The 57,671-nt window shown below is 52.2% G+C and carries 40 protein-coding genes (1 of these 40 running past the window's edge); 11 read left to right on the forward strand and 29 right to left on the reverse strand.

What is annotated here, in order from left to right; all coding sequences use genetic code 11:
* Positions 1-99: 99 nt before the first annotated feature.
* From QEH52_RS11960 to QEH52_RS11985, 6 genes are all read right to left on the reverse strand, one after another.
* Complete coding sequence (locus QEH52_RS11960; protein ID WP_308950730.1) at positions 100-846, reverse strand: PEP-CTERM sorting domain-containing protein; 747 nt, start codon at positions 844-846, stop codon at positions 100-102.
* A 233-nt stretch (positions 847-1,079) separates the two neighbouring features.
* Complete coding sequence (locus QEH52_RS11965; protein WP_308950732.1) at positions 1,080-2,576, reverse strand: sulfatase family protein; 1,497 nt, start codon at positions 2,574-2,576, stop codon at positions 1,080-1,082.
* Positions 2,577-2,668: 92 nt separating this feature from the next.
* Positions 2,669-4,084: a sulfatase family protein gene (locus QEH52_RS11970; protein WP_308950734.1), complete on the reverse strand. Its 1,416-nt coding sequence runs from the start codon at positions 4,082-4,084 to the stop codon at positions 2,669-2,671.
* A gap of 26 nt (positions 4,085-4,110) precedes the next feature.
* Entirely contained in the window at positions 4,111-5,532 is a 1,422-nt protein-coding gene (locus QEH52_RS11975) for a sulfatase family protein (protein WP_308950735.1), read from the reverse strand.
* A 103-nt stretch (positions 5,533-5,635) separates the two neighbouring features.
* Complete coding sequence (locus tag QEH52_RS11980; RefSeq protein WP_308950736.1) at positions 5,636-8,266, reverse strand: GH116 family glycosyl-hydrolase; 2,631 nt, start codon at positions 8,264-8,266, stop codon at positions 5,636-5,638.
* Positions 8,267-8,362: 96 nt separating this feature from the next.
* Positions 8,363-10,108 carry an alpha-L-fucosidase gene (locus QEH52_RS11985; protein WP_308950737.1) on the reverse strand — a complete coding sequence of 582 codons (1,746 nt, stop codon included), beginning with the start codon at positions 10,106-10,108 and terminating at the stop codon, positions 8,363-8,365.
* A gap of 219 nt (positions 10,109-10,327) precedes the next feature.
* On the opposite strand from QEH52_RS11985, the gene QEH52_RS11990 reads away from it, so the two are divergent.
* The 3 genes from QEH52_RS11990 (at position 10,328) to QEH52_RS12000 (ending at position 14,233) form a co-directional block, all read left to right on the forward strand.
* A complete protein-coding gene (locus QEH52_RS11990; RefSeq protein ID WP_308950738.1) occupies positions 10,328-10,669 on the forward strand; it encodes a hypothetical protein in 342 nt (113 codons plus the stop codon).
* Positions 10,670-10,751: 82 nt separating this feature from the next.
* Positions 10,752-13,880, forward strand: coding sequence for a P-loop NTPase (locus tag QEH52_RS11995; protein ID WP_308950740.1), 3,129 nt, complete (start codon positions 10,752-10,754; stop codon positions 13,878-13,880).
* Positions 13,877-14,233 carry a restriction endonuclease gene (locus QEH52_RS12000; protein WP_308950742.1) on the forward strand — a complete coding sequence of 119 codons (357 nt, stop codon included), beginning with the start codon at positions 13,877-13,879 and terminating at the stop codon, positions 14,231-14,233. The genes QEH52_RS11995 and QEH52_RS12000 overlap by 4 nt, the downstream gene beginning before the upstream one ends.
* A gap of 74 nt (positions 14,234-14,307) precedes the next feature.
* On the opposite strand, the gene QEH52_RS12005 is transcribed toward QEH52_RS12000, so the two are convergent.
* From QEH52_RS12005 to QEH52_RS12020, 4 genes are all read right to left on the reverse strand, one after another.
* On the reverse strand, positions 14,308-15,855 hold the full coding sequence (locus QEH52_RS12005) for a sulfatase family protein (RefSeq protein WP_308950744.1): 1,548 nt from the start codon (positions 15,853-15,855) through the stop codon (positions 14,308-14,310).
* A gap of 172 nt (positions 15,856-16,027) precedes the next feature.
* Entirely contained in the window at positions 16,028-17,035 is a 1,008-nt protein-coding gene (locus tag QEH52_RS12010) for a family 43 glycosylhydrolase (RefSeq protein WP_308950745.1), read from the reverse strand.
* Between the two features lie 23 nt (positions 17,036-17,058).
* On the reverse strand, positions 17,059-18,600 hold the full coding sequence (locus QEH52_RS12015; protein WP_345785469.1) for a sulfatase family protein: 1,542 nt from the start codon (positions 18,598-18,600) through the stop codon (positions 17,059-17,061).
* Between the two features lie 65 nt (positions 18,601-18,665).
* Positions 18,666-20,102: a sulfatase family protein gene (locus QEH52_RS12020; protein WP_308950747.1), complete on the reverse strand. Its 1,437-nt coding sequence runs from the start codon at positions 20,100-20,102 to the stop codon at positions 18,666-18,668.
* A 257-nt stretch (positions 20,103-20,359) separates the two neighbouring features.
* On the opposite strand from QEH52_RS12020, the gene QEH52_RS12025 reads away from it, so the two are divergent.
* The 8 genes from QEH52_RS12025 (at position 20,360) to QEH52_RS12060 (ending at position 26,735) form a co-directional block, all read left to right on the forward strand.
* A complete protein-coding gene (locus QEH52_RS12025) occupies positions 20,360-20,650 on the forward strand; it encodes a hypothetical protein (protein WP_308950748.1) in 291 nt (96 codons plus the stop codon).
* A gap of 50 nt (positions 20,651-20,700) precedes the next feature.
* Positions 20,701-21,768 carry a hypothetical protein gene (locus tag QEH52_RS12030; RefSeq protein ID WP_308950749.1) on the forward strand — a complete coding sequence of 356 codons (1,068 nt, stop codon included), beginning with the start codon at positions 20,701-20,703 and terminating at the stop codon, positions 21,766-21,768.
* A gap of 1 nt (position 21,769) precedes the next feature.
* Complete coding sequence (locus tag QEH52_RS12035) at positions 21,770-22,612, forward strand: hypothetical protein (RefSeq protein ID WP_308950750.1); 843 nt, start codon at positions 21,770-21,772, stop codon at positions 22,610-22,612.
* Positions 22,613-22,650: 38 nt separating this feature from the next.
* Positions 22,651-23,418, forward strand: a complete 768-nt coding sequence (locus QEH52_RS12040; protein ID WP_308950784.1) for an IS66 family transposase — start codon at positions 22,651-22,653, stop codon at positions 23,416-23,418.
* Between the two features lie 393 nt (positions 23,419-23,811).
* The gene (locus QEH52_RS12045; RefSeq protein WP_308950751.1) at positions 23,812-24,051 is read left to right on the forward strand and encodes a hypothetical protein; all 240 of its coding nucleotides are present in this window, start codon (positions 23,812-23,814) and stop codon (positions 24,049-24,051) included.
* 5 nt (positions 24,052-24,056) lie between these two features.
* Entirely contained in the window at positions 24,057-24,455 is a 399-nt protein-coding gene (locus QEH52_RS12050; RefSeq protein ID WP_308950752.1) for a hypothetical protein, read from the forward strand.
* A 92-nt stretch (positions 24,456-24,547) separates the two neighbouring features.
* On the forward strand, positions 24,548-25,894 hold the full coding sequence (locus QEH52_RS12055) for a hypothetical protein (RefSeq protein ID WP_308950753.1): 1,347 nt from the start codon (positions 24,548-24,550) through the stop codon (positions 25,892-25,894).
* A complete protein-coding gene (locus tag QEH52_RS12060; protein ID WP_308950754.1) occupies positions 25,878-26,735 on the forward strand; it encodes a hypothetical protein in 858 nt (285 codons plus the stop codon). Before QEH52_RS12055 ends, QEH52_RS12060 begins: the two co-directional genes overlap by 17 nt.
* Before the next feature lie 543 nt (positions 26,736-27,278).
* On the opposite strand, the gene QEH52_RS12065 is transcribed toward QEH52_RS12060, so the two are convergent.
* The 19 genes from QEH52_RS12065 to QEH52_RS12150 form a co-directional block, all read right to left on the reverse strand.
* The gene (locus QEH52_RS12065) at positions 27,279-28,628 is read right to left on the reverse strand and encodes a sulfatase family protein (protein ID WP_308950755.1); all 1,350 of its coding nucleotides are present in this window, start codon (positions 28,626-28,628) and stop codon (positions 27,279-27,281) included.
* Between the two features lie 74 nt (positions 28,629-28,702).
* Complete coding sequence (locus tag QEH52_RS12070) at positions 28,703-30,067, reverse strand: sulfatase family protein (protein WP_308950756.1); 1,365 nt, start codon at positions 30,065-30,067, stop codon at positions 28,703-28,705.
* A 30-nt stretch (positions 30,068-30,097) separates the two neighbouring features.
* Positions 30,098-30,898 (reverse strand): SGNH/GDSL hydrolase family protein, encoded by an 801-nt coding sequence (locus QEH52_RS12075; RefSeq protein WP_308950757.1) that lies wholly within the window; start codon positions 30,896-30,898, stop codon positions 30,098-30,100.
* Between the two features lies 1 nt (position 30,899).
* Positions 30,900-33,737, reverse strand: coding sequence for a GH116 family glycosyl-hydrolase (locus QEH52_RS12080; RefSeq protein ID WP_308950758.1), 2,838 nt, complete (start codon positions 33,735-33,737; stop codon positions 30,900-30,902).
* Positions 33,738-33,765: 28 nt separating this feature from the next.
* Complete coding sequence (locus QEH52_RS12085; protein ID WP_308950759.1) at positions 33,766-35,283, reverse strand: sulfatase family protein; 1,518 nt, start codon at positions 35,281-35,283, stop codon at positions 33,766-33,768.
* Positions 35,284-35,437: 154 nt separating this feature from the next.
* Positions 35,438-36,088: a hypothetical protein gene (locus QEH52_RS12090; protein ID WP_308950760.1), complete on the reverse strand. Its 651-nt coding sequence runs from the start codon at positions 36,086-36,088 to the stop codon at positions 35,438-35,440.
* Positions 36,024-36,278: an RNA polymerase sigma factor gene (locus QEH52_RS20745; RefSeq protein WP_425609287.1), complete on the reverse strand. Its 255-nt coding sequence runs from the start codon at positions 36,276-36,278 to the stop codon at positions 36,024-36,026. Before QEH52_RS20745 ends, QEH52_RS12090 begins: the two co-directional genes overlap by 65 nt.
* A 167-nt stretch (positions 36,279-36,445) precedes the next feature.
* The gene (locus QEH52_RS12095; protein WP_308950761.1) at positions 36,446-37,969 is read right to left on the reverse strand and encodes a hypothetical protein; all 1,524 of its coding nucleotides are present in this window, start codon (positions 37,967-37,969) and stop codon (positions 36,446-36,448) included.
* A 130-nt stretch (positions 37,970-38,099) separates the two neighbouring features.
* Positions 38,100-41,516, reverse strand: coding sequence for a GH116 family glycosyl hydrolase (locus QEH52_RS12100; RefSeq protein ID WP_308950762.1), 3,417 nt, complete (start codon positions 41,514-41,516; stop codon positions 38,100-38,102).
* Positions 41,517-41,725: 209 nt separating this feature from the next.
* On the reverse strand, positions 41,726-43,096 hold the full coding sequence (locus QEH52_RS12105; protein ID WP_308950763.1) for a sulfatase: 1,371 nt from the start codon (positions 43,094-43,096) through the stop codon (positions 41,726-41,728).
* 156 nt (positions 43,097-43,252) lie between these two features.
* Complete coding sequence (locus tag QEH52_RS12110; RefSeq protein WP_308950764.1) at positions 43,253-45,094, reverse strand: alpha-L-fucosidase; 1,842 nt, start codon at positions 45,092-45,094, stop codon at positions 43,253-43,255.
* A 93-nt stretch (positions 45,095-45,187) separates the two neighbouring features.
* The gene (locus QEH52_RS12115; protein WP_308950765.1) at positions 45,188-46,675 is read right to left on the reverse strand and encodes a sulfatase family protein; all 1,488 of its coding nucleotides are present in this window, start codon (positions 46,673-46,675) and stop codon (positions 45,188-45,190) included.
* 40 nt (positions 46,676-46,715) lie between these two features.
* Entirely contained in the window at positions 46,716-47,705 is a 990-nt protein-coding gene (locus QEH52_RS12120; protein ID WP_308950766.1) for a family 43 glycosylhydrolase, read from the reverse strand.
* 271 nt (positions 47,706-47,976) lie between these two features.
* A complete protein-coding gene (locus tag QEH52_RS12125) occupies positions 47,977-48,825 on the reverse strand; it encodes a PEP-CTERM sorting domain-containing protein (RefSeq protein WP_308950768.1) in 849 nt (282 codons plus the stop codon).
* A gap of 211 nt (positions 48,826-49,036) precedes the next feature.
* Entirely contained in the window at positions 49,037-50,005 is a 969-nt protein-coding gene (locus QEH52_RS12130) for a family 43 glycosylhydrolase (RefSeq protein WP_308950770.1), read from the reverse strand.
* 126 nt (positions 50,006-50,131) lie between these two features.
* Positions 50,132-51,676 carry a sulfatase family protein gene (locus QEH52_RS12135; RefSeq protein ID WP_308950771.1) on the reverse strand — a complete coding sequence of 515 codons (1,545 nt, stop codon included), beginning with the start codon at positions 51,674-51,676 and terminating at the stop codon, positions 50,132-50,134.
* Between the two features lie 86 nt (positions 51,677-51,762).
* Complete coding sequence (locus QEH52_RS12140; RefSeq protein WP_308950772.1) at positions 51,763-53,163, reverse strand: arylsulfatase; 1,401 nt, start codon at positions 53,161-53,163, stop codon at positions 51,763-51,765.
* Positions 53,163-55,736 carry an alpha-amylase family protein gene (locus QEH52_RS12145; RefSeq protein ID WP_308950773.1) on the reverse strand — a complete coding sequence of 858 codons (2,574 nt, stop codon included), beginning with the start codon at positions 55,734-55,736 and terminating at the stop codon, positions 53,163-53,165. The genes QEH52_RS12140 and QEH52_RS12145 overlap by 1 nt, the downstream gene beginning before the upstream one ends.
* Before the next feature lie 50 nt (positions 55,737-55,786).
* Positions 55,787-57,671, reverse strand: partial view of a Sip1-related alpha-galactosidase gene (locus QEH52_RS12150; RefSeq protein WP_308950774.1) — the 3' portion only. 212 nt of this gene lie beyond the right edge of the window; the window shows 1,885 of its 2,097 coding nt (coding positions 213-2,097); the start codon falls outside the window, past its right edge; the stop codon is at positions 55,787-55,789.

A 57,671-nucleotide genomic window follows, 5' to 3' on the forward strand; every position in this document is an offset into this window, starting at 1 on the left:
GCGATTCGAAAAGTTGCAGACGACCTTTGCCGCGATGGTCGCCATCGCGGCAATCCTCGTATGGATCAAATTTTAATTTAAAACACTACCTAGTATAAACTAGGCGCGGCGACGGCGTAGCATCACCGAGCTCAACGCAAGACATCCAGCCAGCAAGGCGTAAGTGCTCGGCTCGGGAACTGCAGATACGTCACCAATCACACCAACATTATCGTAATTAATTGCAGATGACGAAACGCCACCGGTCCCTCCCCAAACATAAACACGAAACTCTGTAGCTGTTGTAATATTTTGGAAGGCGGATACTCCAGAGACATCAACCGAAAACTGTTGATACGGATTGAGCCCGCCTGCAACTGTCGTGACGGCTCCTAGATAGACGGACGTATCAGTGTCCTCAAAACCAGTAATCGAAGACATCAAGGCAAACGATTCAGCACTTTTAGTATTGTTGCCTGCCCTGGACGCGCTGAATAAAATCGCGTCCAAATTCATCTCAAATCCAGTATCGGGAGTTAGCGTGAACGAAAAATAATCTCCGGCAGCAATCGCAGCGTCGCGATTGCCGTTTAGTAGCAAACCATTGGTCGCACGAAAATTACCAGCTGCTTCCGAAAAATCAATGCCAGCAGTGGTTCCAGTGCTATCACCAACGGTATCGTTGAAATCGAAGCCAGTATTGGCCGCGTTTAAATTAAAACTGCTTGCGGTGACATTGCTCGCTTCGAATGAAGCATCTTGAGGCGTCCCAGCAGTGAAGTCGTAGCCAACAATCGTCGCGGCTTGTGAGCTGGCAAATGCAGCTCCACAGCCTAGACCGAAGAGGAATAATTTTTTCTTTAACATAGTTAGATTGGGTGAATAAACTGAGTTGGTAAGATCTAGATATTAACAAAATGCCATCACAGCGTCTATAATGTGTACACCTGATGACTCGTCGTGGATAGGTCAGCGCAGTGCTCAACTGAATTGCTGGAACTGTATCCTATTCGTGCCTTGCATACAATTGTATGACTGCGCCTGCTAATGACAAATTTCCGAGACTAAACGAGGCCTAGATTCTCGCCTCCCCCGCCTACTTATAGCTTGTTCTTCTTTTTTCTGGAAGCATGTCCGCGTGGGAATTCCGTTTTGGCGCGACCTTTTTCCGCATCGGACAAGTTCGCCCAGTCGGTAGTATGGTTGCTTAAGATCGGCACTTCGGGGAACAGAGTTCCGGTCGCGCGTTGTTCACTACCGCGCTTCATGTATTCGCCCAGCTCCTCGCGGGTTTGCTCCGCGAGTGCCATCATTTCAGAGACACGTTCGGGATGCTCCGCGGCAACATTATTGTGTTCCGCGGGATCCGTCGACAGATTATAGAGTTCAGGTGTCTGGATCGGTTTTGCCTTCCCGCCAGCAGTGCTCCACCACGGCATCTGTTCCTTCGTGCGCGGCAGGTGCAGTTTCCAATCTCCCACACGCACGGCCTGCAGGTTTTCGCAGTTATAATAATAAAACGGTTCCAGCTCCGGACGCGTTAGTTCGCCGCCCTCAAACAAGGGGGTCAAACTCACACCATCGTAAATCCGATCACTGGGCAGCGCTGCACCGATCAACTCGCTCAAGGTCGGGAACAGGTCCATTGCCAGCACGGGCACGTCTGAAACTTCGGGCTGAATCCGGCCCTTCCAGTAAAGAATAAAAGGCACGCGATGCCCCCCTTCAAGGGAAACGAATTTGGTGCCGCTGTAAGGCTGCGCATACTGCTCCGCAACGGGGCCATTATCCGAGCTGAAGATCACCAGTGTATTTTCCAAAATACCATTGTCTTCGAGCGCCTTCAGGATTTCACCGATTCCCCAGTCCACTTCCTGTATAATATCGCCACGCGTGCCATCTTTGGAAGAGCCTCGGAATTTAGGACCGGCTTGATACGGCGTGTGCGGATAGTTGTGCGCGAAATAAATGAAGAATGGCGAAGCCTCCTGCCCTGAGCGAGCCGAACGGGTGAAGTCTTCGATATGCTTCACCATGCGCGCGGTGTAGAGCTCGGTCAGCTTGGCCAGCGGTGTGTTTTTGTAAACGACTTCCCGCTCATCATAAAAGCGCTTGTCATGTCCCATATTTTCAGGCGCACCGTAATAGTGATCAAAGCCTTGGTGCCAGTAAAGGAAGGGCTCCTGCATGCCGAGGTGCCACTTGCCCACCATCGCAGTGGTGTAGCCCTGCTGCTTGAATTGCTCAGGAATCGTGATCTCGTCGGGGTTCAGACCGAGGAACCAATGTGCTTCACGCTTTGGATTGATCCCCATGTAGAGGCCATTGCGCTGCGGGTAGGCGCCCGTCATAAAAGCGGCACGCGAGGGCGAACAAATCGAGGCGCCCGTATGAAAATCGGTAAACTGCATCCCCTCCGCTGCCATGCGGTCAATATGGGGCGTGCTCACCTTCGTCGCACCATAGCAACTCACATCGCTGTAGCCCATATCATCCATGAGAATGAAGATCACGTTGGGTTTATCGGCACCTGCACTGCAGACGGCGGCTAACAGAAAGCCGAGCACAAAAAGCTTAATTTTAAATAGTAATTTCATATTCGTTTATAGTTTATGGACAAGTGTCCATGCTCCCATTGTGATAACTTCGCATAGGAGTCGGGACACTTGTCCCGCCCCCACGCCAGCAATTATTTTTTATCCTGCGGATTTTCGAGTCCATGCGGCCGTTGATCGGAGCCGTTGCGATCAATATCCCCGAGTTCCGCGCGAGCGCGATCGGCCACTTTGCTCAACTCTGCGACGATTTCCGGATGCTGCGCGTAGACGTTTTTCTTCTCGCCGGCGTCTGAATCCATCCGAAACAGGAGCGGCTGTTTCAGCGTCGTGTAAACCCGCTGACCGCTGTCTTTTTTAGCCCAATACGGTTGCTCCTTCGCTGTTCTAGGAAAGTGTAGTTTCCACTTTTCATTGCGCACCGCCTGCAGGTGCACGCCGTTGTAATAGTAAAAATAATCCCGCGGGCTTTGCTCTGTTTTTCCGCTCAACAGATCGAAAATATTCGTTCCGTCGAGTGTGACATTCTGTGGGAGTGCCGCCCCCGCCAGCCCGGCAAAGCTGGGCAGCAAATCCATGCTGCTAATCATCGCATCGGACACCTGTCCCGCAGGGATCTGCCCCGGCCAATTGAAAATGGCCGGCACACGGTGGCCCCCTTCCATCGTGACGTATTTACCTCCGAGCAAGGGCTTGGCTGAACCGTCCCGCGCCGGCCCGTTGTCGGAGAGAAACACGATCAGTGTGTTCTCGGTCAGGCCAGCGGCCTCCACGGCCTCACGCACGCGCCCGACGCTCGCATCTAGTTCCAGAACGAAATCAGCATAATTCCCCTCGCGTCCTTTGATCCCGGAACTGCCTTTAAACGGCTGACTGGGCAAGATGGGGCTATGTGCAATATGATGCGCGAAGTAGATGAAGAACGGCGCCTCATGCTCGCCCTGAATAAAGTCAACGACCTCGTCTGTGTAGCGTTGGGTGACTTTTTCAAAGGCGATGTCCTTTTCCACGACGTCGTGATTATGATACAGCGTGGTGGCGTCATCGATCTGCGGCACGAAGTTACTGTGCAGGCCGAGGTAGTCATCGAAGCCGGCATCGAGCGGATGCGAACCTTCGACATGAAAGCCTAGGTGCCACTTCCCCACAATCTTAGTGTAATAGCCCGCCGATTTGAGCAGCTCCGCCATCGTCACCTCCTCTGGGGCAATGCCATATTCCGCATACTTCGGTGTATCATGCCTGGATATGGGATGTCCCGCCCGCATGGGATAGCGCCCAGTCATCAGCGCCGCGCGCGAGGGCCCACAGACATTGGCAGCCACCAGGCAATCCGTGGCGCGCAAGCCCTCGGCCGCCAGACGATCGAGGGTCGGCGTCGCCACAGGTCCGCCATAGCATCCCAAATCTCCGTAACCGAGGTCGTCGGCAAAGATCAGGATGATATTCGGCTTCGACTGACTAGCCACAGCGGACTGTTTCGCTGCGACAGCCAAAAGGGGTGCCAAGCAGAGGGCACTCGCTAAGACGATGAATGATCGGATTCTCATAATAAAATTTATTCGATAGAGCTTATTTACTTTAACAAAGTCAGCGGATGAGCCTCGTCCACCCATCCAGCGGGTCGACTGTTTTGTTTGAGTTCGAGCTCGAAGGCTTCGGCATGCGCCTGGAGTTGCTCAGCGATTTCGGGCTGTGCGTTAAATAAGTTATGACGCTCGGCCGGATCTTCATCGAGACGATACAAAGCCATAATCGGTGAGCTCGATCCTTTGCCGCGACGGGCCTTATCTTTGCCATTCACTTTGCCGAAATGTAATTTCCATCGCCCCGAGCGGACGGCCTTGAGATCGTCGCCTTTGTAATAGAAAAAAACGTCGTGTGGGCTGCGGGCATTTTCAGTCAGCACGGGTAGAATGTCTTTTCCATCAATCACGCGATCGTCCGGCAGTTCCGCCCCTGCCAGCTTGGCGAAGGTCGGCAGCAGGTCCATGGCTGTCATTAGCTCGTCATTTGTCTGCGCGGCCGGAATCGTCCCCGGCCAGCGAATCACTGTCGGCACACGTTGCCCGCCTTCGAAACTACTCCCCTTCTTGCCACTGTAGGGCTCGGCATGTCCGACCGAAGGTCCGTTGTCCGAGGTAAAAATCACCACGGTGTTTTCATCGACACCATTCGCTTTCAAGGCATCGAGAATCTGCCCCACCGACCAGTCGATCTCGCGAATCGCATAATTGTAAAGCTTATCGCGGGTCTTGTAATCGACGCCGGTTTCATTTTTCAGCTTCGCGAGAATGGCCTCTGGCGCCTGTTGCATAAATGCCGGTGACATATGGATCGGGCGATGCGGTGCCGGATGCGGCACATAGAGAAAAAAGGCCTCGTCTTTATGACGCCCGATGAAGTCGACCGCGCGCTCGGTGATACGTTGAGTCAAGTAATCCGCATCGGGCTCCGCTTCGATCACGGTCTCCATTTCCATCAAAGGCAGCGGCGGGAAATGGTGCTTGGGATTGGTATGATAGGGATGAATGTCATGACTGTAAGGCAGGCCAAAGAATTCATCAAAGCCCTGACGTGTCGGCAAAAACTCTGGCTGATCCCCGAGATGCCACTTACCAAACATCCCCGTAGCGTAGCCCGCAGATTTCATCAGTTCGGCGAGGGTGATTTCATCCGGGTGCAAGCCATGGTGGTCGGCGGCAAGAAAAACGCCACCCGCCAAGCCGATCCGTCTGGGATAGCTCCCCGTCATCAATGCCGCCCGCGAAGGCGTGCACACCGAACCCGCCACATAGAAACTAGTCAACTTGGCCCCCTCCTCTGCCATGCGATCGATGCGCGGCGTCTGCACATGATCCCCACCAAAGCAGCCGAGGTCGGCGTAGCCCTGGTCATCGGTCAGAATGATCACGACATTTGGCTTCGTTGCCGCACTGCAAACCGTGGCCAGCAATAGCCCCCATACTAGAGGATTGAATTTGATAAATTTGTTCATGATCCGTTTCCAATCAGCCCCCCAAAAAGGAGACGGGACACTCCTGTCCCGCCAGCCGTTCGAGCATGGACAAAGCACTGCATCATTAAAGAATACAAATCTCTTAAACCAGCGAGACCTGTAAGCTTTCTCCCTTCTGGATGGTGATGCCTGATTCAAATTTCAAAACGTAGCAACCGTCCACCATCTGAAAACGCGCCTCCACGGGCTGACCGTTTACAGCAACCGTCGCACTCTTCGCCTTCGTGCCCTTGACTTGATCCAAGCTAAACTCCTTCAAGTGCAAACGACCGTAGCCGACTTCGAGCACAGCGTTCTGCTGGCCTCCCTCCACCTTCTGCGTAAAGCGGCCCCAGCCTTCGGCGGTCGTGAAGGCTGCCTTGAAATCTTCCGGACTCAATTTCGGCCCAAAGCCCAACTTCGCTTCGGGACCATCGTAGCGATATCCACAGGCAGCCAAGTAAGTGCCATAACTGGCCATGGCACGTGAGTAGTGATCCGAGCATTCGATTTCGTTGTAGGGATTGCGCTTATCCGCCGAGTAGCGGTCGTAGATCGCTTTACCAATCGCCATGGCCTCTTCGATCATATCTTCCCGCAACATGTGCGCGGCGACCTGCCACTCAAAGCCTGTCATACATTCGTTGAGATAGCCGGCGTAATTTTCGTTACCACTCTTTGGCTCCACCTTACCATGTGGAAAACTGGTCATGACCAGTCCCGCATCACCGGGCCCGGCATACCAGCGCCCATTCGTCATCACTTTGCGAAAGGCTGCGACATCGGGCGTGAAGTTATACTTCCAGAGTGCCTGTAAGGCCTTGCGTGTCTTCTCCCGTGGTAAAATTGGATCGAGTCCGATTTCATACAACCAGCTGTCCCCGAGCACTTGGTCGATATGGCAACCGTTAGTCGAGCCGTGCATTTGAGTCTCATCCTGTGGCGGAATATGCACGAAGTAGCCGAACTCCTCATTCCACAGCTCTTTCACCATCTTAGGTGCGCCCTTGGCGACGATCCGCTCATAGCGCTCTGCGACTGCCGGCTGATCCATCTGACGCGCCATCACTGCCGAAGCCTTCAGCGCGGCGTGGTAGACGTTGATCAACCAAGGCACCTTGCCGTACCAAGGTTCGTCCAGTGTATTGTGCTGGGCGCCGGAGAGAATCCCGTCTTCATCGGCATCCCATTCCTTAATGACAAAGTCCATCGAAAGCTTCACCCGATCCCAAATGCTGGCGAGAAAGCTGTAGTCAGTCGTCATTTGACTCTCACGCAGCACACGAATAATGGTGCCGCAGGTGCCATCGAGCGCGTCGTCGCGCCCCTTCGCGCCATCCTTCATGGAATAGCGGAAAAAGATCATACCATTCTTCGGATCGAAGCCTCGGCCATACTCGATGCGATCGCGGCATTCGCGCTCGATCTCGGGGAAGATTCGGGCGAGCCCTTGCGCGTAATTCCACACGTGAGTGCAGTTCCCAGGGCAACAGCGCACCCCCTCTTCCATGTTGTAAATATCCTCTGTCTCTCCCTTGGCATAGACACGCTGCACCATCTGAGTCTGCATGCAGTCGATTGGGATAAAGGCGCGCTCCAAGAACCAATACGGCAGACTGGAATCATACCAGGTATCGGTCCATTGCTTAGTGGTGCCATAGAGCTCCGTTTCACGACTCGCGACTTGCGCCGCCGCATCCGCCGCAGTCGGCCACTGAGTCGCATAGTGATAGCTTCCCGGTGCGGTCTTTTTACCAAAACCGACGCCGTAGTTTACCTGAGGAATCCGCCAGGAAACGGCAAAGGAGACCGTCTGCGATTCGCCGGGCTTCAAGCTGAGCTGACGACCGATCGAGGCTGCGCGGCTCGTCCCTTCGGTGTCAGAGTTCCCCACCGTAAAGGCCGCTTCGGCCCCCGGTTTCGCTTGATTGACCTCAACAAAGTCTGCGGCCGCTTGACCAAAAACGCCAAGTGCGACGGCATTGCCATTCTTGCCCGCGCTCGAGCACTCGACTGTCGCAATGTCCTCAAGCGGACGATAGACACTCTGCGCGGCCCCCTTGCCGGCCCAGAGATTTTCGATCCAGCCCGCGATGCCGACTTCCTGCGTCTTGGCGGAATGATTCGTCACCGTATAACGCATGACAATGACCGGATAGCTGGACTCGTCACGATTCAAAGGAATGAAAGGTGTATAGGCCTCCAACTGCACCCCCACCGGAATCGCCTCGTCCGTATAGTCCACCTGCGCCATCGGGTATTGATTGGTAAAAGTCACATCGCGAAAGCCCCCCGAATCCAGCGTGTGCACTTTGCCATTCACTTTCACCGCGAAGCCCTGCCCAGAAGGCGCCTGAGCCATATCGGGTTTCATATAACGGAGCCCCTTGGGAGTGTGCTTCTTGTCTTTCTCCGCGGTCAGATTCCAGCACCACAGCTCGCCGTCGCCGCTCAGATAGACCTGCCCCGTGCCCATACCATTGATCGGCATGCCGATATAATCCACCTTGCCCGCCTTCACTGTGGTGGCTTGTCCACGTGCGTAGAGGCTCTTGATCCAGTCAGCACTCAGCTTCTTATCCGCCGGTATAATTTTGTCGAAGTCCTTCGCTTCAAAAGGACCGGCCATCACATTCATCCGTCCGACCATCAGCATGGCGGCAGTCAAACCGGAGGCTTTAATAAAATCACGACGCCCAGTAAAGGCATCCGAAGTTTTTGTGGGGGTATTCATAGTTGAAGACTATTATAACGAAAACAGCACATCACCGCTATCACTGATATAAGTGATCGTTTCTTCCAAGCTAAGCTGCATCGATCGCGAAATGTGTCATTCCCCAATCGAAACGAAAATAAGCGTTTTTAAGTTAAACAGCGCGTCTTCGCGCACCTTGCCGAAACCGACTTCACAGTCAAACGTGCCGACTTGGTTCAGCTCAATTTCGCCGAGATCCAAGAGCTCGTATGTGTTCCAATTCTTGGTGGCTGGCACGGTGGCACGAAGTGTTGTCCCGTCGAGTTTGAGTTGCACTTCACTCCCGGCAAATTTACCTGCACAGGCATAGACTGCTTTGACGCGAAAGCTGCCTGGCGCCGGCACGTTCATTTCCCAAGTTGCGCTGGCTTGCGGGTCGGTCCAGAAACCGATGTGACTGTTGTCCACCAGTTTAATGTCAGGCCCGTTCAATTTAGCAGCGGCGGCCTGCAGCACCAGCTCGTCGCCAGAGAAACTGTAGCCCTCCGGTGCCGCTTTAACCGTCTGCAGCCCTTCGTAATCCAAGCGTAAAACCGTCGCGTATTCAGTCGGCGCAAGAGAACCGAGCTCGATGTCGAGCCCCTGCTTGCTGCGAATCATCGCTAGCGCTCGTTGATCATAGCTGTAAACCTGTGCGTGATCGAATTGCACACCACTGAGCGTAAACTTACCCGACTTTGGCCAATCGAATAGATAAAGGAACAACTGCCCCGACTCCGCGCTGGACCCCTTAAGTTGTGCCACGCGTCCCCAGGTTTGCTCTGGCACGGCCACGAATTCGGCCCCATAGAGTGCTTCACTGTGCGCAGAGGTCCACGCCCCCATCTCTTCAAATTGCTGGATCGACATTTCAGGCCAGGAACCATCGGCTTGCGGGCCAACATTCAGCAACAAATTGCCCCCCTTGACCACGATATCGATCAGCTTCTGAATCAACTCTTCGGTGCTCTTCCATTTGGTATCACTCTTCTTGAAGCCCCAGGAGTGATTCACCGTCCAGCAGGACTCCCAGACATGATCCAGCGCCGCACCAGGGGTAAAATTCTCCGGCGTGCCGAAGTCTCTCTTAAACTGCTTACGCTTAGCGACACGGTTATTAATAATCATATGTGGGCTGAGCTCGCGCAGATAATTGTAGAGGTCGACGCCGTCTTCCATGGTCCACCACGGTGTCCAATCACCGTCAAACCACATGATTGCGGGATCGTAGCGGTCGATCAGCTCCTTGAGTTGGGCCTTCATGTAGGTGACATAGCCTTCCTTGTCCCGCATCGGTGGCCGGTTGGTCGCCTGCTCCGCGCGCTGCGAAGAGTGATGCCAATCGATGATCGAATAGTAAGTGCCAAATTTGACTCCATATTTATCACAAGCTGCTTTCAACTCGCCCAGAATGTCGCGCTGAAAGTCGTTCGCCTCGCCCAGATCATACTCGGTGTACTCGCTATCCCACAGACAGAAGCCCTCGTGGTGCTTGGTCGTAATGACCATGTATTGCATGCCAGCCTCTTTGGCCCGCTTCACCCAGGCGTCCGCATCCAGCGCGTCGGGGCGGAAATCCGCCGCCAACGGAATATATTCCTCTGGCGTGATTTTCCCCCAGCGCTGAATCCATTCCGCATACTTCTCAATCGGCTCCCCCTTCCACTCCCCCCCGAGCGTCGAATAAACGCCATAGTGGATAAAAAGTCCAAACTTGGCATCTGTGAACCACTGCATGCGCTCCTGATACGCAGCATCGCTCTCCGGAATCATTTCATTGGCAGCTGCCAGCGCGTGCCCGACAAGCAGGCTGGATAAGACGAATGGGATAATTTTCTTCATGGAATTATAAATTGAACACGGACGATCTTGCATGGGGAAACACATAAAGTAACAAAAGCGCCTGCCACCTGCCTATCACGTATAAAAGCTATAGTGGGAGCTCGAAAGCAAAGTAGGCACAACAAACGAAAATTCGGGAGGACGCCTCATTCCTGTCCTCAAATGCCCCACGCACACTTTCCGCTTGCCGAAGTCGAAATTTTCTAACGAACTGCTAGAATGCCTCAACTGCTAGCAAAACCTAACGAAAACGTCGAAAACTTCATCGCCCGCTGGCAAGGCGCGGAAGCCGCCGAAGAAGCCAAAGAAAAAATCATCTGGCTCAGTCCCGAATACCAGTGTCCAGAGAAGGCAGAAGACAGAGGTCAGAAACCAGAACAAACCGAACTCGCTGGAACCGAACCTGCGACCTCTTCACCCCCAGCGAAGTGCGCTACGCAGCCATGGCCAAAGGACCTCCCCAATCAGGTCGCCGCCATTCACGCCCTCCTCCCCGAAACCGGCCTCGACGCCAAAGCCATCGCTCCCCCACGTTGGCAAACGCACAAAAAAAGCGCCTAGAAGAAATCGACCAAATTTTGACGACGCTTAAGAAACTGGGGGCAGTTATGAGCGATGAAAACCAAAAAACTATATTGATACCATGACGCTACAAATACCCAATACACTAAAAAAACAAATCGTTGAAGGTAAAGCTGTGCTCTTTCTAGGTAGCGGCGCTAGCTTAGGAGCAAAAAAATCTTCTGGCGATGAGATGTATACAGTTTCAGCATTACGCGATAAGTTACTAAGTCATTTTTTCGCTGATCGAACAGAACTTAAGAATAGACAACTAAGCCAAATAGCAGACTTTGTCGAAGTTGAGTTTGGCAGAAAAGCGCTACTAGATGCATTGTTTGATCTGTTCTCTGACTTTGAACCCGCAGCTTTTCATCTGCTAATACCATTATTTCCATGGGCAGCAATAGTTACAACGAATTACGATCTAATTGTGGAAAACTCCTACAAACTTTGTGAAAAAAATGCACGTAACATTGTAACCTACATAAATCAAAACGAAGACTTTGAGGGACAGTTAAAACTAAAGGCCAATTCGATTCCCTTTTTGAAAATTCATGGCTGCATTTCGAACTCATCTGACATGCAGACACCACTCATCATCTCCAAAGACCACTTAACCAAGTATAAAAAAAACCGTGAGCTGATGTTCGATTATTTACGTGATTTGGCTGAAAGAAATACTGTTATTTTTTGTGGCTACTCGATTGAGGATCAACATCTCAGAAATCTGCTATTTGATTTAACTGATGAAACAAGAACACGTCCTCGCTACTACTACAATTCGCCAAACCAGACAGATTTAGATACAAACTACTGGGGATCACATAGAGTTGAAGTGTTGAATTGCGACTTCGAAACCTTCTTGAAAGCACTTACAAAATGTATCAGTGAAACAGAAAGAGATTTCTCACGCATCATACTACGCGGTGATTTAAGCCTAAAAACACACTATCAAATAAGCGAACCAGCCGAGTCCGATGAGCTAGTTGAGTTTTTACAAAAAGATGTGTGGCATGTTCATAGCTCATTGGTGACGGAGAAAGCAAGTCCACGCCAATTTTATAGCGGATTCGACAATTCATGGACGCCCATAATCAATGAACTAGACGTTTCACGGAGTATTGCAGACGCCGCAACCATTGATGGTGTACTATGCGATTCTGAACAAATCGTACAGCTTTATCTAATCAAAGGCCCAGCCGGCAATGGTAAATCTGTCATACTAAAACGGATCGCCTATACAGCTGCGGAATCCTATGATAAGCTAGTTCTTCACTTGAGGCCCGATGGCGCTATTAAATTTTCAGCAATAAAAGAAATCTCAGACCTAACAAATAAAAGGATTTATCTATTCATTGACCATGCCGCTATCCATGCCTCCGAAATCTCGAATCTCATCAGGTTTTGTTATAGATCAAAAATTAAAGTAACAATATTTCTATCCGAAAGAGAAAATGAGTGGAACATGCGATGCAGTGAATTAGATGGATACCTTGACGCAGATTTCACCGTCCCATACTTAAACAAAAAAGAAATATATGAATTACTAGAAAAACTTGAAGTCGCTCAATGCCTTGGAACGCTAGAAGAAATGTCTCCTGAAAACCGCTTCAAAGCATTTCATGAGAACGCAAAAAGGCAGCTATTAGTTGCTCTACACGAAGCAACACAAGGACTACCATTTGAGAACATAGTTGTAGATGAATATAACCGAATTCTTCCTGAAGAAGCTCAACACCTGTATCTAGACATCTGCACGTTAAACAGACTTGGCGTTGCTGTACGTGCTGGATTAATCTCACGAGCGAGTGGCATAAGCTTTGACATGTTTCAAAGTGATTTTTTTCGTCCGTTGGAAAGTATTGTTCGTCATCGGAAAGACCCTTATTCAGGTGAAATCTACTACGAAGCTAGGCATTCGCATATCGCTGAAATCGTATTCGATCAGATACTCAACAATGAGAATGATCGGTATGATCATATTATAAGGTTGCTGAGTGAAATTAATATCGAATACCAAAGCGACAAAGAGGCATTTAATGCAATAATGAGAGGTAGAGGACTTGCTCAAGCTTTCTCAGATATAGAATTAGGGCGTGATCTCTTTAAACGAGGATTCCAACGGGTTGGAGAGCCTGCCTTTTTATTACAACAGGCTGCCCTGCTTGAAATGAATCATAAAGGTGGGAGCTTAAATATCGCTGAGAAATACCTAAAAAAGGCGATGGAGGCTGCTCCTTGGGACAAACCCATAAAGCATACGTATGCAAACTATTTACGTAGAAAAGCCTCTGACTCTAGAGACTCTCTCGCCAGACAAAAATACAGAAGAGATGCAAAAAAGTATTTAAACGAAACAACCGAAAGTACTGACGAGAAACCTTATCGTAGATATACAGCGATTCAAGTTAGTTTGGATGAGTTAACCGACATACTTCAAGTCGAAGTAGATGACTCAGATAAGGCAATGTTGCGGCGTATTACAGAAAAAACAAATGACTTAGAAAAAAACTTTTCAGCAGCACGACAGTTATTCCCAAACAACGATAAGTTTTTTGAACTAGAGTCCAAATTTAGGAATGTTATTTCTGATTCAAAAGGCGCCTTAAGAGCCCTTGAATTAGCTTTTGAGAGAAACCCGAGAAATGAGTATGTTGCGGTTAGAATTTCAAAATTCCACGAATCTAACAATGATCGGCCCAAAGCTATAGAAACTCTACAAAAGTGTATTGAAAACAGCGGCACAGCTAAGATTGCCCATTTTTGCTTAGCTAAAATACGCATTAATAATGATGAAACTTCTGAATTAATACTACAACATTTAAGGAAAAGCTTTTCAGATGGTGATTCTAATTATGACGCGCAGTTCTGGTATGCTAGGGAACTTTTCCTTAATAATAAGCATGATGAATCAAGAGCTATGTTTGATACTACGAAAACCCTAAAGCTACCGCCCGACTTCAAAAACTCTATCAGAGGTATAGTGAGGAAAAATGGAGAGAATGTCGATTATGAGGGGACTATAGAACACTTTGAGGAGAACTATTTATTTCTAAATTATGGTACTAATAATAAAGTAAAAATCTTTACACATGCTGAAAGATGCACCGCTGACATTTGGGAAAAAATCACTCCAAAATCGCAAATAGTATACAATCTAGGGTTTACGATGAGAGGGGCACAGGCAGTTATTATAAGAATCAAAGAATGATCTACCTGCAAGCCAAGCGATTCACGGAACAGAAAGTCGGCCGCCCGGGTGTGCAAAAATTCGTCGGCGCGCTCGCAGGCCAACAGGCCAACAAGGGAGTTTTCATGGCCACCAGTGGCTTTTCCAGAGATGCCATCGAATTCGCTGCCAACGTGCAGCAAAAAGTCATCCTAATCAACGGCCCCTGCCTCGCCGACCAGACGATCGAGCACAATCTAGGTGTTTACACCAAACACACCTACGAAGTTAAAGAGATCGATTCGGACTACTTTGAGGATAGAGGCATGTCACGGAAAGACTACTACGAAATTCAACTTAGTACCTATCATTTTGAGCATCCGGTGAGGAGCTAAAGGAGCCCAACGGTAGCGAACGCCACAAACATGGACAGGAGTGTCCATGCCCCTGTGTGGCTCCCCCTGAATAACTACTTCACGACCTTGTATTCAGATAATTGAGACACTAACTGCTTCACGACATCGGGATGCTCGTGATACAGATTCGTGCTTTGACTGAGATCGGTTTCGAGCTCATAGAGTTGTGCAGGCGGGGCGTCTTTGCGAATACGCCCATTCTGAATATCGCTGTTTTTGCGGCCTGAGTAGGCAACTGCTGGCGGACCAGCGAAATTGTTCTGCCCTGGCTTCCTTCCTTTAAATCCAGCACCACCTTGAAAGGGAAGATAGGCCCACTTCCCTGTGCGAAGCGCAAGCTGCCCTTCTTGACGCGCAGCGATGAGCAAATGATCGCGCAGCGGATGCTCGGGGTCCTCTAACAATGCAGGTAACATATTGATACTGTCTGGCGCGACATTCGTTTGATCGGTCAAGGCGGCAAAGCTGGCAAAGAGATCCAACGTGCACAGCAATTGATCCGACTGCGTGCCTGGCACGATCTTGCCCGGCCAACTGGCGATGAAAGGCACGCGATGTCCCCCTTCCCAAGCACTGAATTTATAGCCCAGTAATTCACCCCGGCTGTCGTGTCCCTGCTTAAAAGCTTCCTGCCCAACGACACTGAACATCGGCCCATTATCACTGGTAAGAATAATCAAAGTGTCTTCCAAAACCCCTTGGCTTTCGAGCTGTGCCAAGAGCTGGCCCACAATCCAATCGAGCTCGTGAATCACATCCCCATAGAGCCCCGCCTCGCTGCTGCCACGAAACTGCGGTGCCGGCGTGTAAGGGTGGTGAATCTGCACGGTCGAATAATAAAGAAAGAAGGGCTGCCTCTCCTGCCCTGAAGTGGAACGCTCGATCCAATCGTTTGCTTGCTGCGTCAATCGCGTGCCGACCTCGTAGTCCTTGTAATGCGCATGCGCTTGAACCGCCCCTCCAAATTCATTGTTAGAGCGCTTGCCCGCCTCGGGTGCAATCGGCGTCAACGGCGTCGCGGCCTTTCCACCTTTGGGGCCCAGGTATACGAGCGGATCTGCGGGATCCGCAGCGACGATCTGCTCGTTCTCCACGTAGACAAATGGGCTGACACTGTTGCCAATCGGTAGCCCAAAGAAATAATCGAAACCGAGTTGTTGCGGCCCGCTTTTTAGCAATTCGGACCAGTCATGTCCCCCTTCGCCAAAGCCGAGTTGCCAATTGCCGATAAAGGCCGTGGCATAGCCCTTGGCCTGAAACAGTGTGGCGAGTGTCGCCTGTTCAGCATCAATCAAGAGCGCGGCATCGTTCCGAGCCGGCGCCCAAAGCTCACGTCGGAAAGGATACTCTCCCGTTAATACAGCATAGCGCGAAGGCGAACTCGCGGCCGACGCCGAATGAGCATCCGTAAATTTTCGACCTCTAGCCGCAAGCTGATCGATGTTCGGTGTATTGACTTTCGTCGCACCATAACAAGCTAAGTCACCGTAGCCCAGATCCTCGGCAACGATTAGCACGACGTTCGGCAGCCCTTCGTCCGCCTGCAAAGAGAAGGCGGTGAGTAGGACTTGAAATACGGCGATGAATGTCAGTGCTTTCATTCTCATAATAAACTTAGCTTGAGAGGCAGCTTGCAAGATAGCGTGCTTCTCAATTCAGGAGTCGAAGCACTCCTGTCCCGCTTGCGCCCCGCATACTATGGACAGGAGTGTCCATAGTATGTGGTCCATCTCAATTCAGGAGTCGGGACACTCTGATCCCGATTAAACCGATTCACTCCGACCAGATCACATCGTAGCGACGAAGAAATGGCAAGTTGCCCTTACCTTTGGTCGCCGCCATTTCGATGCCCCATTCGATAGGCAGACCCGCGTCGCTATCTGTAAAGGCTTCGGGACGATATGAGCCGGCAGCCCATGGGTGACCTTTGATCTCGTGCGTTTTGGTAAAGCTCAGCCCATCTTCAGAATACATGATGGAGTGACGAATCTCTGCGGGGGCCCGAGGGCCAATCATGGCTGCTACGCCTGAACCTTGCGGCCAGGCAACAACTTCATGGTTTCCGGGAATGACGGGATTGTTTTCGTATTTAACATACGGGCCTTCGGGTTTGTCAGCGATGGCGACACCCATCTTTGTTTCTTTGGGGCTCTTGCCCAACTCACGACCTTTGTAGTAGAACCAGTATTTTCCATCGCGCACCAGCAGGCAGGCATCGTCAACCAAGTGACTGTCGAAGTCTGTGCGAACATCCGAGTTCGTCAGCGCGGGATTGGTGCTCAGTTTTTCCCAAGGGCCATCCGGTGAATCCGAGACGGCGATACCAATTTTAGAATCCGGGTTGAATGGCTTGTCATAATAAGAAGAGGAAATCCCAGAGTAAAAGAGCCAGTATTTGCCTTCTGCTACGAGAATGTTGGGCGTGAACACACTCGCGCCCTCCCAAGTCCCCTCGGTGCCTTTGTCCAGCGCCATGCCCTGCTCCGTCCACTCGAGGCCGTCTGGTGATGTGGCATACCAAACGGTGGCGTCATAGCCAGTGGGAATCGGACCTTTGGAATACCATACGTAATATTGATCATGAACTTTAATAACATCACTGGGGTCGCGGCGCATGACACCGGCCTCTTCGCCGATACCAGTTACGTCCGTACGCTTGACCGTAGCCGCTCCGAGTTTCACCGGCGCACTTGGCGCACTTGGCGTTTCAGCATTCAGGCAGGCGTTCCATAGCAAGCAGGCTGGCAACAAGGCCAGGGATAGATATTTGTATTGATTCATAGTCATTATTTTTACGGCAGTAGTTATTGTTTTCCTGATTTATACTCCCGGAGACGGGCCTCCATCTGAGCCACGACTTCTGGGTATTGATTGTAAAGATTTTGCGTTTGATTGCGATCCGCTTCCAAATCGTAGAGCTGACCACGCGGTGCGCCCTTCTTGATCTTACCGTTCACAATATCGCTATTGGGCGTGCCGACCAAGGTGGTGACCGCCGGGCCGCCCCAGGCGTGTTGATGGGGCTTGGAGCCTTTAAAGCCGCCATCGCTTTGCGCCGGAATATACATCCACTTGCCGATGCGAATCGATGCATGGCTCGGCTTGTTGGGCGTCATAATCATTTCCGTGCGCAAGGGCTGCTCAGGATTCCCGGTGAGTGCAGGGAGCATATTGATACTGTCCTGCTGTTCCTCCGCAGTTAATTCGCGTCCGACGATCGTCGCAAAGGTTGCCAGTAAATCGACACTGTTGAGTAATTGATCGGAAACCGTTCCTGCTTCAATTTTCCCCGGCCACCAGGCAATGAAGGGCACGCGATGTCCGCCTTCCCAGACTCCGAACTTGGAACCGAGCAGATCTCCGTTGATCTTGTGCCCTAGCTGCGCGGCCTGACGTCCGCCGAGATTGAACATGCCGCCATTGTCGCTAGTGAAAATAATGACAGTGTTGTCGGCTACACCGCTCGCTTCGAGGCTCTTACGCACCTCGCCGACGATCCAGTCGAGCTCATGAACGAAATCCCCATAAGGTCCGGCCTGGCTAGTGCCTTGAAACTGCTTCGCGGGTGTGAAGGGGTGATGCACATTGGTCGTGGCAAGGTAGAGGAAGAAAGGCTTGCCTGCCTGTCCCGAGGCGGTCGAGCCGGCGCGCGACTCAATCCAGTCGGTCGCTTTGTTCGTGATGGTGGTGCCGACTTCGTAATCGTTAAACAACTTGTGAGCCTCGACCGCCCCACCGAATATATTGGCTGTGCGCTGCGCGGCTTCTGGTGGAATGGGTGTGATGGGGGTCGCTTTTTTAGCATTCCTCCCAAGATAAACGAGTGGATCATTCGGATCACTGCCCACGATGCGGTCGTTTTCCACATAAACGTAAGGCGGCGCGCTATTCACGATCGGCATGCCGAAATAGTAATCGAAGCCCAAATCCTGAGGCCCGGGACTTAGTGGCTCCTGCCAATCGTTCTTGCCTGCACCAAAACCAAGGTGCCATTTACCAATCGCTGCGGTATCATAGCCCTGATCCTTGAAAACATCGGCGATGGTCAGCATGTCGATGTCGATCAGCAACCCAGACGCAGTAGGCGCAGGGCCCCAAAGGCCTTTGCCATTAGCCGCACGCAGTGGATACTGCCCGGTCAACAAACCGTAGCGCGAGGGTGTGCACACTGCCGAGGCCGAGTGCGCATCGGTAAACTTTTTACCCTCAGCTGCGAGCCGATCAATATTCGGAGTCTGCACCTTCGTCGCGCCGTAGCAGCCCAAATCGCCATAGCCCAAGTCATCGGCAAAGATCAGCACGACATTGGGCTTGCCCGCAAATAGATTGGCTGCAGCGAGGAACATCAGCCATAAATGGAGTATTATATTCTTCATAAGATAATTGTTAGAGACTTTATTCTACCGAGTACTTATTTCATTGAAAGTGGCATCGGATTTTCAACGGAACCTGCCGAACGCACGCTCGCTTGCATTTCTTTTTCAAAACCTTGCATAGCCACTTTGAGTTGCTGAACAATCTCAGGGTGTTTCGCCGCGACGTTCTTCTTTTCCGAAATATCAGTATCCAGCTTATAAAGCGCTTCTTTACCATCAGCAATCCGCAGTTTCCATGACTTCCAGCGCACCCCTTCCAGAACGCCCCAATGTGCGTAGAAGAAATACTCATGTGGGCTATCCGCCTCGCCCACGATTGCTGGCATGATGTCCTTCCCATCGATGACAAGGTTCGATGGCAACTTCGCTCCAGCCAGCTTGGCAAATGTCGGCAACACGTCCATCGCCGTGAGGATCTTATCATTCTCAATCCCCGCCGGAATCCCCTTCGGCCAACGAATGACAGCTGGCACACGTTGCCCCCCTTCCAAAGTGCTTCCTTTCTTGCCGCTCAAAGGTTTGGCCGAGCCTTTGGCGGGCCCGTTGTCCGAAGTGAAGAGCACAATGGTGTTCTCATCAATACCTTGATCTTTGAGTGCCTTCAAGATCTCACCGACCGACCAATCAATTTCATAAATCGCAGCGGGGAAAAGGCCTGGCTTCCCGGCCTTATTCACTTTCAATTGCTCTGCATATTGCTTTTTAATTTCAGGCGATGCGGCGAGCGGACCGTGCGGTAAAGGGTGTGCCAGATAGAGGAAGAACGCTTCATCCTTATTACGTTCTATAAAATCTACAGCTCGTTCTGTGAATCGACGGGTAAGGAAATTCGCATTCGGCTCCATCTCAATCACTGTCTCTCCTTCAAGTAGAGGCAACGGTGGGAACTTAAATATTCTCTGTCGAGGGTGCTTCGGATGGATGTCGTGACTATATGGAATACCGAAAAACTCCTCGAAGCCCTGACGTGTGGGTAAAAACTCAGGCTGATCCCCGAGATGCCACTTACCAAACATACCGGTCTTGTAGCCCGCCGATTGCGCGACCTCGGCGATCGTCAACTCACTGGGATTCAGGCCGCGCCCATCCCCTGCCAAACACACAGGAAATGGCTTTTGACTGACTGCTTCGACTGTAATCGACGAAGGCACGTCCATATCGATTCGTGCCGGATAAGATCCAGTCATCAGGGCAGCCCGTGAGGGTGTGCATAGCGGGGCCGCCACGTAAAAGCTAGTCAAGCGCGCGCCCTCCTTCGCCATCTGGTCGATATTCGGCGTATACACGTGCTTCCCGCCAAAGCAACTCAAGTCGGCATAGCCTTGGTCATCAGTAAAGATGATAATAAGATTTGGCTTCCTATTCACAGGCTCAGCGAGCCCAGTCTCCTGCCCAAAGGCCGACGCAACCAACTCCGTCATCAAAGCGACGGCAACAATTGCGAAAAAAAACGAGAATCTACGGGGTATCATGTTGAAATCGGGTTAATTTCTCTCCGAGGCGAGAAACACACTCATCGCAGCATGCGAGTGAATGCATTAACACTATATGCGAATTTTCGAAAATGCGCTATCACTGAAATACGTGATAAACGCCCCTCAAATGTATAACGGCTGGAATAAATGCTCTCGACCTACGGATACCTATCGCCTACTAGTTGCAGGTAGAGGAACTTGTTCCCGCCGCAATGGAGCCGAATCCTCAATGGTCAAACATACAGATATACGACATGAACGACCACGGAAACTGTATAGCCCAAGCAACCAATACGGACGGCAAGCAATGTGTCGTGCTGCTACTCAAGGTGGACGTGGAGATCCACGACGAGAACGGAAATCCTCAAATCGCAACGGAAGAGAATCCGGCGAATGTTCCGGTCAACGGAGATTTTGACGAAGAGAAGCAGACTAATGGTCGCTACGTTCGCAATTACGAAGATGCAAGTATTGGCTTTGTCGATAACTCGACTGATTTGAAAACCGATGACCTGCGTGGCTGTGTTGTCATATTCCAGGCTTAGATGATTCCGCCTGGCAAAACACCACGCTGAAGATTCGCAAGAAGTCGGGTGTGATCGATCCAGATACCAACGAAGAAGAAGCCGGTGAAATCCGAATCCACGTGATTAACGGAAGTAATCAGTGGGTTAAAGTGCCGCTTGATACTGACTTGGCACCAGACTACTACGTTTCAACTGGACAGTATGCGAACTACGATTCTTGCTGGCTCGAAGGGATTAAGGACGGTCCGATTACCATCGAGGTCGAAGTCGTCATCAACGACGGGACTCCGATCACTGTTGAAAAGAAGGCGATGATCTGCACTGAGAAGACAAAAGCTGAATGGCAGCAGGAAACATACAAAGACATTGAACTTATGCTAGGCGTAGATGTTTCGAATTTCACGCCGAATTCAGAATTCACCCAAGTCCAAAACCAAATCATCGCGCTTTACGATTACTATGGCCTTTTCTATGGATTTGACGAGGATAACTATCTTTGGATGGGGCTCGCAAAACTGGCTGGAGCAGAAGCTTATGCAGGTATGTATGATAGTAGTCAGGGCTCAAATGCTCTGCTTTTAATCTTAACTTTTACTTCTTATGACGATAATCTCAACGATGATGCATTGGAGTTGTTAAGTAAAATTCTTCAGGAAGGAGCTATTAATATTTTCAAAGATATCGCATGGCAATTTAAAGCTTATCATACTAGCGGTTTAAGTGCTTTAGAATTTGTAGCGTTGAATGATTCTGATGCTGTAGATTTTACTGACTGGCAGATGATAGATTCTGGAATTGAAAATGGTTCTGGCACATACGTCCGAGCTGGAAGTCAGAATCTATTGGAACGTGAGCAATATAGAGTCATTCAGCCCTCGTATGATCAAATGGCTTCTTTGCTTCCTGTTACGGTTGCGAATTGGTTTGGTGAAAATCCTGTCCCTGAAGGAGAAGGTTTTAATGATGCAGTTTCTGGTGGGAATCTGATGGACCCTGATGATCGCTGGGATTGGGTCATCCATACAACAAAGGGGATTTGGCCACTTTGGATCTATACTCCAAAAACACAGCGCAAAACGTGGGTTGATATGTCTGTTGAAGATCTTGCGGCTCCTCATTCTTTTCTCATAAATTGAAATGAAGATTAGGTTTATAGTTATATTTCTTTTGATTCTTTCATGCCGCGTTTTGCTGGCCGAAGAGGATATCGTCTTGGATTTTAGGGAGAGTCATGACGTGGCTGTATTGGCCCGGGGTAGTGTTGTCTCGCCTGCTAGCGGTTCTCTAGGTCGAATTGGCGTGCCAGCTGGCACCTACAATATTCTTCTTCCCGGAGGGAATCAATTTGTGATTGATTCCGTTGCAGGATATATAAATCCAGAATTCAAAAATGATTCCAGAATCAGTAAGCTATCCCTCAAGACGAGAGCGTTAACAATGCCCGAGGCCATGGCGCTTGCCGAAGCGTTTCACGACGCTTTCGATCTACCAAAAGATGAATTATACAAATGGGTTGAACCTTTTAATAAGGGCGGCGTCTTTTCAGGGTTTTACAATGAAGGAAGCCTGGAGAACTACCCAGGTATGAGTATTAGCCTATTATCAGCATATTCCCGTGAAACTCCAATTTTGATTATTTTTGCTTACGAATGGGAGCCTGTAATTATGAAGGGACGGGGAGTCTCTCCAGAGAAAAATACCGTAAAGGAGCTGAGTTTTGATATGCCCGCAATAATCGCGTCAGTTCAGAAAACACAGGAGCATATGAACGTAGAAATCCCCGCCACCCCTCCCGCTCTCGAGGTTGTTAAAGTAGTTGAAGGAGTAACGCTCCATGGCGTAGTTAGCGGGGGATCTACTGAAGTCGGCACGTTCGAACCTTCCGAGGAACCAGAGCAATCGTCTCAATGGTGGTTGTGGTTGGTCGGTGCTTTGGTCGTTCTCGGTGGCTTAGTCGTGGTGGTTCGTCGTAAAAACTAGTCAACGCCGTTCGCTCCGTCTTCTGGGATCGAATCTCGATCCTTCGTCCTGCGCTCAGTCAACTCGCTGTCGCGCAATGCGTAAGCGTCCGAGCACCTGCCTTATATACGGTAAACAACTGGTTTAATCCGATTTATGGACTGATGCATCAGAACCTCTTGACTAGTGGCTATGTGCAGGTCGATGAAACTCCAGTTCGTTTCATGGACCCGGATCAGAAAAAAGGTAAAACCATTCAGGGCTATCTCTGCGTAATGGGAAAACCAGGAAGCGATGTTGTCTTTGACTGGCAGCTTAGTCGTGCCCATAAACGTGTGACCAATTTGCTCAAAGGCTTGATTCAGTCCGATGGCTATGAAGCCTACCAAAGCCTAGCTAAGAAGGATGAAGGGGTTACCCGCACCGCATGCTGGGCGCATGTACGTCGCAAGTTTGTCGATGCCACTAAAGAACATCCGAAGTTGATTGGCCTACTTCTGCGCCAAATCGGGTCGCTCTATCAATGGGAGCAACTCTGGCGTGGACGACTCAGCGTCACTGGACGAGCCGAACAGCGCCAAGCCAAGTTCGAGTCTCATCTGCGTATCATCCATGCCATAGTGAAAATCCTGGCTCGGCATAGCCGACCTAAGTCTAAATCTGGAAAAGCTTGCACGTATTTTTTTGGTCAATGGGACGCCCTGCAGGTGCAACTCAAGCACGGCAAGGCCGAACTGGACAATAACCTGGTCGAAAACGCAATCCGCCCCTCGGCAGTAGGCATCATCGGATTGGATAGAACTCTAGCCATGTCTACATCTAAATGAGGGCAGAACCTCGGACGCTTACGTTTTTGGTCAGCACAAATACACTGCGCAAGCGCTTCCAGAGACACCGCGACGCGGCGCACCTAGGCGACATTTACACCGTCCACAGTTTGCGCCACAGCTGCGCGACTGAGATGCTGCGGGGCGGGGGCATCCGTCCGGCACGTGCAGGAGCTTTTAGGGCACAGCTCGATTGATACGACGCAGGATTACACCCGCGTTGTGATCGACGACCTGCAGAAGAGCCACAGCCGCACCGCACCCCGGAACCGCAGGCAAGAAGCGGCCTTTATCCCCTTTAACAGCAAAACCGCTATTTGGCGGCAGGAGAAAAAGCGGTGGAAGTGATGAAAGCTTGAAAAGTGGGAAATCCCACCTACACTTTTAGGTATTATGGGAGTAGCAGTTAAAAAGAATTACGACGCAACGGTGGACACCAAGCGGCGCGTGACCATCCGGAGCGCACGAACCAAGTTTTACCACGTCACTGAATACGAAGACGGCACGATCAAGATGGAGCCGCGTGTTTTGGTCTCTCCCGATATGCTTGAGCAGATCGACGCTGCCGTGAAGCGGCACAAGGCAGGGCACAAAGGAACCAAGCTTGATTGGTCGAAACTGCCCGAAGTTTAAGCCGTATGTTCACTGTCTATTTTGACGGCGAAGCCGAAGCGCTGATTAACGAGCTCGGGGAGAAAGCCGTCGCGGGAGAGCTTAACCGCGACGAAAAGGATCTTTATCGAAAGATCCGTAAGGCTCTGCAGCATCTCGAAACCAATCCGAGGCATCCAGGGCTCAAGTCCCACGAGATCGACGTGCTGACCGAGAAATACGGCGTGCGCATCTGGGAATCCTATCTCGAGAACAGGAAAGCCGGTGCACGGCGTATGTTTTGGATCTACGGCCCGGAGACGAAGGAAATCACGATTATCGGCATTGAGAACCATCCGGAACCAGGGCGCGGTTTTGCTCGCGTCAGGCTCGCAACCAAGGCAATAAAGAAGGCTACCGAGAACCAGAAGAAGCCCAAAAAGTGAAACTAGTGTATCAACCGTCAGAGTTTTGCCCCCCGCTAGACCCCATTACTGCGGCATTTTTTTGGCGGTCTAAAGCAGATAGGCTACTCAAGATGGATATAGAAATCCACGACGAGAATGGAAATCCCCAAATCGCGACGGAAGACAATCCTGCGAATGTTCCGGCCAACGGAGACTTTGACGAAGAAAAGCAGGTCAATGGCCGCTATGTTCGAGACTACGAAGACGCTAATCTGGAATTTGCGACGGAATCAAATGACCTCAAGACAGACGACCTTCGCGGCTGCGTGGTCAATGTTCCTGGATTTACGGATGACATCTGGCAGATGGCAACTTTGAAGGTCCGCAAGAAGGCGGGTGTGATCGATCCAGAGACGAACGAAGAGGAAGCCGAGGAAATCCGCATGCACGCAATCGACGGCAGTAACAACTGGGTGGAAGTTCCGCTCGATACAGACCTTGCCCCCGATTACTACGTATCGACGGGCCAGTATGCCGATTACGATTCCTGCTGGATCGAGGGCATCAAGGACGGCCCAATTACCATCGAAGTCGAAATCGTGATCAACGGCGGCACGCCGATCCTAGTCGAGAAGAAAGTAATGATCTGCACCGAAAAGACCAAGGCAGAATGGCAGCAGGAGGTCTGGGACGACATCCAACTCGTTTTGGGGGTGGACGCTTCCACCTTCGATCCGAACAACAGCTTTATTGACAACAATGATCAGCTCGAAGCCATTTACAATTATTACGGTGAGACGTTCCTTCGTGACGATGAGAATTACATTTGGCCAGGACTTGGAAAACTCGCCGGAGCATCTGTCTACGGCGGTCTTGTTGATGCAGAACTAGGAAAAACGTATGCAAGTATTGCCTCGTTCTTTAACGAGTTTTTCCCTGAAGAAGTCGATGAACTGATCGATCTGACTTCTTTGGCTCTCGATGAAATACAGGGTATTTTAATGGGCGGAGCTAATGATATCTTTAAAGATCTTGCGTGGCAATTTAAGGCCTATCACACCAGTGGGCTTTGTGCCATCAATTACGTTTTTGATGAAGAAGGCTCACTCTTAGTCGATGTTGATGTATGGGGAAACATTGATGAAGGAGTCAATGGAGCGAACACTTTCCTCAGTGGCATCGGAAATCGTGACATCGCTGATCGAGAGCAGAACACTGTTATCCAACCTACATTTAGTCTTCTTGATCAACGAGGTTGGGAACCGCTCTTTTCATTTTTAGCAACGAATCCAGTGCTAGGTGCTCCAATGTTCAAAGACTCCGCGCCGGGAGGAGAGATCACTGATGCAGCGGATCGCTGGAACTGGGTTCTCAACGACATGTGGTATCTCTACACTGGAACTCCCGTTCACACTCAAAGAGATTGGGCCTCCGAAAGCATTTACGAACTATCAAAACCTCATGCACGCACTTATTAGGCAATCATACGACGTGCTTTTGCTCATCCTATGCATGGTGTCAGCAAGTTCATTTGCCGAAACGTATGTTTTAGATTTTTCCAAAAGCGATAGTGCAGATGTTGTTTTCAACTCTGAGCTGGAAACCCGTGATCTGGGAATAGAATTTAAACATGCTCTTCCTTCTGGAACTTACGAAATCGTCTTGGATCGCAGTAACCGCTTTATTATCCCCGTCGACCGTGGTCGACTGCGCGTCGAAAACGATAATAAAGAAGAAATCTCAAATATACAGCTTATCACTCCGATTTTGAACATAGAGGAGGGAGACGCACTTACGGAAGCGTTTCATAACGCCTTCGACTTACCACTTAGTGATTATTATAAATGGTCTCAACCAGCTAGAGAAAACAAATATCTAAGCGACTTTTACGCAAAAGACTTTAAGGATAATTATCCGAGGATATCGATGAGCGTGCATTCATCTTACAATAAAGATATTCCTTTTTATGTTACTTATCAATTTTCATGGAATAATGGCTTACATCGACGTCGTGGCACATCTGCTGAGTCAAACACTCTGGAAAACTTCACTTTTGACGTTCCCGCAATCCTCGCGTCTGTTAGCTCAAAGAGAAGTGAGCCTCCAGCGATTGAAAAACCAAAAGTTCAAGAGGCACCTGCTTTGACAGAGCAATCTTACGAAGAGAAGAAGCCCTTTGAAGTGATCTTTGACGAAGTCGAAACACCGACTGAGCCAATTGAGGAACCTACTGAGCCATCATCCAACTGGTGGCTATGGTTAATCGGAGTGTTGGTTGTCGTTGGTGGTCTTGGCTTGGTGCTTCGTCGCAAGAACTAGGCAACTCGCTGTCGCGCAATACGGAAGCTCCCATCCATCTCTTAATCGCCTTTACCTCCACAACTCGGAAACGCCGCAACTGGCAATCCACAGCCAACGGTTGCAATCTCCCGTCCCACCGCAGCCCCGCCTGAGGAGCCCCCGTTTTGCAGGTGAGGCCGTCCCCCGATTCACTTCGTTCATTCCCCTACGGCGGGTCTTCCAGCTTGCCGCCCTAGCGATCTTATGCCTAATCTTTCCTACTTTTGAGCGTCAAGCGTCCAGAGGGCACCCGCCGTCCTCTCACCCTCCGCTTCGCTTCGGGCACAATTACATCGGTAACCCACAACTAATCATAGAAAAATACAGGAATCTTTTACTGATGGATGTATCTTGGCTTCAAGGTGACTGGCGTTGAATTTAGTCCCCAGTAAAGAAGAATCCTAGGCCCTGCTCAGGCACACCTGATCAATTGAATTAAATTGAGATACTGTCGTCGAGAGAAGAACAACCAAGCAACACGGCAGAACCATGGACAGGAGTGTCCATGCTCCTTTTCCGGCTCTAAGAACGTGGTGGCAGCAGACTTTGTGGATTCATATCACTGCCTTCGACATCGACATCGCCAAGCTCGGCACGGACTTCGTCTGCCTTTTGGAGTAAGGCGTCCAGCACCTCAGGATACTCGGCGGCCACGTTGTGCTGTTCACCGATGTCCTCATCGAGATTGAACAACTTCGGTTCCTTGAGCACTTGCTTGGCCATCAAGCGGCCTCCCCAGAAGGGCATATCGGATCGTTCTCGGGGCAAATGCAGCTTCCACTTGCCCTGACGAATGCACTGCAAGTTGCGGCCGTTATAATAATAAAAATAGGCATGCGGGCTTTCCGTGCTGTGCCCGGTCAGAATATCGGCGATGTTCCGACCGTCGATCACACGATCCGTGGGCAGCGCCACTCCCGCAAGCTGACAGAACAGCGGAAAGAGATCCATACTGCCAATCATTGTATTGGACACCGTGCCGGCGGGTATCCGCCCCGGCCAGCGAAAGATGCCCGGCACGCGATGCCCGCCCTCCATGGTAATGTATTTACTGCCCGCCAATGGGCCGGTCGATCCACGGGCCGCCGCGCCATTGTCCGAAGTAAAGACCACCAGGGTATTGTCATCGATCCCGTTGTCTTTGAGCGCCTGCAGAATACGTCCGGTGCTATCGTCCAGTTCCAGGATACAATCCGCATAAACGCCCAGCTTGGATTGCTTCTTAAAACTTGGATGCGGCGCCAAGGGCAAATGTGGAATATGGTGCGCGAGGTAGAGCATGAAAGGCCCGTCTTTTTCACGCTCGATGAACTCGATCGCCTCCTTTGTGTAGATCTGAGTGAGTTGGCTGAAATCGACCGGATCCATGATCACTTCGTCACGACCACGCGTCAGAACTTTCTTCTCCATCATCAGAGACTCATCGAAGCCTGCGTCCAGTGGGTGCGAGCCTTCAAGATGGGCACCCAGATGCCACTTACCGATCAAACTGGTGGTATAGCCGGCCTCTTTCAAAAGTTCAGGAAAGGTGATCTCCTTGGGGTCGAGTCCTTGAAACATAGGGTTGCCGTTACGCATCGGATAGCGCCCCGTCAGCAAGGACGCCCGTGAGGGTCCGCAGACATTGGCGGGAATCAGGAAATCAGTAAAGCGCATGCCCTCCTCTGCCAGACGGTCGATGTTGGGCGTGATCACCTTGTTGCCGCCATAACAGACGAGATCGCCGTAGCCCAGATCATCCGCAAACAGGACGATTATGTTGGGCTTCGATCCGCTGACTAGCGGTGACGGACTCTGTGCCGTCGCCAGCGAAGTTAACAAGCCCCAAAGTAGGATAAGGGCGAGCCCCTGTAGTTTTGTAATTTTCATCATGCTCCTATTAAACGAAACCGTTCCACGGTGTTTGGCCAAAGGCTCGACGCGGTCTGTAAAAAAACATAACTCATCTATCTCCGTGAGTTTTCACCAATCACATCGTGGGTGCCAATATCCCGTTTGGCGAAGTCGAGCTGCTGGAGTAAGCGCTCTACGACTTCGGGGTGCTGTATGGCCACGTTGGTGGTCTCGCCGATGTCGTCCTTGAGATTGTAGAGCGTGAGCTCTGTAATATAAGCGCGGTCCTGGGGCGGCACGTGACTTTGCCATTCTTCCCCTTCCCGGGTCTTGTCCAATTCCGTATGCGGCAGATGCAGCTTCCAATCCCCCACCCGCACCGCACGCAAGGCGCGGTGTTGGTAGTAGAAGAACGGGCGATTCAGTTCCTGCTGTTGACCATGAAAGATGCCGGTGATATCGATGCCATCAATCACACGGTCGGTCGGCACTTCCGCCCCGGCGAGCTGGGCGATGCTGGGAAAGAGATCGATCATCGCCGTCACCAGGTCGCTGCTCGTGCCGGCAGGCACCTTCCCTGGCGCACGGATGATAAAAGGCACGCGCAGGCCGCCTTCGTAAGTGCTAGTCTTGGCACTGCGCAGCGGTTCGGCATGGCCGCTATCCTTGCCCCGAATCCACCAGGGGCCGTTGTCGCTGGTAAAGATGATATAGGTGTTTTCATCGAGGCCGAGCTCCTGAACCTTATCCAGCAGTCGACCGGTGTGGTAATCCAGCTCTTCGATGACATCGCCGTAGAGGCCTGCGTTCGATTTGCCCTTAAACGCTTTCGTAGTCACCAGAGGCGTGTGCGGCATCGGATGCGCGAGGTAGAAGAAGAAAGGCTCGTCTTTGTTCGCTTCAATAAACTCGATGGCTTTGTTGGTAAAAAGCTCTGTCGGCGAAGGTCGGTTGGCATGTTTCATCACGACTTTCTGCCCGGAATAGAGCGGTTTGCATTTACTGTTCTGCCCCCAGAGAGTGACCTCAAAGCCCTGATTGTGTGGTCCGAACTCGGGTCTGAAAGTCAACTGACCACGCCCGGAGAGATCCCACTTCCCGGCCATCCCGGTTTTGTAACCGGCATCTTTTAAGATTTCTGCCAGCGTGACTTCATTGAGCGACATGGCCGGGTGCACCATCAGGCCGTCGTCATGCGGGCCCCTTTTGACACGCATGGGATAAGATCCCGTCATCAGCGAAGCTCTGGAAGGGCCACACACGGTTTGCGCGTAAAAACTGGTCAACTTCAAGCCCTCCTCCGCCATGCGATCAATGCGTGGCGTGCGAATGTTGGGAGAGCCGTAGCAACCGAGGTCTTGATAGCCCTGATCATCGGTCAGAATGATGATGAAATTGGGCCGCTCCGCAGCAGACGCGGTAAAGCCGATGCTGCTGGCAGCACAGAGGAGTAATGCAATCCATTTGTTCATTTTCATAAGGGCTTATATTCTTTGGGCGTGGGAAATTCAGGGGAGGACCGCCTCGATCTTTTCTGCCACCGCATCCGCCAATAGCGCCTGTCCCGCTGAGTTAAAATGGACGTTATGCGGAAGTTGTATCGTATCCAGCTTTCCCAAACAAAGCGTGTAGAGCTCGTTCACTGAAACCGCCTGTTCCTGCATAATTTCGAGTGCGATGGAATTATAGAGCTCCACATCTTCAGGCAGTCGCGCGGGTCCATCCGGCCCTTCAGGATAAGGCGTGGTGGTCGCAAAAATCAACTGAGCCCCGGTGGCTTTCAGCTTGGTGACAAGCTCGACCAGTTGCTTCTCGTATTGGTCCGGTTCAGCTTGGCGAGGGTCGTCAAACGACTCGGAGTTCTTACCGGTCTTTGGGTCAACGTGTTTTAAATCATGTAAACCCCAGTTGAAGTGTATCACATCCCACTTCCGTCCCTGTAACCAGCGGTCGATATGTCTCACTCCATTGGTGGTACCCTGACAGTTCTCGGGCTTCCTGCCTCTCGCCGCATGGGGACGGAAGACATTGGCCTTCCCCTCTAATTGTGCACGCACCTGGAGCGTATAACTGATCGAAATTGAATCTCCAAGAATAAGCACATTAGGCAGCTCCGGATTGGGCGTCGTTTTCCAGCTCGTCTTCGTAGTTTTCTTTTCCAAATCCGAACCTGCTTCCGGAAGATAAGTGGGCACATCCATATCGCTGCGCGTGTCGAGATTCAAGAGTGGTGCCGCAACTGTTTTTGCGCTCAAGACAGCACCGAAGAGCATCAATGCCCCAATTTGTAGATAGTTTGTTATTTTCATCTTATACGAATTGAATCTTTAATTTCTGCCCCGCCTTCAGGCTCAGCCCATTTTCAAAGTTAAGCATATAGCGTTCAGCCTCTTGTTGGAACTCCGCAGCGATCGACTGACCGTCGAGCTCGACCTTGGCCGCGCTGGCACGAGAACCTGCAACCGGCGTAAAGGCCAATGTGTTTAAGCGCAATTGACCATGACGCAGTTCCAGTATTTTCAACTGCTGATCCTGCACGAGCTTTTGCGAGAACGTCCCCCAGCCTTCGGCTGTGGTGAAGGGCGCTTTGAAGTCTTCCGGATGAATGCGTGGGGCAAAGGCAAGGTAGCCCTTGGGCCCGTGATACTCGTAACCGCAGGCCGCGAGAAAGACACCATAGCTGGCCATGGAGCGCGCGTAGTGGTCGCCGCATTCGATTTCGTTATATGGATTCCGCTTGGCTGCGCCGTAGCGCTCGTGCACGGCCTTGGTGATGGCGAGGCCTTTTTCGACCAGCTCGGAATCCGGCTCGCCTTCGTAAAGCATGTGCGCAGCGACCTGATATTCGAAGCCGTTCATGCACTCGTTAAAGTAGCCGCCGACACTGGTGAAGCGGTCGGGGTTTTCCTTATAGCGCAGCTTATTGCCGGGAATCGCCTCCTTGGCGCCGCCCTTGGGCCAAGTCGTCATGAGTAAGCCCGCTTCGCCGGGCATGGCATACCAACGGAAGGCGGCTTCGATTTCGCGGTGGTCGAGTGCATACTGCCCTGCGTCCGGTGCGAAGTTGTATTTCCAAATACTGTTGAGCGCGGAGACAGTTTCTTGCTTTGGAATGATGCGTCCCAGCCCCACCTGATGCGCCCAAGCCTGCCCGATCACTTGATCGATATGACAGCCCTTGTTGCTATTGAGTGCTTTCTTCGGGCTTGGTTTGTGAATGAAATATTCACCGTCGAAAACTTCCGCCACAATGTTCTGATAGCCGCGGTCCAGCAGTGTGCGGCAACGTTTGGCGAAGTCAGCATCCCCCACTTCGATGGCCATCGCCTCCGCCGCCGCCAAGGCACCGAGGTAGAGACTGCTCAACCAGCCCATCGGTCCATACCAGGCGGCATCGAGTGTGTGGGGCTGCGCGCCTTCCCACAGGCCGTTGTCATCCGCGTCTTTGCTGATGAGGAACTCGATGGCCTGCTTCACGTTCGGCCACATGCGACGCAGGAAGGCATCGTCAGCCGACATCTGGTGCTCCCGATAGACGCGCATCACACTGCCCGCCTGCCCATCGAGCGCTTCTTTGCCGCCCTTCTGATGATACTCGCCACGATCTTTGATCATGCCGCTATCCGCTTCCATGCCAATCTCGATGTCAAAATCGACTTTCTCACGGAAGGCGCGCTCCACCTCAGGGAAAATGCGTCCCAGAGCCTGCGCGTAATACCAGACGTGCGTGCAGGTGCCCGGGCAGCACTCGACACCTTCCCATCCGTAAGGACGACCATTCTCAAAATAATGAAAGGTCTGCGTGGCGATACAATCGAGTCCGATAAAACTGCGGTCGAGCAGCCAGTATGGCAGCGTGCTGTCATACCAAGTTTGATTCCAGGCCAGCGTGCTTTCAAGGATGCGTTTATGATCGCTAGCCAGATAGTCAGCCACCGCTTCAGCCGAGTCGAAATAATTGCTATATAAGCGCTTTCTTCCACGGAAGATATGACGCGAATCCTGACGGCTCCCCTTCAACGGTTCGGCATCCATCTCGGCATAGTTGGGGAAGAACCAAGTGATGGCAAAATCAACCGTCCTAGACTCGCCGGGCGCGAGTTCAAAATGGGCAAAGAGTCCAGCTGCCAAAGGATCATTGAGCGCTTTGCTGGCCGAGGCTCCCGCCTGCATTTCGGATGCCTGATGGACAAATGCCGCAGTCCCTACGCTGCCGTCGAGCGAAGTGACTGCTTTGATTTCCAAGCCCTTCTCTTTCGGGTTCTGCAATAGCGACAAGCTCATCGAGCCGTAGCCATGCTTCGCCTCCAGCCCGGCACCTTCGATGCTGCTCAGGATGCTGGCGCGATTCTGCGACTGCACATAGGTGTTACGACGCTCCCCCTGCGCGTCTTTCGGCAGGTAGGGGCAAACCGTATTCTGCAGCCATCCACCTAGATCTACCTCGACAGATTGATCGGAGGGATTCGTCACCGTGTAGCGCATCACCGTCGCTGGAATGGCTGAGTCCTTCGCATTGAGCGGAATGAAAGGGCTGAAAGCTTCGAGCTGCACTGTGACCGGGCAGTCCGCATCCGCATAGCTGACCTTGCCGACCGGATACTCGCCACGAAATTGCACATCCGGAAAGCCCTGACGATCCAGCGTCTTCGTGCCCGCCTGGGTGCGGATCAAAAATCCCTGCGTCAGCTCGACGCCATTTTGCACACTATAAGGGTCACCCTGTGCGACCGGCTCGGCATAGTGCCCGCCCATGGGAAAGGCTAGAATCTTGTTCCCCGGATTCGGCACGCGGTAGTAGTTACTCTTGAAAATATCCCAGAGCCACAGCTTGCCATCACCACCGAGATAAAGCTGACCACAGCCCATGCCACCAATCGGCATGCCGACATACTTGAGCTCGGCCCCTTTGAAGACTTCAGCCACCCCGCGCTGGGTCAAGGAAGCCAGCCACTGCGCGGATAACTTCTTATCAAATGGTATCAGATGCTTGGATACATCCGCGTTCGAGAAGGGGCCTGCCATGACAGGAAAACCGGAAAAAGACAGCCCCGCAGCGGAGAGCGCACCCGCCTTGAGGAAGCGACGTCGCGACACATCAGCCCGGAGGACTGAATCCTTGTTCGTGGCGATAGGTTTATCTTTCATGGCTGTTTAAATACTTTCAGCTCTATTTTTACTGGGATTGATAGGCCTTCAATTCGTCAGTCATCTGTTTCACCACTTCGGGATACTGGCTGTAAACATTGGTGGTCTGATTGACGTCCGCTTCCAGATCGTAGAGCTGAGCCCGTGGCGCGCTCTTCTTGATCTTTCTATTCTTAATATCGCTATTGGGCGTGCCGGCCAATCGAGTTGCAGCGATATTGGTCGCGAAGCCCCCGTCGCCGCGCGCGGGAATATACATCCACTTGCCCTTGCGCAGCGCCATGTGGCTGGGCTGATTCGGTGTGACGACCATTTCCGTGCGCAGTGGCTGCTCTGGTTCACCGATCAAGGCGGGTAATAGATTGATGCTATCCTGTTGCTCATCAGCACTGAGCTCACGACCGGTAATTGCCGCAAAGGTGGCCAACAGATCGACATTGCTCAGCAATTGATCCGACTCGCTGCCCGCCTCGATTTTACCCGGCCACCAGGCGATAAAAGGCACGCGATGCCCGCCCTCCCAGACGCCGAACTTGGAACCAAGCAAATCGCCATTGATCTTATGTCCCAACCTGGCGGCGGCTTTGCCACCGGTGTTGAACATACCACCGTTGTCGCTGGTAAAAATGATTAATGTATTGTCCGCCTCACCGATGGCTTCGAGGCTCTCCCGCAACTCCCCCACGATCCAGTCGAGCTCATGGGCGAAATCGCCATACAGGCCCGCTTGGCTGGTACCTTGAAAACGCTCGGCTGGCGTGAATGGGTGATGCACCTGCGTGGCGGCAAAGTAGACGAAAAATGGTTTTTCGTCCCGACTCTCGATCCAGTCGGCGGCTTTCTCGGCCAGCTTGGTGCCGACTTCGTAATCATCAAACAACTCGTACGCTTTGGTCTGTCCTTTATAAAAATTCGGTGTGCGGTGCCCCGCTGCTTTGGGCAGTTTCGACAGAGGGTGCGCCCCCGGCCCTTGGCGGCCGACATTGATCAGCGGATCATCGGGATCGCTGCCATAGAAGTGATCATTTTCCACATAGGCATAGGGCGGCGCGCTGTTCACCACTGGCATGCCGAAATAATAATCAAAGCCGAGATCCTGCGGGCCCGGCCGCAGCGGCTCCTGCCAGTCGTTCTCCCCCGTTTTGAAACCGAGGTGCCATTTGCCAAAGGCAGCAGTGTCATAGCCCTGACGTTTGAACACATCCGCGATGGTCAGCATATCGGGATCGATCAGCAACGGCGACTCCAAGCCCGTGGGCTTCCAGATCCCCTTGCCGTCATTCGCACGGAAGGGATACTGCCCCGTCAGCAAGCCATAGCGCGAAGGCGTGCAGACCGCCGAGGACGAATGCGCATCGCTGAACTTCCTGCCCTCCTCTGCCAGTTGATCGATATGAGGGGTCTGGATCTTGGTCGCGCCATAGCAACTCAAGTCACCGTAGCCGAGGTCATCGGCAAAAATGAGAACCACATTCGGTGTATTGGCAGCCTGCAGCAGGCTGACCAAACATAGCAGATTAAGAAATAGACAGAGAGAGGGGCTCATACAATAGGAGCATACCACCAACGAAACCCCTTAGCCTACCGCGTATAAACATGACTCTCCGCATGAATTTACTACAAAACTGCCATTGAGAACATTCGCTACGCGAGTAATCGCTCGGGCACAAGCCGACTCGCTGAAAGACGATGCCGTCGCATCACTCAGAATTGTCCCAAGTCATTCTCCAAAACCCTCGTCCCCCGGTTGCCTCAACATAGACATCGTACAAAGAAGCCGGTAAAAAGGGAATCGTATCGACGACTTCCCAACTCTCGCTGTCGGCCAAGTCTGACGTCCATTCGACTTGGTAACTAAAGCCAGGAACTCCACTGAATCGAAGCGTCCCGATTTCATCCGCGAAAGAATGCCCAGACTGAATCCCCAGCGCCAGATCACCGCTTTCGACACTGCTTTCACGCTCAAATTGTATCGACACATTGAGCGCCACTTCATCGCCTACACTTCCGCCGTGACTACCAACCACAAAACTGAGCGTATCTCCGGCGGCGACTTTGAGAGCAGTGAGAGCGAAGCTGCCGTCGGTCTCTGTCAGACGACCGGCCGAACCTGTCGCGCTAAAGAGTTCGCTTGCATTATGGAAGACCTGCACCGTCACGGAATCATCGCTGGTGCCGCCCACCAAATCACGGAAGCTCCCCGAGATCGTTGCACGGGGCTGACCGAAAATGACGTCGTGGTCTTCGATCGTATAACGCACAATGACATAGTCCGACCAGGCACCGTCATCTGTGGTGATCAACAAATCCGTGCCAGCTGCGAAACTTGCCCCGATTCGGCTGATAATCAAAGCTTGGCAATTGCTTCCACAGTTTGAGTAAAATCTCCTGGCCAAGATCCTTGGCTTCGTCCCGGCCAATCCCCACTCGTAACAAAACCGCATCAATATACCCCTCGTAAGCCTCAACAAAAGATGTCCAAGCATGCCCATTTTTCGGGTCTTTGACTCGTTGTATCAGGGTGTAGCGTGTCGATTCCATCTAAAGCTAGGGGCACTTATAGGGTTCAACGAAAGCATCGGCGAGAGCACAGTAAATCTCAAGTCGTTTCAGATATAGAATGCTTCTTAAAATGCTGCAAGGATGCCCACTTTCCTCAGATTAAAAAAACGCCGACGCACCATCATTGATAAAAAAAGAACGGTAGCCTACTCCGTCACCGACAACACTCGGTAGAACTGAGAATTACCAGTGGGTTCAACAAACATTTTATAGCTGTCACGCTCGTCATCAAAAAACGAACTGGAGGTATTCACATCCAACCACGAATTCGGGTCGGACAAATCAGTGGTGCTTTGAAGCGTCTGAGAAAGCACATTCTCGGCAGGCGCCGCCCACTCTAATACATATGCGGATCGAATCTCAATCGCAGCCACCTCCGTGACAAACACACTCGGCAAAGCGCTCTTCGAATACCCCGTTAAAAACATAGACGCTGCCTTTTCGGATGCCAGCACCACAGGCTGCCCATCCGCACCGAAGCCTAAATCCGTCGCTCGAAAATAGTCGCCAGAAGTGTTCTCAGCAACCAAAGACTCCGTCCAGACTCCAGCAGAAGATTCACTGACGAATAATTGGCTACCGTCGCCCGAAATATAGGACACGGCATAGTCGATGCCGCTGGTACTGGATGCATCGTTCTGCGCCAGAGCCACCGAGGCGGAATTACTGACCTGAGACGACACAATCTGGAACTGCCATGGAGCCGCATCGGAACTAGCCTTGCTCGCAATGCAAACCAAGTTCCGAACAGGATCGGCGTAGGCGAGGCACAGACCGGAACTGTTCGCATTATATAAATCCAAATGACAGATTTTGATTAGAGTATCACTGATGATCACGTCACTAAAATCCAAGCTGCCCGCATCCATACGTTGATAGATCAATTGGGCCGAAGTCTCATCTAATAGCGTGTTGTTGTTCAAATCTTCGCCATCATCCAACTGCTGATTAAAATTAACATCTTCCGAAAAAGTTGAGTAGACTAGATGACTGGTATCCCCCACGCCTGCCGCAATTGAAACGGAACAAACCGGCCCATCTGAAACCTTGATGGATGTCAGTGACGTTTGATCATAGTAGTACAACCACAATTCATAGTTCGCGCGAATCACAGCCACATGCACCCCCCCGTTGTCATCGATCGCGACAGCTCCAGACATTTTCTGAATTGGTAAAGTCAGCCGCGTGTTCGCCGCTTGTTCCAATGTATCCACATAGAGCAAATTTTCGCGCCAGTATGCAAGCGACAATACCCCATCCAAGCGGTCCGCAAAATGTGGCTGATCGGTGTTCTCCGCTAGATCAGTCACAGCTTCGACCGACCAAGCCCCTGAGTTTGTAGCGACTCCCAGACGATGGTACTGCCCGAGTATCGGAAGTCCAGTAGTCGTATCTATTTCTGGAGGTTCAGCCATAGCGGACATTTCCAACCAAACGTAATGAAAGCCATCGTCATTGATACGCACGCTAGGAGCAAAATTCAAAGGAATGCTAGGCACTAGATCGCCGAATTCATCGAGAACAGGTGTCCCGTTTGCATCAAAAATAGGGGAAGTAGCCGCCAGGTAAGTCTTTGACCAAGTCGTGGCATGCAGATGGCTGCCCGTTGCACAGGCAAGGACCAGCATTGCGAAACGAGGAAGGGTAAATAAGCCAGCAGGTAATATCATAGATCTAACAAGATCTGATCGCTCATCGAAGACTTGGCAAGCTAACGTGCTAAATGGGTAAATAAACTCAATCTACCTCCTCTAATCCCCCTCTGACTAGGACTGAGCCGAGGGGGTGAGTAAAGAACGCTTATACTAAACTCACTTGTAGATCGAGCACTTCACCGGCCTTGAGCACGATGGCACTTTGGAAGGCCAAGCGTAAATCGCTGCCCTTGGTCTCAAGCTTGGCAGGCAGGGTGCGACCACTCAGCTTCACTTGCGCGGACTTGGCTTGCTGGCCCTCGCCGGCATGCAGAATCACATTTCTCAGGCTGACTTCGCCCTCGGAGACATTGAGCGTGGCTTTCAGTTCGCGGGTGCTCCGCTGCTGCGAGTAGAGGCCGTAAGCTTCGGCTGCGGTGAAGAAGCTCTTGTGGTCCTCCGGAGTGAGCACGGGGCGGAAGGCAATCTCTCCCTTAGGCCCATCGTAATGGAAGCCCTGCAGTGCGAGCAGAGCGGACCAGACACTGAGTGAACGTCCGTAGAACTTACCACACTCATCGTCGCCAAATGGATTGCCGGAATAGCCCCAGGGGCCGTTACGAACATTGGACACACCCTTGGTGCGCAGGCGTCCGTTGTAACGGTCGTAGATAACCTTCATCACCATGAGGCCCTCTTTGAGCAAGCCGTTTTGAATCATAGCCACCGCGGCGCTGTATTCGAAACCGGTCATCACCTCGTCGCCATATTTCATCCCGGGAATCGGCTGCGGGTTCTTCGGCCAAGTGATCATCTTCATGCCACCATCAGTGACTTCACAGTATTGACGCGGCTTGAGCGAGTGCCCGTAAAAATCGGTCAGGAAGTTGTATTTGAGCAAGGACTCCATAGCCTGGCGCGAACGCTCCTTGGGATAGCAACGGTCAATCTCGACTTGATCGGCCCACCATTCGCCGAGGATCTGGTCGATATGGCAGCCGTCGAGATAGTCCTGGCTACGTTTCTTGCCGGGTTCCTGGATGTAATATTCGCCATTCCAGAGGCGCTTGTTTTGCAACTGCTTGCCGGACTCACGGATCTTGCGGTATTCAGCTGCAACTGCGCGATCGCCAACGATGTCGGCCATGCGCGCGGCGGCTTCGAGGGCTGCCAAATACATGCTGCCGATCCAGGAAGAACAACCGGAGAAGTCACCATCCAGCGTGTTGTGCTGCGTGGTCTCCATAAAGCCGTCGCGGCTCGGATTCCAATAGTCGATACTCCAGTCCATGCCCTTCTTGACCTTGGGCCAGACCGATTGGAGCCAGCTGTCGTCCTTGGAGCAAAGATGCTCGCGATAGGTATTTAAAATCGTGCCGTAAAAACCATCGGCCGCCCCCACCTTATTGGTGTGGCGATACGGAGTCACCCCTTTGCCAGTTTGACGCTCATAGTCCTGATCACGCATGAGACGCCCCATCTCCGGCAACAGGCGCGCATGTGCTTGTGCGTAGTGATAGACGTGGGTACAATTACCCGCACAGCAACCATCGTCTTCATTGCAACCTTCCCACATGCCCAAATAGCCGTTCTTGGCCCACCAGAAAGTTTGGCTGCGCAAGACGGCCAACTGTGAACTCATGCGGTCGAGCAACCAGACTGGCAGCGTGGACGCATACAAGGTTTTGTGAAACAGACGTGTGCGCGCAGTGAGGTCCTCAATGTGGTCCTGCATGTAGGCCGCCACGCCCATGGCGTCCGGCCACCAGTTGGTGTAGTTGTGCCCCTGCCCGCTCCAGCCAACACTGTTTGAACGCCCCTCGCCCTCCAGAGCGATCATCTTGCCGGAGCCATGCTTATTGTTTTGAAAATACCAGGTCAGCACAAAGGTCACTGACTTCGTCTCACCGGGCGCCAGTTCGATCGGCGCGGAGAGCGCGCCGTTGACCGATTGCCCGGCAGGTGAAACTTGAGATTTCGCAGCACCGTCGAGCGAGCCGGAAGTGAGCAACTCACGCTGCAACGATTTCGAAACGTCCCACTCCGCCGTGCCCGAAGCACCGGCAGCCTGAGTCATCAGCACCATGTCCGCGCTATCGTTGCCCGAACGTGTCATGTGCAGCAAGGTAGTCTCGCCCTGCTTCAGGACTTCGTTCTGATTGCTGCCATATTTGTAGTTCCCCTTGCCCTTGCCTTCGTTATAGCCGAGAGCATTCTTCTGCGCCGCCAGAACGTCGACCTTCACCTTCGAATTCGAGGTGTTCTTCGCCGTGACTGTGTAAATGGCACAAGGGATGGCACAGCCCTTCAGGTTCATGGGAATGAAGGGATTGAAAACTTCCAATTCGAGCTCCACCGGAAGTGCCGGCTCTCCAAACTTGTATTGTCCAAATGGATACTCACCAATGAACTTCAAAGATTTCATCGGCGCAAAGGCACCAGCAGCTTTGGTCTGCAAAGCACGCACGAGCGGCTGACCACCCGCGGCTTGGGCACGCACCGCAAGGAAGCTATCTTCCACCCGATGTTCTTCGTAGTTGCAAGCGATTTGCCAGATGGCGGGCTCGGCATTGCCATTAAATTGAATCGCGCCGGCACCAATGCCACCGACCATGAAGTTGATCGCTTCGAGGCGCTCCCCCTCATAGACAGTGCTCTGTCCATGCGCAGTCAGGTTTGGATCATTCAACATCGCCTGAGCCTTGGCTTCGCGCACGGCATCACGCTTTGCCTCGACCGCAGCCACGATCGCTCCCGTCGCTTTTAAATGCTTCTGCCACTCCGCCCCAGCGACTGCGAGGTGCGCCTGAATTTCCGGAGCGGTCAAACCTCGCGCATAACACGCCACTTCGTCGACCGAAATATGTGTCGAACCCCAGCCATTATTCACCGGCGTGCTGCCCAATGTCATAGTCGTCTTCCTTGGGCCCTTACGGGTATACTCATACGCGCCGCCGACGAGACTACACTCGTAGCCATCCACGTAGGCACGCACATCCAGATCGAAACTGGTCAGGGCAAAGTGATACCAACGCCCGACTTCGATCGGCTGATCGGTCGGTAGGTTGATCTCCGTCACGACCATGCCATTGTTATTCTGATAAAGCAGCCCGGAAAGATCGTTTTTCACCCCGATCACGAAAAGCGCGGCCTTACCATTGCTCTGCGCAATGATGACGGGATTGCCGTCGCCGCTCGGCTTGGCATCGACTCGGAAGAAAAGCTCCAAGGTCGTGGCGCGGCCTTTTAACTTATCGGCACCCGGCACCAGAATCGGAGCATTCGGCTCCAAACTGATCGCCTTGCCATCAATTGCGCCCCCCGTAAAGGCGGTCGCCCCACTGGCTTTGGCATGCGACTTCCCCAGCACATCGATCAAATCGCCATCAAAACGCCAGTAACCACGCAGAGCGCGATCCTGTCTCAAGTTTTGCGCATAGGACTCGCGACTAGCAGCGCCCATTAGAGGACCTGCCATCATCCCTGCGGCAAAGGTGCCAGCCGCCACCAAGAATCTACGGCGTGAAATATCTAATGAAAACTGGGACGAGGACGAAAAAGACGTAAGCTTTGATTGCATCATGGGTATGTTGTCAGTGGGGCGTTAAAATAAGATCAAACGAAATACTACTCAGAAGGCAACTGACTGTATATCACGTGTACTAGCTATTTAGTAGGCCGAAACAGAATATGGTCAATGTATGCTGCATTTGGAGAGCAACCCTCCAGCATTTACCGTATATCTTTTAAGTCCGCGCGGTTCCAGTTCGACTCATGCTTGATATAAATGATCTAAATGCCATCCGAGGGAGGCATTTTAGCATCTACTTGAGTCAGCCAGGCATTTAGACGCTTCCGCATGCGCTCCGCCATTTCGGGATGATCCGACAGCACATTCTTCTTTTCCATGGGATCCTCTTTGATATTGAAAAGCGCGTCAGGAATCGTGCCGAGACCTGCATACAGTTTCCACTCCCCTTCAACTAAGATGGAGCTGCCCATGAAATATTTCACATCTGGACGATTGTGTGGATAGTGCCAATAGAGCGCATCACGCTCCAATTCGCCCCCTTCAAATAGAGGCTTCAAATCGAGGCCTTCTAGTTGAGTGATCGCTTGTGTAGAGCCGCCTGCTGCGTGCACAAAGGTTGGAAAAAAGTCCATCGTGGTCACTGGGGTGTCCGTTGTGCTGCCTCCTGTAATGACGCCGGGCCAACTGACCGCCATCGGCACCCGAATACCACCTTCCAACAAAGACCCCTTCTTGTCATTCAACCAGGAGGTAGGCTTCCAACCTCCATTATCCGAGTAGAAAACAATCATCGTATTATCCCGGGTACCGGTCGCCTCCAGCGCATCGAGCACCTTACCGATCGCATGATCCATACTCTCCAGCATCGCCAGATACGCATTGCCCCCATTCTTTTTGACTAAATCCCTCGGTGCCTTGATCGGGGTATGTAAGGAATAGAACCAGAGCGATAAATGAAAGGGCTGATCCTGGTTGGCTTCAATAAATGAGACAGCCTCATCGCCCAAGCGATCCGTTAGATACTCCCCCTTCTTACGGTTTTCGATCGTGCCATTTTTGTAAGGATCGAACCACGACTTCGGTTGCCCATAGGCACATCCACCGATGTTTGTATCGAAGCCATAATGTTCAGGGTGATAGCGACTATCGACGATGCCATCCTTAGTGCCCATCGAGCCCTCTCCAGCCAGGTGCCACTTCCCGATAAAACTGGTTGCATAGCCAAGCTTCTTCAACTCACGCGCATAGCTCGGCAAATCCAAAGGGAGATGCTTCACGAATTCTGCATCCCGCGGGCCGCCATCAGGTGCGGGACGCTCGTTACCTGCTCTACCTGGTATATGCGTCGTCAGTCCAATCTGCGCGGGCGACATCCCAGTGATGCAAGCGGCACGAGTCGGCGAGCAAACCGTAGCTGCTGCATAAGCCTGATTAAATACCATACCGGTATCCGCAAGGCGTTCCAGATTAGGTGTATGCATTTCCGGGTGGCTGCCGTCAAAGTCCACCCATCCCGGCCCTAAATCATCGGCCATGATGAATACGATGTTCGGCTGCTTGGCCGCGCTAAGAAATGAACTACAGCCGACTCCCAGGCATGCAATCACTTGAATAAGATTCTTCGCTTTCAAAATGTAAGTAGAGGTTAAATGGTATCACAGAGTCAAACATGCCGACTCAATCATGTGCCACTATACAACAAATCGAGCATGCTCGTCTATCACTTGAATAAGCCATAGAAAGCCACCCCGCAAAGCTGGATATACGGGATATAACAATCAGAAAGATCAACGATAGGGCTCAATGCGAATTCCTTTTAAGCCGATCCCTTTGCCTTTAAGAAGACGCGGGGTGACCTGCAATTGATTGAGACCAGCATTCGGGATATTGAGCACTCCCAAGCTCACGCTCAAATTACGGTAACGCGGCGGGCCTGGCTGAAATGATTTCGTTGAATCGAAACCTGACTCAAAGGTCACGAATGTAATACTCTCATCACCACAGGACAATACCCACTCGGAGCCAGCCGCGTCATTCTCGCTGGAATATTCGATACTCACCAAATAGTCGCCTGCTTCGAGGACATTGATATCCCAGGTCGCTACGGCATCTTCAGAGCCCCATCGACCGATAAAATAATCATGTTTCCACTCACCGAATTTCTCCATCCAACGATAATCACTGTGCTTGCACCCCTCGGTCGTCGCCATCTCAGCCAAAAGCGTCACAGGAGTGAGTCCATCGATTTGAGTCGCGGGATTGGTGACTTGCGCGGGCTGATCCAGAATCAGTTTTACGACTGAAATCAATGGCAGATCACGACCGACCTTAGAGCCAAGGTTCAACTCCAAGATTGAGCCATCTTGTGTAAAATCAACTGCGGAAGCATCCTGCAGCAGCGAAGCTTGCACCACTTTTGCGCCGAGGTCCGCGATGCGCAGGACGCCCGCTTGAGGCCATTCGAAAACGTGCAAATAAAGTTCCTGACCTTTGGTGGTGATATCCCCCCAGCTAAAACCCTGATCGAATGGAGAAGCATCCGCCCCGTAGATCGCTTCACCGTGTGCACGTATCCATTCGCCTGATTTCGTCAAACTTTCCACTGCTTGCTCGGGAAGTGAACCATCTCCCTTGGGCCCAACATTCAGCATATAAGATCCACCGCGTGCAACGACTCGCACCAGTCGCTCGCAGATCGCCTTGGGCGATTTCCAGTTCTGATCGTACCAAGCATATGACCAGGAATCGTTGGTGGTGTCCACCGTCTCCCAAGCGTCCACTTTCGGACGCACAATCGGGATTTGCATATCCCCCAGCGAAACATAATCACCATAACCACCGCCGATACGACTGTTGATTAAACAGTCCGGCTGTAAGCCCTGAACCAAATCCACCAAGCGGGCGCTATACTCCTTCGGCATGCCTCCGGGAGTATCGAACCAAATCAACGCAATAGGACCATAATTCGTGAGCAGTTCCGTGACCTGAGGAATCACCTTCTGCTCAAAATAAATATTAAAGTCATCCGGTGTGTAGCCTGCCGGGCGCTCCCCTTTGTATTTCCCTCCATAAGGCTCGGTCCAATCCTGGTTCTGTGAATAATAAAAGCCAAGACGCATCCCTTCCGCCTGACAGGCGTCAGCGAGCTCTTTCATCAAATCACGATCGTAAGGGGTGGCCTTAGTGATTGTGAAATCGCTGACCTGCGAGTCAAACATCGCAAAGCCTTCATGATGCTTAGCGGTGATCACAATCGTTTTCATCCCCGCGGCTTTGGCCAGTTTGACTAGGCCCACGGCATCAAATTGGTCCGGGTTAAAATTCTTGGCGTAGTCCATATATTCCTGCACGGGAATCTCTGCCATGTGCATAATCCACTCTCCGATGCCATAATAAGTCTGACCATTCCAAACTCCCGCCATTTGCGAATACAGGCCCCAATGGATAAACATGGCATATTTATCTTCTGTGAACCATTTCAGGCTGGGGTGAGTGGCTTGAATTGAGAGCTTTTCTTCGCCCCACATTTCGTCCATACCCTGCTCTTTTTCAACAGCCGAGAGCGTGGATGCATTCAATAGCAGAGCCATCAGCAGTGCGCTCAAGCGAAGGTAAAACGTATCTTTCATTATAGGTATCATTAGCAGATTAACAAGAATCCGCTAAGCATACATCAATTCCCGCAAGGCACCTATAGCGCATTTAGGGGATAAAAGGCGTTTTTAGCGACCGCTTTTCCATAGCTGGATCTGCTTCACATCATTCTTCGCAGTAGAACCTTCGGTGCTGCGCCCGCGGAACACATCCGCTTCTAACTGTGCGAGCAAACGCTGAACCACTTCGGGCTGCGACTCATAGAGATTGGTGGTTTCACTGGGATCGTTCGCCAGGTCATAGAGTTGTGCGACGGGCGCACGGGAGCGCTTGGCCTGATCTTCCTTGGGACTGGTCCAACCACCCGATCCTCTCGCCAGCAAGAGCTTCCACTTCCCCATGCGATAGCCAAAGTGTCCACTGATCGAATGATGAATCACGCCCTCGCGTGTGGATACAATCGGCTCCCCCTTTAGAGCGGGCAAAAAGCTGACGCTGTCCTCCGCACCATCTGATGGAAGTTTTGTATCCAAAATGTCCGCACAGCTCGCAAAGAAGTCGGTCAGGCAGAGCAATTGATCCGAACGGCTCCCCGCTTGAACGACCTCCGGCCAACGCACAATGAACGGCACGCGATGCCCGCCCTCCCAGAGGTCAGCCTTCGAGCCGCGGAACTCCGCGCTCACCTGGTGCCCCTGTTGCGCCAGTGCAGGAATATTCGCCGCTTTGGAGCAGCCATTATCACTACTAAAAATCACCAAGGTATTGTCGGTCAGACCGTTGCGGTCGAGCGCAGCCAGGATTTCACCGAATCCGGCATCGGTCTGCATGACAAAATCCGCGTAGTCGCCGAGCCCGCTTTTCCCTTTCCAGTCCTCGGTCGGCACGATCGGCGTGTGCGGGGAACCGTAGGGCACATAGAGAAAGAAGGGTTGCCCGTCATCGTCTTGAGCGCGTGCATCGATGTATTCGACAGCTTTTTGGGTGAGACGCGGCAACATGTGAATTTCATCTTCGTGCGCAATGACAGTGTCGTTCTCAATCACTCCCTTCATATCGCCGGCATGATGGAAACCATGATAGTAATCAAAACCGCGATCCACCGGGCCATCCGGAATAGTGCTTCCGACCGGTGCCAGGGTATGGCGGCCCTTGCGCTGGATGGGCTTCTGCGTTTCGGGGTCCAGATAGAGGAAGTTCAAGTGCCATTTGCCAACGATGGCCGTATGATAGCCCTGTGCTTTCAAGAAGCTGGCCACGGTCGGGCGCTCTCGAGCAATCAAGCAGGGCTTAAAGCCTTGAACCACTCCTCGCTGTAAGCTGGTGCGCCAACTGTAGCGTCCGGTCAACAAACCGTAGCGCGTGGGCGTGCAGACGGAAGAGCCTGAGTGTGCATCGGTGAAAATCATCCCCTCACGTCCGAGACGGTCCATTGAAGGCGTCGGAATTTTCCCGTGTTCAGGGTTGAGGATCTGCACGTCGCCATAGCCGAGGTCGTCGCAGAGCACGAAGACGATATTTGGTATCGACGGACTCACCACAGGTGCTTGAGCCGCCCCCGATAAGTTCGCAACAACCGTTAAGCATAGAATAGAAATGAGGCACTTGAATCGCATGATTTATTTGAAATGCAGACTGATTGGATCAAGGATGGGCTTAATTTTGCTGGGAGCTTTGCACGACCTGCTTCATGGTGCCATCCGCATTAAATGTGACCGGATCAAAACAGATGGAGCGGTTCGTAACCTTTCCTCCGGACAGGTCCGCGTTGTGATAAAACAAATACCACTGACCTTTATAGGCCACAACGGATCCGTGCGTGGTGAGAGAACTGGTCTTGTCCAAGAGAATGCCTTTGTGCTCCCACGGGCCCATCGGATGCTCGCTCATGGCATAGCGCATCTGATGCCCACGCGGCGTATTATCGGGATAAATCATGTAGTAGATCCCCTCGCGCTTAAACACAAATGCACCTTCGCGGAAATCCTCGAGCCCATGCATGCGCATGGAGGGCCCTTCGACTTCCACCATGTTCGCTTTCAACTTGGCAACCAGTGGCTCTCCTAATCCCCCGTAGTAAAGATAGGCCTGTCCATCCTCGTCAATAAAGACGCAAGGATCAATATGGGGTTCCAGCCCCTCGATGTATCCTTGCACCTTAAAACCGGAAGCCGGGCTTTGACTGGTGGCGATGCCAATTTTCCAGCTGTCCCGCGCATTCGGCCCGGTCGGATGTGGGAAATAAAAATAATAGGTCCCCTCTTTATACGCACAATCAGGTGCCCACATATAGCCTCCACCCTTTCGGCCCCAATCCACATCACGGGAATGCAGAATCTCTCCATGATCCGTCCAGTGGACCATGTCATCGGTCGAAAAGACATGATAGCCATCCATTTTTTGATAGCCCCGACCACCCGCCACGTCGGTGGAAGGATACACATACAATCGCCCATCCTCCCAAACATGCGCCGAAGGATCAGCCGTATACATGTGCCGAATGAATGGATTTGCGGCCCGCGGCGCACTGAGTCCGCTAACCGCACTAGCCGCAGTAGCCGCACTGGTGACCGCCAATTGCCCGAACGTGGACAGCGCCAGTAATCCACTGACAGAAAACAGAGCAAGGGTATTGAGTCGAGACATAGTCGTGCGGTCGAGGGATATTGTAAGCAACAGAACTGCCGAAGCGACGGGAACTGAAAGATACAGGATACCAGATAATTACGGTTTCAACATCACGTGAATACGCCACCTCTCAGCGACTGCAATCGACGTCAGAACTCGCGGATACGCTCTTGAGGCAGCTAGATCATAAACAACACAAAAAATCCGGCGCTCACAATGGAACGCCGGATTCAATTAAAAATGAAAGCATGAGCAGGATTGACCGCAACATGCCCACTGATGTTGCGAATTAACGACGACGCATAATGACCGCAGTCAAGGCAAGCATACCTCCTAGAAGCGCGTAGGTGCCGGGCTCGGGGATCAAAACCAGATCAATGCCAGTCGCAGTATAAACCACATCAGCAGTCAAGCTGCCGAAGCCGGAAATACTCTCAGCAAATTCCGTCGCATCTGCGAGGTCACTATACGAAAATAAACTAATGGTTCCGGCACCGCCGGTATAGGACGAGCCATCAATGACAAGGCCCGCACCGGAAACAATCGTCATAGTAGTAATACTATCGATCGTATCGACCCCCGTCATGCCCAGCGTGAAACCGAAAGTAGAAAAGGCATTCGCATTCAGTGCTCCAGCCACCTCGACGGATGCCGTATCTCCTTCAATCGCAAAAGTAGACGCGGCCAACGTGCCCACGGAAATGCCATCGGTAGTCAAACTCCCTCCGGAAATGGTATACGAAGCGGAATGACTCCCCACCATAAACAGGCTATCGTCGACGTCAACACTGCCTCCAGTCTGATACACAGTGCCTGAACCCGCAGCCCCCATATTTATATTTCCTGAAACATTCAAACTAGCACCTGAAAGGATATTTAAAATGTGCCCACCTCGAATTTGAAGTCCTGCCTTAACGGCTCCATTCAATGAGCCCGCATCACCGGACAGGTTTGTAGTGCTGTCACCATTATCCCCTTCCAGAATAGTATTCGTACCACCTCCGGCGTTCCAATTACTCGCAGTCAACCAATCGTTGTCAGTTGGATTCGCTTTCCAATCATCGGAAGCGTACGAGTTAGACAAGGAAGCCAGTAAGCCAAAGGCTGCCAGCGAAGAAAGGGCGCTAATAGATTTCATAAATTTATATAGAGGGGTTAAAGGACAAACGAATTATCCACGCTAACTAAGTTACGACTATAGCAGGACGAATATCCGAGGGGCATTACGTATACGCATGATTTCCCGTATCTCTCAATCGAGGAATGTGTCGCCCCGCACTCAACAGTGATCACTGCGCTGACAATGCATGTTGCCCAAGTTCAGCGGCATGCCCCGGCGAAGCTCTATGCTATTTCGCTGGTCTTTTCTTCGGAGCGGCCACTGCCACGCCTTCGTCTAAAGTGTAAACTACTGGCTCGATCGTTCCGTCCGGGCGAAATGTGATAGGCTCGAAACAAACAGAACGTCGGCAATGACTCCCCTCGTTCACATCCCCCCGATGGTAAAAGAGATACCACTGCCCCTCAAACTCAATCACAGAGGTATGGTTCGGTGAATACGGCGAGTTGGACGCAAGCTCACCGATCAATTCAGCATATTGCGGCAAGGGGGAATCCGACATCCAATATTTCGTCACCCGGCCCACGCGTGCACTGAAATAGTAAATCCCATCGCGCTTAAACACGTGAACGGCTTCATTGACTTCTTCTTTGCTCAAGCGCACCCAGGGGCCGTCGAGCTCGACCATATTATCCTTCAACTTGGCACCCATGATGTGCCTGCCGGGCTCACCGATATCGTGCCAGTGATCATTGCCGTAGATATAAGCTTGGCCGTCGTCATCGACAAAGACCGTGGGGTCAAAAATCCGGGTGATTGGCTGACTGGTCGCCGCCTCCCAGGGGCCGACCGGCGAACGGCTCTTCGCAACCCCGATCTCATTCACGTTTCCGGGAAAATACCAATAGAACCAGCCATCTTTATAGGCCGCATCCGGGGCATTCATATTCGACCGAAAGTGCTCAAAGCCCGGATCGAGTTGCGGGTCCAAGACCACACCGTGATTGACCCAGTGCTTCATGTCGGAACTCTCCAGAATCACATAATCCTTCATCGACTCGTAATTCTTCGCGTCAGGCTGGTCATGCGAGCAATAGACATACACTTTGCCATCAAACACTTCGGCTGCGGGGTCCGCCGCATAGACGAAGCCGGGATCCGTCTTTCTTAAAATTGGATTTCCCGCCCACAAGCCAGCGGTGCTGACACTAAACAGGCAGAGTGCCAACAGTTGGCTGAATCGACGTTTGCGCATCATTTTTTCAAGTTCAATCTAAGGGGGCTATCGTGCTGTAAGTTCGTCGAGGTACATCCCTCCCGACTCCACAGTAACAAGACCTATCACATTAGCACCCTGCTGTAAAGCAATGCCAGCCGCCAGCGCCTACTGGCGAAGTCCATCGGCCGCTATCAGCTCCTGCAGTTGCAGGGCCATGGCCCGCGCTTTTTCCGGATGAGTGCTCACCAGATTATTTTGCTCTGAAGGATCGTCTGCCAAGTGATACAAGCGCTCCGGTTCCGCCGGGCCGACCCAGGATTTCGCCGTTGCTGTAATATACTTCCATTGTCCGACACGCAAAGCACGGGCATCGCTCGGAGCCTCCTCCAGCATGAAGGCTAAGCCCTGCGTATCCTTGCCCAGAAATGCATCCAGTGTATTGCGGCTATCTGGCGCGGCATCTTCTGTAAGATCCAGTCCGAGCAGCGCAGCGAAGGAGGCGATTAAATCGATTTGGTTGACCAAGGCATCGGAGCTGCCGGGCTGAATCCGGGCGGGCCAGCGCACGATAAATGGCACGCGCGTGCCACCTTCGTAGATCTGATACTTGCCGCCACGATAGATACCGGAGCCATCATGCCCACGGTCCAACTCACCCTGCGATCTTCTTATGCGGGTGCCATCGACATAGCCATCGTCGTAAACGGGACCGTTATCACTGGAGAAAATTACAATCGTGTTTTCGCTCAGACCATGCGCTTCCAGGGCTTTCATGATCTCGCCGGTGGTCCAATCAAACTGCACCATTGCATCGCCACGGTAGCCAAGCTCCGTCGCACCTTGAAAACGGGGATGCGGCGCACGGGGCACATGAACATCCTGCGATGCAAAATAGAGGAAAAAGGGCTGATCCTTGTGCGCGGCAATGTATTGTTTCGCCTGATCCACGAAGACATCAGCCATGGTTTCATCATCCCAGAGTGCCGCTTTTCCGCCCGCCATATAGCCGATGCGCCCGATACCGTTGATCACGGAGTTGTTATGGCCATGTGTGCTGCGGTAATAAGTCATCGCGGCCTTGTCCTTTCTTCCGTCCGGATAGCGGGTGCTCCCCGGGCGGTTCACTTGCTTTGGCGAATTGCCCACATAGAGTGGATCCTCGGGATCTAGATTGAGCACGTAATGCCCGTCCAAATACACACAGGGCACACGGTCATTGGTCGACGGCAGCAGGAAGGAGTCATCGAATCCGATCTCCAAAGGCCCCGGCTTGACCGCTCCATTCCAATCCACGGGTGTCCCCTCCGCACCAATCCCCAGGTGCCACTTTCCGATGACTGCCGTCTCATAGCCGGCTTGCTTAAATAGCTTCGGCAGCGTCAAAATATCCGTAGGAATACTGAGTGGTGCATTGGGCGGAAGGATCGCGACACCATGACGAAAGCCATGAACCCCCGTGAGCAAGGAGTAGCGTGAGGGCGTGCAAGTGGCCGCCGCACAGTGACCATCGGTAAAGCGTAAGCCCTCCTGTGCGAGCTGATCGATGTTCGGCGTAGGAATCATAGTGGATCCATAGGCGCCCACATCCCCATAGCCGACATCGTCGCCATAAATGATCACGACATTGGGCTGTGCATTCGATGCGGCTGCGAGCCAAACAGATGTAGCCATCAGGCCCCCCATCACGATGCTAAGGTATTTCTTGTTCATAGGGTAATTTTGTTGCGTATTTGGGATTCTTTTCAGTCGGCCCGGGGGCACCGGTTTGCGCACGCCACTCTTTGAGCAGGGCATACTTATCTATCCAGTCCTTTACTACGGAACTGCGCACTGGGCACTCGGGCATCTTCGATCAACTTCAGCATTTCAGACAGCTTCTCAGGATGCGATTTGGACAAATCTTTGCGCTCAGCCATATCCTCGGCGAGGTTGTAGAGTTCAGTTTTGAGCGTCTTCGGTGTATTCAGATTGTATTGGACGAGTTTCCAATCGCCCTGCTGGAGTGCACGACGACCGCCCTTCTCATGAAACTCCCAGTAGAGGTAATCATGCTTCGGCTGCTCTTTTCCAAGCAGTGTGGCGGCATAGGACACTCCTTGAATGTCCTCGGGTGCCGCTTGGCCAGTGAGCTCACAGACTGTGGGTAAGAAATCCCAGAACGCCGATGCGTGATCGCTTTGCTGTCCGCCCTCCATCACAGCCGGCCAGGAAGCCACAAAGGGCACACGGATGCCGCCCTCATACAGATCGCGTTTGCCGCCGCGCAGTGGCCCTGCAGAATTTAGCATCTTGGGCAACTTGCCTCCCTCGAAGGCGGGACCATTGTCACTGGTGAAGACGATGAGCGTATTGTCCAGCAGCTGCTGTTCCTCAAGCTGCGCCACAATCGAACCGACCGCAGTATCCATAATCGTGATCATCGCGATGTAATTGGCCAGCACCTCCGGCGTATTGCTGTAGTGCTTGGAATTCTTAAAAACCACTTCCTCTTTAACAAAGGGCCGCGCAGCCGCGCGCTCGGCTTCGGGTGCGATAATCGAAGCATGCGGTATTGGATAGGAAAGTATCATAAAAAACGGTGTATCGCCCGATTGATCTGCGAGATAGCCAAGCGCCTCCTCCGTATACAGATGGCCGTCGTAATGGGTGCCGCTATGCAACTGATTCTCCGGAAAATCAATCCGCTCGGTGTTGCGATACACAAATTTAGGATAACGGTAATGTCCATCACGGTGATCCGTGGTGCCATAGAAATAATCGAAGCCACTCTGCAGCACGACTTCGGGCGTTTGCGTATTTCCCGTCACGCAGGACTTGCCGATCATGGCGGTGTGATAGCCTGCGGCCTTGGCCACTTCGGCGACCGTCACTTCCTCATCACGAATCGTATGCGGTCCATTGCCCCGCACCGTTGCATGGCCCCCATCCTTTCCAGTCATCAAGGAGCAACGCGAGGGTGAACAGACTGTGGCGCCGGAGTAATGTCGTGTGAATTGCAGCCCGGACTCCGCCAATCGATCAATATTTGGCGTGGTGAAGTGTTCCTGCCCATAACAGGACAAATCGCCATAGCCCAAGTCGTCAGCGATGATGAAGATGATGCTTGGCTTCGGCGCGGCCTCAGGCTGCGAAGCCAAGGATTGGCTCAACACGCAGCCGGCACCGATGAAGGTGGAAATGATTTGTTTGAGTTTCATTATTTCTTATCTTTGAAGTTTACGGTCCATTCAACAACTCCATTTTGGAGGGCCAGCAGTGTCAACTTCCCGATCCCCTGCGCTGCATCCACGAGCTGAAACTCAGCGGTGGCTCCGGAAGCCGATACGCTGTCGACCTCGTATCCGTTCAGCGCAAGTGTCACGGTATAGACCTCGTCTAGGATCAATTTTGAGCGCGCAGTGAGCGTTTGGCGTTCAGCCTTCCACTCCGGTAGTTTTTCAAAATCCACATAGCCTTGCATCACATGTCGGTCGGTCGAAATAAACTGGGGATTGGGCTGCACCGCGTGGACGGACATCATGCGTGTTTCACCGGGTCGCAGTGTCTGCTCCAGCTCGGTCTTGCCAGAGAGTTTGCCAACGAAGGCATCGTTCCAGAAGTCATAAACATAATACTCGCGATCCGGATCCAGCCCGAGCCCGCCGTCGTCATTTGAGTCTGAGAGTGAAACGGAAATAGTCGATGCAATCGGTAGCGTTTGTGCGGCTTCGCGCAGGCCTCTACCGGTGACGGGCCATGCGGTGGTGGGGAGTGGTCGTTTCTTCTTCTTTTTACCCTGAGTTTCGGGCTCAATTGTCACCGGCTCTCGCGGGATCGTGTCCCACTGTGCCTGTATCTTCTTTTTGTTTCTTTCAATCTGGGTATTGTAAAATGCGACCAGGTGCCAGGCCGGTGAGACTTCAAAATCAAAGATTTGCGGATACGCTTTTCCACTGAATGCATCGATTGGTTTTGCGCTTTTTTCCTCGGTATAGAGTGGAATGATGCGGGTCAGGTCGTGCCGCATCTCATCGGTCATGTTTTCAATATATTTACCGATTTCAATACGCCCATTGGTGAGGTAAGTCATGGTATACATGGTCCGCCATCCATCACTATTGAACGGGAAGGCGTGGAATGGATTGATCACATCGTTCACGTATTTGACGGCGACCCGGTTTTTATACCAACGCAGACCGCACTTTCTGGCCATGACCGGGTAGTATCGATCGGTGTCAAATTCGGTTCGATGCGTGGTGATCGCTCCCAGACAAATGTCCCCGTGCAGCGGCAGACGTTCATGGATGTCAGAGTTCCAGCCCAAACCTTCATAGGCGAGCTCGTAAATCTTGCGGTAGGCCCGAGTGGTGGTCGCGTAGGGATCTTCCATCCCTCCATCGTAGGCCCAACCGGTGTCGGGATAGTCAAATTTGATCCCGCGGACCCCACCTTTCTTCAGGTTACTATAGACCTCCTCCATGTGCTCGATGAAACCGGGATCGGTAAAATCATACGACCAAAAGAGGTCGCCTTTGTGATAATCAATCTTCCCCTTGGAGCGTCTCCGACTGACTTCATTAAAGAGCATATGCTCTGGAAAGGCTTCGGCATAATCGAGCGAGCGGCGTGCCGTCTGGCTGTAAATGAGCGGAATGCCCCCCTGCTTCTGCACTTCATTGCCCCACTTCTCAATCGTGTCATACGGCTTTTCCAGCTTGCCGCTTTCATACATCCGCCAGTGTTCGTCATCCCACCAGCCCTGCTGATTGTTGGGAACGGCATAATCGTCCGGCTCCAGTCTGAGGGCGAGTGGTGAGTAGTTCAAAAAACCGGTTTCCTTCGCCTTCTGAAGTGCCTCCAGCGTGCCGACCGAGGTGTTTCTAAACTCATCGTTCCCCCAGATATGGAACATACAATACCAGAAGTTCAGGCCCGGGGCGGTTAAGGTGTCGAGTTTGACATGGTTGGCCGCTTTCAGGGCCAAGCCATAGTTCTCCAAGATGCCGAAACGTGATACGTTGCTGAAATCAATGTAGAATCGGTCCTGATCCAGAATGCGGGTGCTGTTCGGATCCACACGTTTGCCCACCGGATCATGCCCCCAGAGCTTGATTGCAAGCGCCTGCTCCATCCGCTTCACCTGAGCAGATTTCATGAAATCGAGATAAGACAAACCACCGATCAAGAGATTGTTTTTGGCCGCACCCTTTGCCCCAAACGATGCCAGGATATTATTAAAGCACGAAAGTTCCGTGGCGTCGTCTCCAGTCCGCACCCGTGTGAGATACTCGCCACTTTCTCCATCCAGCAGAATGAAATCTTCGAATGCCTCGCCCGAGTAGGCCGTGCCGGTCAGCGGTGAAAACGATTTGATCTGCAAGGGCTGCGATGAAGTGTTTACCACGCCACTGTAAAGCGCGATGAAGCCCTCTGCCTCATAGAGACCGAGGCTGAGAATCAACGAGGGCGCGTCCGCTTTGCTGCCAGTCAGGATAATTTGCTTCCCCTGGCCAACCGAGTCCGCGAGGGGCGCTGCCTCCCATTCAAAGGTGTATCCATCCGTGGAATGCCAATCTTCAACCGACCAGGATGCCTGCGACAAAGCTTCCGAATGATCACTTTTTCGAATGGCCGAGTAAGTCCCCGCTGCTAGTGAAATGCGAACTTCCACCTGCTCATTCTCAATGACGGCTTCGCTATCCGTCGCATGAATCTCCACCACATCAGCCAGAAGTGTGAAGGACGATAAAAGTGCACCCGATAGTGCGACGATCCAGTTTTTGATACTCATATTTTTATTCTTTTAAAATTGGATTAATGACACAGCCACGAGGGGCGCATTCATCGACGCACGGTGATCGCACGCGCGCCGCTGGCGACGGGAAGCTTCGCGAGGTAGAGGCCGTTCCCGAGTGGCTCAAAGGAGGCGCCTGCCAGTGTGGGTGCGCCCTGCTCGCTCCAAATCAAAAGCGGGCCGGACTCCTGAAGCGTGAAGCGAATCTCTGTATCCGATACAGACTGCACATCCACCGCAGCCGCAGGCAAATACTTGTCGGCGCGGCCGATCACCGCCCAGCCCCGGGTCTTTGGATAGAGCAGAAACAATTTGGCATCGAAGTTCGGAACCTCCGTCGAATAAGCATCGCCCAGATCGGACACGGTCTGCGTTTCACGGTCATAGACCAGCAAGCCTTCCGCCGGAACGGCCCATGGTGAAGCGTTGGCAAGCAGTTCGCCCGCATGGCTGTAGTCTTTGGCAGTGAAACCGCTGCTCAGGGTCTGGCCGCTCTCGGTGAAGTTGAACAAGGCGATCGCGGCGACACCGTTTTCCATCGGAGCCACCACACGGAAGACATTGTCGTCGCGGAAGGGATGGATGAAAAAGCTTTCCGGCAGCAGTGTCGCCGGCGCAGCGGTGCGCAGCAGCTTCCCGTCTTCGTAGGCAAAGGGGATCAAGACCTCTGGCTGAATTTTAGAAGGCTCGTCGGAGATGTAAACCGGTCCGCCGGAGATGGCGCGGGCGATCGCCATCGGCTTCACATCGCGCTCGTCATGGGTATGGAACATATCGAGATCGCCCCATACGGTCTGCGACATCCACAGATGATTGGCAAAGCTCTGGTAAGTGTTGCTCTTGTTCTTGTCCTTATCCTTCTGGTTGTAGTCCGGGCTGGAGCGTGTCAGCGCGCTGTATTTGGTCTGCAGCGAATTAATGTTGGGCTGCGCGATACAATTTAGCAGCGGAATGCCCATGGCATGCGTGGCGTTTTCCAGGGCTTCGTTGTTTTGGCGCATCGCTTGCACCGGATCTTTCGTTCCAATGTAGTGCTCAAAGGTGCGGAAGTGAAAATCGACCTTAATGAAATCGAAGCCATTGTCCTTAGTGTCGCCCACCATCTTATCATAAAACGCTTGCGAAGCCTCGGCGGTATTGTCGGGCAATACCATGCGCGGGTTCTTCATTTTCGTGAGGTATGGCTTCAAATCGGCCATCGTATGATTGGCCGCGACGCCGTTCATATAGCCACCGAAGTTCCGCCAGATCCCCATCCACTTGATTTTGTTCGCATCCTTCAAGGCAGCAATCGGTCCCCAGCCATTCGGGAACTTCTTGGGATCGACGCCGAAGCTTTTCAGCATTCGCTTCTGCTCATCCAAATACCCGTCGTCCACCATCACCCAGCGAATCGGCGCGCCGCTTTCTTCAATCGTGTGAAAGGCATCCGTGATGATTGCCTCCGAAATCTTTGTCTTGTAATGTTCCCAGGAACACCAGCCGAGATAGCCGTAAGGCTCTTCCGGATACGCTTTCGTCTCACGTGGTTGAGCTGCGACATAGCCGGATGCAAAGACCTGCTCCCAAAGCACTTTGGTAGCCGCATAGGGTGAACTGCCATAGGCCCAGCAGAGCAACGGGATCTCACCATCGATCGCCCGGCTGCCAAAGTTACCGGACTTCAACAACAGTTTCTCGTCTTCGACAAAGAACTGTCCGTAGCTTTTCACGGAACTCATCGGCAACAGAACCAGATAGCGCTGCTCGGAAAGCTGCAAAAGTATGAACTGCCCTTCCTGCAGGTGATTGTGCGCCTTGCGGGTCTTGGAGGGCTGGTAATTTTGCAGGCTCGCCATCGAGTCAAAGGCCACCGCTTCCACGCGATTGCCGCGCGCGATGCTTCCGCCCGGGCCACCGCGTCGGGTAAAGGGACGATAATGAGCGCCCTGC

The organism is Thalassobacterium maritimum, from assembly GCF_031127805.1.
GTDB lineage: Bacteria > Verrucomicrobiota > Verrucomicrobiia > Opitutales > Coraliomargaritaceae > Thalassobacterium > Thalassobacterium maritimum.

What these genes read in the sequence shown, in the direction of transcription:
- QEH52_RS11960 (WP_308950730.1), bottom strand. Translation starts at nt 846, where the DNA reads ATGTTAAAGAAAAAATTATTCCTCTTCGGTCTAGGCTGTGGAGCTGCA.
- QEH52_RS11965 (WP_308950732.1), bottom strand. Translation starts at nt 2,576, where the DNA reads ATGAAATTACTATTTAAAATTAAGCTTTTTGTGCTCGGCTTTCTGTTA.
- QEH52_RS11970 (WP_308950734.1), bottom strand. Translation starts at nt 4,084, where the DNA reads ATGAGAATCCGATCATTCATCGTCTTAGCGAGTGCCCTCTGCTTGGCA.
- QEH52_RS11975 (WP_308950735.1), bottom strand. Translation starts at nt 5,532, where the DNA reads ATGAACAAATTTATCAAATTCAATCCTCTAGTATGGGGGCTATTGCTG.
- QEH52_RS11980 (WP_308950736.1), bottom strand. Translation starts at nt 8,266, where the DNA reads ATGAATACCCCCACAAAAACTTCGGATGCCTTTACTGGGCGTCGTGAT.
- QEH52_RS11985 (WP_308950737.1), bottom strand. Translation starts at nt 10,108, where the DNA reads ATGAAGAAAATTATCCCATTCGTCTTATCCAGCCTGCTTGTCGGGCAC.
- QEH52_RS11990 (WP_308950738.1), top strand. Translation starts at nt 10,328, where the DNA reads ATGCCTCAACTGCTAGCAAAACCTAACGAAAACGTCGAAAACTTCATC.
- QEH52_RS11995 (WP_308950740.1), top strand. Translation starts at nt 10,752, where the DNA reads ATGACGCTACAAATACCCAATACACTAAAAAAACAAATCGTTGAAGGT.
- QEH52_RS12000 (WP_308950742.1), top strand. Translation starts at nt 13,877, where the DNA reads ATGATCTACCTGCAAGCCAAGCGATTCACGGAACAGAAAGTCGGCCGC.
- QEH52_RS12005 (WP_308950744.1), bottom strand. Translation starts at nt 15,855, where the DNA reads ATGAAAGCACTGACATTCATCGCCGTATTTCAAGTCCTACTCACCGCC.
- QEH52_RS12010 (WP_308950745.1), bottom strand. Translation starts at nt 17,035, where the DNA reads ATGAATCAATACAAATATCTATCCCTGGCCTTGTTGCCAGCCTGCTTG.
- QEH52_RS12015 (WP_345785469.1), bottom strand. Translation starts at nt 18,600, where the DNA reads ATGTTCCTCGCTGCAGCCAATCTATTTGCGGGCAAGCCCAATGTCGTG.
- QEH52_RS12020 (WP_308950747.1), bottom strand. Translation starts at nt 20,102, where the DNA reads ATGATACCCCGTAGATTCTCGTTTTTTTTCGCAATTGTTGCCGTCGCT.
- QEH52_RS12025 (WP_308950748.1), top strand. Translation starts at nt 20,360, where the DNA reads ATGAACGACCACGGAAACTGTATAGCCCAAGCAACCAATACGGACGGC.
- QEH52_RS12035 (WP_308950750.1), top strand. Translation starts at nt 21,770, where the DNA reads ATGAAGATTAGGTTTATAGTTATATTTCTTTTGATTCTTTCATGCCGC.
- QEH52_RS12045 (WP_308950751.1), top strand. Translation starts at nt 23,812, where the DNA reads ATGGGAGTAGCAGTTAAAAAGAATTACGACGCAACGGTGGACACCAAG.
- QEH52_RS12050 (WP_308950752.1), top strand. Translation starts at nt 24,057, where the DNA reads ATGTTCACTGTCTATTTTGACGGCGAAGCCGAAGCGCTGATTAACGAG.
- QEH52_RS12055 (WP_308950753.1), top strand. Translation starts at nt 24,548, where the DNA reads ATGGATATAGAAATCCACGACGAGAATGGAAATCCCCAAATCGCGACG.
- QEH52_RS12060 (WP_308950754.1), top strand. Translation starts at nt 25,878, where the DNA reads ATGCACGCACTTATTAGGCAATCATACGACGTGCTTTTGCTCATCCTA.
- QEH52_RS12065 (WP_308950755.1), bottom strand. Translation starts at nt 28,628, where the DNA reads ATGATGAAAATTACAAAACTACAGGGGCTCGCCCTTATCCTACTTTGG.
- QEH52_RS12070 (WP_308950756.1), bottom strand. Translation starts at nt 30,067, where the DNA reads ATGAAAATGAACAAATGGATTGCATTACTCCTCTGTGCTGCCAGCAGC.
- QEH52_RS12075 (WP_308950757.1), bottom strand. Translation starts at nt 30,898, where the DNA reads ATGAAAATAACAAACTATCTACAAATTGGGGCATTGATGCTCTTCGGT.
- QEH52_RS12080 (WP_308950758.1), bottom strand. Translation starts at nt 33,737, where the DNA reads ATGAAAGATAAACCTATCGCCACGAACAAGGATTCAGTCCTCCGGGCT.
- QEH52_RS12085 (WP_308950759.1), bottom strand. Translation starts at nt 35,283, where the DNA reads ATGAGCCCCTCTCTCTGTCTATTTCTTAATCTGCTATGTTTGGTCAGC.
- QEH52_RS20745 (WP_425609287.1), bottom strand. Translation starts at nt 36,278, where the DNA reads ATGGAATCGACACGCTACACCCTGATACAACGAGTCAAAGACCCGAAA.
- QEH52_RS12095 (WP_308950761.1), bottom strand. Translation starts at nt 37,969, where the DNA reads ATGATATTACCTGCTGGCTTATTTACCCTTCCTCGTTTCGCAATGCTG.
- QEH52_RS12100 (WP_308950762.1), bottom strand. Translation starts at nt 41,516, where the DNA reads ATGATGCAATCAAAGCTTACGTCTTTTTCGTCCTCGTCCCAGTTTTCA.
- QEH52_RS12110 (WP_308950764.1), bottom strand. Translation starts at nt 45,094, where the DNA reads ATGAAAGATACGTTTTACCTTCGCTTGAGCGCACTGCTGATGGCTCTG.
- QEH52_RS12115 (WP_308950765.1), bottom strand. Translation starts at nt 46,675, where the DNA reads ATGCGATTCAAGTGCCTCATTTCTATTCTATGCTTAACGGTTGTTGCG.
- QEH52_RS12120 (WP_308950766.1), bottom strand. Translation starts at nt 47,705, where the DNA reads ATGTCTCGACTCAATACCCTTGCTCTGTTTTCTGTCAGTGGATTACTG.
- QEH52_RS12125 (WP_308950768.1), bottom strand. Translation starts at nt 48,825, where the DNA reads ATGAAATCTATTAGCGCCCTTTCTTCGCTGGCAGCCTTTGGCTTACTG.
- QEH52_RS12130 (WP_308950770.1), bottom strand. Translation starts at nt 50,005, where the DNA reads ATGATGCGCAAACGTCGATTCAGCCAACTGTTGGCACTCTGCCTGTTT.
- QEH52_RS12135 (WP_308950771.1), bottom strand. Translation starts at nt 51,676, where the DNA reads ATGAACAAGAAATACCTTAGCATCGTGATGGGGGGCCTGATGGCTACA.
- QEH52_RS12140 (WP_308950772.1), bottom strand. Translation starts at nt 53,163, where the DNA reads ATGAAACTCAAACAAATCATTTCCACCTTCATCGGTGCCGGCTGCGTG.
- QEH52_RS12145 (WP_308950773.1), bottom strand. Translation starts at nt 55,736, where the DNA reads ATGAGTATCAAAAACTGGATCGTCGCACTATCGGGTGCACTTTTATCG.